Genomic DNA, 45,056 nt, shown 5'->3' with positions numbered 1-45,056 from the left:
TGGCGATAACGTGTCGATCACCGTGAAGCTGATCAACCCCATCGCCATGGAAGAAGGCCTGCGCTTCGCTATCCGCGAAGGCGGCCGCACCGTGGGCGCCGGCGTTGTTGCCAAGATCATTGAGTAAGTCAAGGATCGAAGGGGTATAGCTCAATTGGCAGAGCGTCGGTCTCCAAAACCGAAGGTTGTAGGTTCGATTCCTACTGCCCCTGCCACTTGCAGGTGGTAAAAGCAGGCCCGCCCACTCTGGCGGGCTTCAGTGTCTTGTATGGCGCTGATTAAACAGGTGAAATTAATCTATGGCGACTTCCCAGGTTGAGACGGTCACGAACGGCGTAGACAAGGCAAAGCTGTTTGCGGCGGTTGCGACTGTTCTTGCTTCAATCGCTGGTTTCTATGCGTTGGGCAAACAAGGGCCTCTTATTCAGTGGGGCGTCTTGCTGCTTGGTCTGGCGCTGGCTGTAGCGCTTTTTTTGGTGTCTGAGCACGGCCGGCAGTTCATAGGTTTTGCTCGCGATGCGTGGCGCGAAGTTAAGAAAGTTGTCTGGCCGACTCGCAAGGAAACGCTGCAGATGACGGGCTACGTGTTCGCATTTGTGGTGGTTATGGCGTTGTTTCTCTGGTTCACCGACAAAACCCTGGAATGGGTTTTGTACGACTTGATCCTGGGTTGGAGGAAGTGATGGTGGATACCGTGAATGCTGATGGTGTTCAGCCTCCTGCGGAAACTCCCGCAAATCCCGATCTGCGTTGGTACATTGTGCATGCCTATTCGGGCATGGAAAAAGCGGTAGAGCGCAATATCCAGGAGCGCATTGCCCGTGCGGGGATGCAAGACAAGTTTGGACGCATTCTTGTGCCCACCGAAGAGGTGGTTGAGATGAAGAACGGCCAGCGCAAAACTACCGAGCGCCGGTTGTTTCCTGGTTATGTGTTTGTTGAAATGATCATGGACGACGACACCTGGCACCTGGTCAAGCACACCAGTAAAGTGACAGGATTTGTTGGGGGTGTGAAGAACCGCCCTGCGCCTATCTCTGAGGATGAGGTTCAGAAGATCGTGAGCCAGATGCAGCAGGGCACTGAGAAGCCTCGTCACAAAATTGAGTTCATGGTTGGTGAATTGGTGCGGGTGAAGGAGGGGCCGTTCAACGACTTCAATGGTTCCGTGGAAGAAGTGAACTACGAAAAAAATCGTCTGCGCGTTTCCGTGATGATTTTTGGCCGCTCCACCCCCGTAGAGTTGGAGTTCAGTCAGGTCGAAAAGACCTGATTGACTTATTGAATCTGTCGCACTTTTTTCGGCTCGGTGCGATTGAAAGAAAAGAGTCGGTAACCAGGGGAGCCTGATAGACAAATTAGGCGTTATCACCCGCAAGGAGCAAATATGGCGAAGAAAATCGTCGGCTTCATCAAGCTGCAAGTGCCAGCTGGTAAGGCCAATCCCTCTCCCCCGATTGGTCCCGCACTGGGCCAGCGTGGTCTCAACATCATGGAATTCTGCAAGGCGTTCAACGCGCAGACCCAAGGTGTCGAGCCAGGTCTGCCGTTGCCCGTGGTGATCACGGCATTTGCAGACAAGAGCTTCACGTTCATCATCAAGACGCCCCCGGCTACCACTTTGATCAAGAAGGCGATCAAACTGGAGAAAGGCTCTTCTAACGCCCTGAGTGCCAAGGTTGGCAAGATCACCCGCGAACAGCTGGAAGAAATCGCCAAGACCAAGATGAAGGACATGAATGCTGCCAGTGTTGATGCTGCAGTGCGCACGCTGGCTGGTTCCGCTCGCTCCATGGGCGTGACGGTGGAGGGTCTGTAAATGGCAAAGCTGACAAAGAAGCAAAAAGCCCTGCAAGGCAAGGTGGACTCCACCAAGCTGTATCCCTTTGCCGAAGCACTGGCTCTGGTGAAGGAAGCGGCAACGGCCAAGTTTGACGAGTCCATCGATGTGGCGGTGCAACTCGGCGTCGATGCCAAGAAGTCCGACCAGGTGGTTCGTGGAGCCGTGGTGCTGCCGAATGGCACGGGCAAGACCAAGCGCGTGGCAGTTTTCGCTCAAGGCGCCAAGGCAGAAGAAGCCAAGGCCGCGGGTGCGGACATTGTCGGCATGGACGACCTGGCAGCTCAGGTCAAGGCCGGTGACATGCCTTTTGACGTGGTGATCGCTGCCCCTGATGCCATGCGCGTTGTGGGTACGCTGGGCCAGATCCTGGGCCCGCGCGGCCTGATGCCCAACCCCAAGGTGGGTACTGTGACTCCCGACGTCGCCACGGCTGTGAAGAACGCCAAGGCGGGTCAGGTGCAGTTCCGTGTGGACAAGGCAGGCATCGTGCACAGCACCATCGGTCGTCGTTCTTTCGACAACGACAAGCTGCAGGGCAACCTGGCTGCTCTGATCGAGGCGCTGAACAAGGCCAAGCCTGCGACCAGCAAGGGTGTTTATCTGCGCAAGGTGGCTGTGTCCTCTACCATGGGCGTAGGTGTCCGGGTGGATACGCAATCCATCTCGGCGTAATTGCGAAATCTTCAGATTCGCCAGAAACGGCGGATCTGATGTGGTGGGCTGCCGGTTCTCTTTCGGGCTGGCAGGTCATCCGAGACCGTTGGCGTGCAGCTTGCACTTAAACCTCTGGGGCCAACGCAGATGGCGATCCCGCTGCAGATGGAATAGTGGTTCCTAAACAGTTGGTCGCTGCAACAAGAGCGCGCACAAAGGCTTGCCCGATGTGCGCATATGAAGGAGTAGACCTTGAGTCTTAATCGCAGTGAGAAAGAAGCGGTCATCAACGAAGTGACCAGCCTCGCCGCAAAAGCTCAAACGCTCGTGATCGCGGAGTACCGTGGCATCACGGTGGCCGACATGACCAAACTGCGAGTCGAAGCGCGCAGCAAGGGTGTGAGCCTGAGTGTTCTGAAGAACACCCTGGCCCGCCGTGCTGTCGCTGGCAGCCAGTTTGACGTGGTGGCCGACCAGATGACCGGTCCCCTGATCTATGGCTTCTCCGAAGACGCCGTGGCCGCTGCCAAAGTGGTGGCCGATTTCGCGAAGACCAACGACAAGCTGGTGATTCGCGGTGGCGCTTTCGCGGGCAAAGCCCTGGACGTGAACGGCGTGAAGCAACTGGCCAACATCCCTTCCAAGGAAGTGTTGCTGGCTCAGTTGTGTGGCTTGCTGATGTCGCCTATCTCCCGCACCGCTGTGGTGCTGGGTGCCCTGGCGACCAAAAAAGGCGAAGGCGAGCCTGCAGCTGCCTGAGGCAGTGGCGCAGACGACCCCCCTGTAAACCAATTGTTAGGAAATCAAAATGGCATTCGATAAAGACGCATTTTTGACCGCGCTGGACAGCATGACGGTCATGGAACTCAATGACCTGGTGAAGGCCATTGAAGAGAAGTTTGGCGTGAGCGCTGCCGCTATGGCCGCGCCTGCTGCGGCCGGTGGCGGCGGTGCTGCCGCTGCTGCGGAAGAAAAGACCGAGTTCAACGTGGTTCTGTCTGAAGCCGGCGCCAACAAGGTTGCCGTCATCAAGGCCGTGCGCGAAATCACCGGTCTGGGCCTCAAGGAAGCCAAGGACCTGGTGGACGGCGCTCCCAAGAACGTCAAGGAAGGCATTGCCAAGGCCGACGCCGAAGCCGCAGTCAAGAAGCTGGTGGAAGCCGGCGCCAAGGCAGAACTCAAGTAATTGGTTCTGTCTCATGGGCTGGAGGTCTTGCAAAAAGGCCTCCAGCCTTTGGTGCTTATGGGCAGATGCTCGCAGAGCGCACCAGAAAACCGGCTCAGGGCTGGTTTCCCCGAGGTCAAGAGCCGAGGAAAAATACCTGAGCCGGGTTTCTAGTGTCTTCTGATCCAGCCGACAGCAGAAGACGCCTTGGTCCGGGCGATGTGCAACGCGTCGCCGTCCGCCATGGTTGGTAGTGGCCAACCGCCAAGCCTGCAGGGATGCGCCCTTGCGGGGCAGTAGTCGAAGACCTTATTTCATGTCTTTGCCCGGAGATCTCATGGCACAAACATCCACGTACAGCTACACCGAACGCAAGCGGATTCGCAAGAGTTTCGGTAGCCGCGACAGCGTGCTCACAGTCCCCTATCTGCTGCAGATGCAGCGGGATGCCTATACAGCCTTCCTGCAGGCAGATACGGCCCCTCAGAAACGCAACATCGAGGGTTTGCAGGCGGCCTTCAACTCGGCGTTTCCTATCGTCTCCCACAATGGTTTTGTGGAGATGAAGTTCGTTGAGTACAACCTTGCCAAGCCTGCATTCGACGTGCGCGAGTGCCAGACCCGTGGCCTGACGTTCGCCTCTGCCGTGCGCGCCAAGGTGCAGTTGATCATCTATGACCGCGAGTCTTCGACATCGCAGTCCAAGGTGGTCAAGGAAGTGAAGGAGCAAGAGGTCTACATGGGTGAAGTGCCCCTGATGACCGACAAGGGCTCGTTCATCATCAACGGCACGGAGCGCGTGATCGTCTCCCAGCTGCACCGCTCGCCCGGTGTGTTCTTCGAGCATGACAAGGGCAAGACCCATAGCTCGGGCAAGCTGCTGTTCTCGGCGCGCATCATCCCCTACCGCGGCTCGTGGCTGGATTTTGAGTTCGATCCGAAGGACATTCTGTACTTCCGCGTTGACCGCCGCCGCAAGATGCCGGTCACCATCCTGCTCAAGGCCATTGGCCTGAACCCCGAATCGATCCTGGCGAACTTCTTCGTCAACGACAACTTCCGCCTGATGGACAGTGGCGCGCAACTCGAGTTTGTGCCCGAGCGCCTGCGCGGCGAAGTGGCCCGCTTCGACATCACCGACAAGTCGGGCAAGGTGATCGTGGCCAAGGACAAGCGCGTCACGGCCCGCCACACGCGCGAGCTGGAGCAGTCCGGCACCACGCACATCAGCGTGCCCGAAGACTTCCTGATCGGCCGCGTGGTGGCCCGCAACATCGTCGATGGCGACACCGGTGAAATCCTGGCCAAGGCCAACGACGAGCTGACCGAGGCGCTGCTCAAGAAGCTGCGCTCGGCCGGTGTGCAGGATCTGCAGGTCATCTATACCAACGAACTCGACCAGGGCGCCTACATTTCGCAGACCCTGCGCATCGACGAAACGGTGGACGAGTTCGCCGCACGGGTGGCCATTTACCGCATGATGCGCCCCGGCGAGCCGCCGACCGAAGACGCCGTGCAGGCACTGTTCCAGCGCCTGTTCTACAACCCCGACACCTACGACCTGTCGCGCGTGGGCCGCATGAAGTTCAACGCCAAGATTGGCCGCGAAGAATCGACTGGCCCCATGGTGCTGTCCAACGAGGACATTCTGGCCGTCGTCAAGATTCTGGTGGATCTGCGCAACGGCAAGGGCGAGGTCGATGACATCGACCACCTGGGCAACCGCCGCGTGCGTTGCGTGGGCGAGCTGGCCGAGAACCAGTACCGCACCGGTCTGGCACGCATCGAGAAGGCCGTGAAGGAGCGTCTGGGCCAGGCCGAGCAAGAGCCGCTGATGCCGCACGACCTGATCAACTCCAAGCCTATTTCCGCGGCACTGAAGGAGTTCTTTGGCGCGTCCCAGCTGTCGCAGTTCATGGACCAGACCAACCCGCTGGCCGAGATCACCCACAAGCGCCGCGTGTCGGCCCTGGGCCCGGGCGGTCTGACCCGCGAGCGTGCCGGCTTCGAAGTGCGCGACGTGCACGTCACCCACTACGGCCGCGTCTGCCCGATCGAAACGCCGGAAGGCCCCAACATCGGCCTGATCAACTCCCTGGCGCTGTACGCCCGCCTGAACGAGTACGGCTTCATCGAGACGCCGTACCGCCGCGTGGTGGACGGCAAGGTGACCAACGAGATCGATTACCTGTCTGCTATCGAAGAAGGCAAGTACATCATCGCCCAGGCCAATGCGGCCCTGGACGCCGAAGGCCGCCTGACAGGTGACCTGGTGTCGGCGCGTGAAAAGGGCGAATCGACCCTGGTGTCCGCCGACCGCGTGCAATACATGGACGTGTCGCCTGCGCAGATCGTGTCGGTGGCCGCATCGCTGGTGCCCTTCCTGGAGCACGACGACGCGAACCGCGCGCTGATGGGCGCCAACATGTCGCGCCAGGCCGTGCCCGTGCTGCGCCCTGAAAAGCCCATGGTTGGCACCGGCATCGAGCGCGTGGCTGCCATTGACTCGGGCACCGTGGTTACGGCCACCCGCGGCGGTGTGGTGGACTATGTCGATGCCACCCGCATCGTGATCCGCGTCAACGACAACGAAGCCGTTGCTGGCGAAGTCGGCGTGGACATTTACAACCTGATCAAGTACCAGCGTTCCAACCAGAACACCAACATCCACCAGCGCCCCATCGTCAAGCGCGGTGACGTGCTGGCCAAGGGTGACGTGATCGCCGACGGCGCCTCGACCGATCTGGGCGAGATTGCCATCGGCCAGAACATGCTGATCGCCTTCATGCCCTGGAACGGCTACAACTTCGAGGACTCGATCCTGATCAGCGAGCGCGTGGTGGCCGAAGACCGCTACACCTCGATCCACATCGAAGAACTCGTGGTGATGGCGCGCGACACCAAGCTGGGCGCGGAAGAAATCACCCGCGACATCCCGAACCTGTCCGAGCAGCAGATCAACCGCCTGGACGAGTCCGGCATCATCTACGTGGGAGCCGAAGTGCAGCCCGGCGACACGCTGGTCGGCAAGGTCACGCCCAAGGGCGAGACAACACTGACGCCCGAAGAGAAGCTGCTGCGCGCCATCTTCGGCGAGAAGGCGTCCGACGTGAAGGACACCTCGCTGCGCGTGGACCAGGGTTCGTCGGGCACCGTGATCGACGTGCAGGTCTTCACCCGTGAAGGCATCCAGCGCGACAAGCGCGCCCAGCAGATCATCGACGACGAACTCAAGCGCTTCCGTCTGGACCTGAACGACCAGCTGCGCATCGTCGAGGCCGATGCCTTCGACCGTATCGAGAAGCTGCTGGTGGGCAAGAAAGCCAACGGCGGCCCGCAAAAGCTGGCCAAGGGTTCCACGATCGACAAGGAATACCTGGACAACGTGGAGAAGTTCCACTGGTTCGACATCCGTCCCGCCGACGAGGCCGTGGCCGCGCAGCTTGAATCCATGAAGAACGCCATGGAGCAGACGCGCCACAGCTTCGACCTGGCGTTTGAAGAAAAGCGCAAGAAGCTCACGCAAGGCGACGAGCTGCCCGCGGGCGTGCTCAAGATGGTCAAGGTCTATCTGGCCGTCAAGCGCCGCCTGCAGCCTGGCGACAAGATGGCCGGCCGCCACGGTAACAAGGGTGTGGTCTCCAAGATCGTGCCGGTCGAGGACATGCCATACATGGCCGACGGCACACCTGCCGACATCGTGTTGAACCCGTTGGGCGTGCCTTCGCGCATGAACATCGGGCAGGTGCTGGAAGTCCACCTGGGTTGGGCCGGCAAGGGCCTGGGCCAGCGCATCGGCAACATGCTGCAGCAACAGGCCAAGGTGGCAGAGCTGCGCAAGTTCATCGAAGAGGTTTACAACTCGCGCGGCCGCAAGGAAGACCTGGCGCAGCTCAGCGACGACGAGATCGTGTCCATGGCGCGCGAGCTCAGCAACGGCGTGCCGTTTGCTTCGCCCGTGTTTGATGGCGCGTCCGAAGCCGAGATCAAGGACATGCTCAAGCTGGCCTACCCGGACGATCTGGCCAAGGCCAAGGGCCTGACCGAAACGCGCACCCAGGCCTATCTGTACGACGGCCGCACGGGCGAGCGCTTCGAGCGCCCGACCACCATCGGCTACATGCACTACCTGAAGCTGCACCACCTGGTCGATGACAAGATGCACGCGCGCTCTACCGGCCCGTACTCGCTGGTCACGCAGCAGCCGCTGGGCGGCAAGGCCCAGTTTGGTGGTCAGCGCTTCGGTGAGATGGAAGTGTGGGCGCTGGAAGCCTACGGCGCCGCCTACGTGCTGCAGGAAATGCTGACGGTGAAGTCCGACGACGTGCAAGGCCGTACCAAGGTGTACGAGAGCATCGTCAAGGGCGAACATGCGATCGAGGCCGGCATGCCGGAATCGTTCAACGTGCTGGTCAAGGAAATCCGCTCCCTGGGCCTGGACATCGAACTCGAGCGCTCTTAATTTAAGAAGGATAGGTTCACATGAAATCGCTACTCGACCTGTTCAAGCAATTCACGCCGGATGAGCATTTCGATGCCATCAAGATCGGCATGGCTTCGCCCGAGAAGATCCGTTCGTGGTCTTTCGGTGAGGTGAAGAAGCCCGAGACCATCAACTACCGCACGTTCAAGCCCGAGCGCGACGGCCTGTTCTGCGCCAAGATTTTCGGCCCCATCAAGGACTACGAGTGCCTGTGCGGTAAGTACAAGCGCCTCAAGCACCGCGGCGTGATCTGCGAGAAGTGCGGCGTTGAAGTCACGCAGACCAAAGTGCGCCGCGAGCGCATGGGCCATATCGACCTGGCCGCGCCCTGCGCCCACATCTGGTTCCTCAAGTCCCTGCCGTCGCGCCTGGGCCTGGTGCTGGACATGACGCTGCGCGACATCGAGCGCGTGCTGTACTTTGAGGCCTATGTGGTCACTGATCCCGGCATGACCCCGCTGAAGAAGTTCAGCATCATGAGCGAGGACGACTACGACGCCAAGCGCAAGGAATATGGCGACGAGTTCGTCGCCAAGATGGGCGCCGAGGGCATCAAGGAGTTGCTGGAAGGCATCGACATCGAGATCGAGATCGAGAAGCTGCGTGGCGACCTTACCGGCTCTGAAGTCAAGGTCAAGAAGAACGCCAAGCGCCTGAAGGTGCTGGAGGCCTTCAAGAAGTCCGGCATCAAGCCCGAGTGGATGGTGCTGGACGTACTGCCCGTGCTGCCCCCGGACCTGCGTCCGCTGGTGCCGCTGGATGGCGGCCGCTTCGCCACGTCCGACCTGAACGACCTGTACCGCCGCGTCATCAACCGCAACAGCCGTCTGCGCCGCCTGCTTGAGCTGAAGGCGCCCGAGATCATCGCGCGCAACGAAAAGCGCATGCTGCAGGAAGCCGTGGACAGCCTGCTGGACAACGGCCGCCGCGGCAAGGCCATGACGGGCGCCAACAAGCGCGCCCTGAAGTCGCTGGCCGACATGATCAAGGGCAAGAGCGGCCGCTTCCGCCAGAACCTGCTGGGCAAGCGCGTGGACTACTCGGGCCGTTCGGTGATTACCGTGGGCCCCACGCTCAAGCTGCACCAGTGCGGTCTGCCCAAGCTGATGGCCCTGGAGCTGTTCAAGCCCTTCATCTTCTCGCGCCTCGAAGCCATGGGCATCGCCACCACTATCAAGGCGGCGAAGAAGGAAGTCGAATCCGGCACGCCGGTGGTGTGGGACATCCTGGAAGAGGTCATCAAAGAGCACCCGGTGATGCTCAACCGTGCGCCCACGCTGCACCGTCTGGGCATCCAGGCGTTCGAGCCCATCCTGATTGAAGGCAAGGCCATCCAGCTGCACCCGCTGGTCTGCGCCGCGTTCAACGCCGACTTTGACGGCGACCAGATGGCCGTGCACGTGCCGCTGTCCGTGGAGGCGCAGCTGGAAGCGCGCACGCTGATGCTGGCCTCCAACAACGTACTGTTCCCGGCTTCGGGCGAGCCCTCCATCGTGCCTTCGCAGGACGTGGTGCTGGGCCTGTACCACGCCACCCGCGACAAGATCAACGGCAAGGGCGAAGGCCTGGTGTTTGCCGACACCGGCGAAGTGCAGCGCGCGCTGGACGCTGGCGAGACCGAGCTGCACGCACGCATCACAGTGCGCCTGACCGAGTGGACGAAGAACAAGGCCACTGGCGAGTTCGAGCCCTCCACCGCGCTGGTTGAGACCACCGTGGGCCGTGCGCTGCTGTCGGAAATCCTGCCCAAGGGCCTGCCGTTTTCCAACATCAACAAGGCGCTGAAGAAGAAGGAAATCTCCAAGCTCATCAACGTCTCCTTCCGCAAGTGCGGCCTGAAGGAGACCGTGGTGTTTGCCGACAAGCTGCTGCAAAACGGCTTCCGTCTGGCCACCCGCGCGGGCTTTTCCGTGGCGATCGACGACATGCTGGTGCCGTCGCAGAAGGTGGAGATCCTGGCCCGCGCCGAAACCGAGGTCAAAGAGATCGAGCAGCAGTACGTCTCCGGTCTGGTGACTTCGGGCGAGCGCTACAACAAGGTGGTGGATATCTGGGGCAAGGCCGGCGACGACGTGTCCAAGGTGATGATGGATCAGCTCAAGGTGGAGAAAACCATCGACCGCCACGGCAAGGAAGTCAACCAGGAATCCTTCAACGCCATCTACATGATGGCCGACTCGGGCGCCCGCGGCTCTGCGGCGCAGATTCGCCAGCTGGCCGGCATGCGCGGCCTGATGGCCAAGCCTGACGGCTCCATCATCGAGACCCCCATCACGGCCAACTTCCGTGAAGGTCTGAACGTGCTGCAGTACTTCATCTCCACCCACGGTGCCCGCAAGGGCCTGGCGGATACGGCGCTGAAGACGGCCAACTCGGGTTACCTGACCCGTCGTCTGGTCGATGTGACGCAAGACCTGGTGGTGACCGAGGAAGACTGCGGCACTTCCAATGGTGCGCTGATGCGCGCCATCGTCGAGGGCGGTGAGGTGATCGAGTCGCTGCGCGACCGAATCCTGGGCCGTGTGGCGGCCGAAGACGTGCTGCACCCCGAAACCCGCGACGTGCTGGTGCCTGCCGGCCGCATGCTGGACGAGGACACGATCGAGGAGATCGAGGCCGTGGGCGTGGATGAGGTCAAGGTGCGCACCGCGCTGACCTGCGAGACCCGCTACGGCCTGTGCGCCAAGTGCTACGGCCGCGACCTGGGCCGCGGCGGTCTGATCAACTTTGGCGAAGCCGTGGGCGTGATTGCCGCGCAGTCGATCGGCGAGCCCGGCACGCAGCTGACCATGCGCACCTTCCACATCGGCGGTGCGGCGTCGCGCGCGGCGGTGGCGTCCAGCGTGGAGGCCAAGTCCAACGGCGTGATCGGCTTCAACGCAACGATGCGCTATGTGACCAATACCAAGGGAGAACTGGTGGTGATCGCGCGTTCGGGCGAGATCATCATCCAGGACGAACACGGCCGCGAGCGCGAGCGCCACAAGGTGCCGTACGGCGCGACGCTGACCGTCAAGGCCGACCAGCAGATCAAGGCCGGCACCATCCTGGCCAACTGGGACCCGCTGACGCGCCCGATCATCACCGAGTTTGCCGGTCAGGTGAAGTTCGAGAACGTCGAGGAAGGACTGACGGTGGCCAAGCAGGTGGACGAGGTCACCGGCCTGTCCACGCTGGTGGTGATCGACCCCAAGCGCCGCGGCTCTGCCAAGGTGGTGCGTCCGCAGGTCAAGCTGGTCGATGCCGAAGGCAAGGAAGTCAAGATCCCCGGCACCGACCATTCGGTGACCATCGGCTTCCAGGTGGGCGCGCTGATCCAGGTGCGCGACGGCCAGGACGTGGGCCCCGGCGAGGTGCTGGCGCGCATCCCGGTCGAAGGTCAGAAGACCCGCGACATTACCGGCGGTCTGCCGCGCGTGGCCGAGCTGTTCGAAGCCCGCAGCCCCAAGGACAAGGGCATGCTGGCCGAGATCACCGGCACCGTGTCCTTCGGCAAGGAAACCAAGGGCAAGGTGCGCCTGCAGATCACCGACCCGGACGGCAAGGTGTGGGACGAACTGGTGCCCAAGGAAAAGAACGTGCTGGTGCACGAAGGCCAGGTGGTCAACAAGGGCGAGCTGATCGTGGACGGCCCGGCCGACCCGCAGGACATCCTGCGTCTGCTGGGCATCGAAGAGCTGGCCCGCTACATCGTTGACGAAGTGCAGGACGTGTACCGACTGCAGGGCGTGAAGATCAACGACAAGCACATCGAGGTGATCGTGCGCCAGATGCTGCGCCGCGTCGTGGTCGAGAACCCGGGCGAGTCCACCTACATCGCTGGCGAGCAGGTCGAGCGCTCCGAGATCCTCAACACCAACGAGGCGCTGCAGGCCGAAGGCAAGATTCCTGCCACGTACTCCAACGTGCTGCTGGGCATCACCAAGGCGTCGCTGTCGACCGACTCGTTCATCTCCGCCGCGTCGTTCCAGGAAACCACGCGCGTGCTGACCGAGGCGGCGATCATGGGCAAGCGCGACGAGTTGCGCGGCCTGAAGGAAAACGTCATCGTGGGTCGCCTGATCCCGGCGGGCACGGGTCTGGCCTACCACCAGGCACGCAAGGTCAAGGACGCCATGGACGAGGCCGAGCGCCGCGCCATCGCCGAAGCCGAAGCGGCCGAGCTGGCCAGCGCTGACACCGCAGCCGCCGCCGAGATGGACGGCAGCTCCGACATGACGGACTGAAGCCGTCGCCAGATCCCGCTTGATCCATGCGGGTACTGAATGCTCCCGGCTTGCCAGTCTGGCAGGTCGGGAGTTTCTTTTTGTTGACTCCATCCGCCCAAGGCCAGGGCGGGCTGCGCAGCGCAGGCGCGCAGCATCGGCCGCACACATGTTGACCACCTGGATTCTTCTGGCGCTGCTGCTGTTTTGGGCGGTGGGCGCATACAACCGGCTCATCCGCCTGCGCTCTGCGGCGCTTCAGGCCTTTGGCGGTCTGGACACGCACATGGTGCGGTGGATTGCGCTGCTGGGCGAGTACGAGGCCGCGCGCGGCACGCCGCCGCCAGACGACTGTCACGCCGCGTTGCGCGCTGCCGCCACGCAGTTTGGCGCGTCGCTGGCCGTGGCGCGCGCGCGTCCGCTGGATGCCGGCACCGCCGACGCGCTGACGGCTGCTGCGCAGGTGCTGGAGACCGCGTGGCAGGCCGTAGTGCGACAGGCGACCCTGGCCGACGAGAACCCGGCCGCGCAGCGCGAGCCGACCGACACCACCGAGCCTCCCGCGCTGGCGCCCTGGGTGCAGCGGCGCGAGCAACTTGCGCAGCATGGCGCGCAGGCGCAGCAGGTGTTCAACGACGCGGTGGTGCAATACAACCAGGCGATTGCGCAGTTTCCGGCAAACCTGCTGGCCTGGCTGTTCGGCTTCAAGAAGGCGCAGACGCTATGAGTGCGCACCGACCTCCCTCTTCTGCAAACGTATCGCCAAAAACGCCCAGGCCGTCGTCGCCAGGGCGTGCATCGGCGGCGTTGTGCCGATTGCTGGACGCCACCGTCGCCGCCCTGCAGTCCATTCGCGCCGGACAATCGGGCACGGCAGCGCTGGATGCCGTGGAAGCCAGCCTGCGCCCCGGCGTGCAGGCGCTGTTGTTTCAGGCTCTGCGCAACCTGGGCCGCGCCCAGGCGCTGCGCCGCCAGCTGGCGCCGCGCAACCCGCCGCCGCGCGTGGATGCGCTGCTGTGCACCGCGCTGGCGCTGGCATGGGATCCGCAGACCGCGCCCTACGAGCCCTTCACCCTGGTCAACCAGGCGGTCGAGGCCGCCAAGCGCAACCCCGCGACGCGCGCCCAGGCATCGTTCATCAACGCCTGTTTGCGCCGCTTTCTGCGCGAGCGCCAGGCCCTGGTGGCGGCCACGGACAGTGACGACATGGCCGTCTGGAACCATCCCGCATGGTGGATCAGGCGCCTGCGCCAGGACCACCCGCAGCATTGGCAGCAGATTCTGCAGGCCAACAACGCGCACGCGCCCATGGTGCTGCGGGTTTCAAAGTCAAAAAGCACTCCAGCCCTTTATCAGCAAGCGCTAGACGCTATCAATATCGAATCAACCTTAGTGGGCGAGTGGGGCGTGGCGCTGCACCGCGCCGTGCCGGTGCAGCAGCTGCCGGGGTTTGCCGAGGGCGTCGTGTCGGTGCAGGACGCAGCCGCGCAGATGGCCGCACCGCTGCTGCTGCAGGGCCTGGATGCGCGCCAGCCGCTGCGCCTGCTGGATGCCTGTGCCGCGCCGGGCGGCAAGACGGCGCATCTGCTCGAATGGGCTGACGCGCTGCACGCGCCGTGGCAGGTCACCGCGCTGGAGGTGGACGCGGCCCGCGCCGCCCGCATCCACGACAACCTGCACCGGCTGGGCCTGAGCGCCCAGGTGCTGGTGGCCGATGCGGGCGCGCCCCAGGATTGGTGGCGCCAGCACTGCGGCGGCGAGCTGTTTGATGCCATCTTGCTGGACGCGCCCTGCACTGCGTCGGGCATCGTGCGCCGCCACCCTGACGTGCGCTGGCTGCGCCGGGAAACCGACGTGGCGCAGCTGGCCGCGCTGCAGGCGCGCCTGCTGGCCGCCCTGTGGCCGCTGCTGCGCCCGGGCGGCCGCCTGCTGTACTGCACCTGCTCGGTGTTTCGCGCAGAAGGCGATGCGCAGGTCCAGGCGTTTCTTGCGCACAACACCGATGCGCAATTGCTGGCGTCCCCCGGCCACTTAATTCCCGGCAAGCCGGACAAGTCTGGTGCACTCCGGGACAATGGCCCGGGTGAGCACGACGGTTTCTTTTACGCACTTTTGCACAAGTCCACGGCCTGAGCGCTGCGCGCCGCAGGCGTGGCCGCGTTGCTGGCGGATGCTGGTCTGCCTTGTTGCACTGTGGCTGGGGGCTGCGGCGGCCCGCGCCCAGGGCTCCGGCGAGGTCACCAGCCTGCAGCTGGATCACACGCCTCAGGGCCTGTACCTGTCGGCCACGCTGCAGCTGGAATTGCCCGACCTGGTCGAAAGCGCCCTGTACAAGGGCATCTCGGTGAGCTTCGTCACCGAGGCCGAAGTCGTGCGCCAGCGCTGGTACTGGTATGACAAGACGGTCGCCCGGGCCACGCGCTATTTACGTCTGAGCTACCAGCCGCTCACGCGCCGCTGGCGGCTGGCGCAGTCGCCCACGGCCTTCGGGGCATCGGGCCTGGGAGTGTCGCTGGGCCAGAATTTCGACGAGCTGTCCGATGCCCTTGCCTCCATGCAGCGCATCTCCCGCTGGAAGATTGCCGATGAAGGCGAGGTGGAAGAAAACGCGCCCTACCTGGTGCACTTCCAGCTGCGGCTGGACATGTCGCAACTTCCGCGGCCGCTGCAGATCGGCGCCGTGGGCCGATCGGGCTGGAACATGGTGCTGACGCGCAGCCTGCGCCTGCCGGTGGACGAGGCCGCGCGATGAACACACCGCAACGCCCGGCAGGCTCCGCGCGCAGCGCCGAAAGCCGCGCCCGCGCCGTGCGCTGGGCGCTGGGTCTGGGCACCGGAGTGATGTGCGCCATCGGCCTGGTGCTGCTGTTCCTGCTGACGCAAGCCACCAACAATCGCGAGCTGTACGAGCGCAACTTCGGCTGGCTGCTGACGGTCAACGTCCTGGTGGCGCTGGTGCTGCTGGCGGTTCTGGTCTGGGGGGCGGTGCGGCTGGTGGTGCGCCTGCGGCGCGGGCGATTCGGCAGCCGGCTGCTGCTCAAGCTGGCGGGCATCTTCGGACTGGTGGGGGTGATACCGGGGTTGCTGATTTATGTGGTGTCCTACCAGTTTGTCTCACGGTCGATTGAAAGCTGGTTCGACGTCAAGGTTGAAGGCGCGCTGTCTGCGGGCGTGAACCTGGCGCGTGTCACACTGGACACCATTGCCAGCGACCTGGCCAACAAGACGCGCACTGCCAGCACCCAGCTGGCACAGGTGCACGATGCGGCGGCAGGTGTCGCCCTGGAGCGCATGCGCGATCAGTTGGGCGCTACCGACATCGTGCTGTGGAACTCCGTAGGCCAGCCTGTGGCCAGCGCCGGGCAGTCGCGCTACATCCTCAACCCCGAGCGTCCCAGTGCGCAGCAGTTTCGCCTCGCGCGCCAGGAGCGCATCAGCTACCAGATCGAGGGACTGGATGACATCAGCCACAGCCAGGCCAGCGCGAACGCGCGCGTGCGCACGCTGGTGCTGGTGGCCAACCCCGGCGTGGGCCTGCTGGCCGAGCCGCGCTATGTGCAGGCCACGCTGCCTCTGCCCCAGGCGCTGGTTGCCAACGCCATCGCGGTGCAGGAGGCCAACCGCGAGTACCAGGAGCGCGCCCTGGCGCGCGAGGGCCTGCGGCGCATGTACATCGGCACCTTGACGCTCAGCCTGTTTCTGGCCGTGTTTGGCGCGGTGCTGCTGGCCGTCGTGCTGGGCAACCAGCTGGCGCGCCCGCTGCTGGTGCTGGCCGATGGCGTGCGCGAGGTGGCGGCCGGCAACCTGCGCCCCAAGGCCGCACTGCAAACCCAGGATGAGCTGGGAGGGTTGACGCGCTCGTTCGCCCTCATGACGCAACAGCTGGCCGATGCGCGGGGTGCCGTCGAGCAAACCCTGAGCGAGCTGGACGCAGCGCGCGGCAACCTGCAGACCATCCAGGACAACCTGACCTCGGGAGTCATCGTGCTCGATGGGCAGGGCGTCATCCTGTCTTCCAACCCTGGCGCCACCCGCATCCTGCGCGCGCCCATGGCTGCTTACGAGGGAAAACCGTTTGCAGATGTTCCGGGGCTGGCAGAGTTTGCTGCCACCGTGCAGCGGCACTTCGACACCTTCCTGCACGACGGTGACCACCACGGGCTGGACCATTGGCAGCATCCGTTCGAGCTGCATGCCCTGGGCGGCGGCGTATCCGGGCAGGGCACCAGCCTGGTCGCCCGTGGCGCCGAGCTGCCAGACAGCACGCGCTTGCTGGTGTTTGACGACATTTCGGAGATCGTTTCTGCCCAGCGCGCTCAGGCCTGGGGCGAAGTGGCTCGGCGCCTGGCGCACGAGATCAAAAATCCGCTCACGCCCATACAACTGTCGGCGGAGCGGCTGGAGATCAAACTCACCGGCAAGTTGCCGGAGGCCGAGCAGGCCGTACTGGTCAAATCGGTCAAGACCATCGTTGACCAGGTAGACGCCATGAAGCGCCTGGTCAACGAGTTTCGCGACTATGCGCGGCTGCCTGCAGCCATCCTGCACCCGCTGAACCTCAACGCACTTCTCGCCGATGTGCTGCAGCTATACGGTCCGGAAACCGCCAGGGTGCCCGTGCAGGCCGAATTCGACGAACGTTGCCCGCCCATCAGCGGCGATGCCCAACAACTGCGCCAGGTGGTGCACAACCTTTTGCAAAACGCGCAGGACGCCACGCAACAGGCCGCCGAAAGCGCGGGCGCAACGCCTGCACCGGTGCGCATCAGCACGCGCTGGAGCGAGTCAGCGCAACGCGTGCGGCTCACGGTCACCGACTGCGGGCCAGGCTTTCCGCCGCACATCCTGCAACGGGCCTTCGAGCCCTACGTCACCACCAAGCCGCGCGGTACCGGCCTGGGCCTGGCCGTAGTGAAGAAAATCGCCGACGAACACCGTGCCCGGATCGACCTGACCAACCGCGTGGAGGATGGCGTGACGGTGGGGGCGCAAGTATCGCTATCATTCCCCCCTGAACCGACTGCGGCGCTCTAGCAACACCGCAGTGCGTGCAGTAAGGGTGCATCTACACACATGGCAAATATATTGGTGGTCGACGACGAACTGGGAATCCGGGACCTGTTGTCAGAAATTCTGAACGACGAGGGGCACAGCGTGGATCTTGCCGAGAACGCCACGCAGGCGCGCACGGCGCGCTTGTCCAACACTTACGACCTGGTGCTGCTGGACATCTGGATGCCGGACACCGACGGCGTCTCGCTACTCAAGGAATGGGCCACGGCCGGCACGCTCACCATGCCGGTCATCATGATGAGCGGGCACGCCACCATCGACACGGCCGTGGAGGCCACGCGCATCGGGGCGTTTTCCTTTCTTGAAAAGCCCATCACCATGCAAAAGCTGCTCAAGGCAGTGGAGCAAGGTCTGGCGCGCAGCACCCCGGGCTTGCAGCCAAAGCCGGCACAGGCGCTGGTCGCCACTGCGGTTGCCGGGCCGCAGCCGGGCGCTGAACCCACGGTCACCGATGCACCGCTTGCTGTCGCCAGCATGCCTGATGTTGATGCAGGCCCGTTGTCGCACCAAGACTTCAATCTCGATCGCCCCCTGCGGGAGGCGCGCGACAGCTTCGAGAAAGCCTATTTTGAATTTCACCTGGCCCGCGAAGGCGGCTCCATGACCCGCGTAGCCGAAAAAACGGGGTTGGAGCGCACCCACCTGTACCGCAAGCTGCGTCAACTGGGCGTGGATCTGGGGCGCAGCAAGCGCAACGGGTGATGCAGATAAATTTTGACGGTTTCGGAAATCGCTCTTTTTTCTGCATATAATCTCAAGCTTCGGCCCGGTAGCTCAGTCGGTAGAGCAGAGGATTGAAAATCCTTGTGTCGGCGGTTCGATTCCGTCCCAGGCCACCAGTTAAAGCCTTACAGGCGTTGAAAACCCTGCTATCTAATCAGTAGCAGGGTTTTTTCTTTTCCGGCCTGTGTAGCCACTGTGTAGCCAGCGGTACAGGGTTTTGCACCGTGTAGCCACACAGCGCCAGCAAGAAAACCGCACCACCTGGCAGGCATCGGCTGTGTTGCGGGCGGTTGTTGGAGCTGCTTTCGGGCTGTGTATGCGGTCAGCACCTGGTGCGACACGTCGGCCAGTCGCTGATGCCACCATCCCCGCCAGTGGGCGTATGGGAATGCCCCGTATCAGCCCGGCACTGCCCCCGCTGCGATGGCGGGAAGTCTTTGCGGCAACAGAAAAGCCCCACGGCGGTGCTTCGGTTTTGGCTTGGCGCTCGCCAAGTTAGTGCGCGCCAACAAACAACAGGCTGGAGATTCAGGAGAGCGCAGGATTCAAGCGTCTGCGCACCGCATGGATTCCAACCCCACCGGGCGTGCCTTTTCGCCCCGGTACAAAGCAAAAACCCGGCGCGCTGGCCGGGTTGCAGGGTTGCCGTGGTCACTTACCAATCCATCGGGTCATCGCTGTCCAACTCGCTGCGCTCCTGCGGCGCCCGTGCCTGCCACGCCTCATCCTTGGAGTGCTGGCCTGGTGCTGGCGAGTCTTGGTGCATGGCCTTGCGTTTTCTGTTGACGTGGTAGGCGGTCAGCACCTGATGCGCCACCATGTCCAGGCTGGGGCGGGTGTTGCCTTCCTTGTCAGTCCACACCTTCGGCGTCAGGCTGCCCGCCAAGGCCACGCTATCACCGTCCCCCAGCCCCAGCAGCGCGGCCACGGGTTCGTCGTCAAAGGCGATGACGTTCACAAACAGGCTCTCGCCGTCGCCAGCAGCGGCGCGCACCTTGGCAATGGCAAATGGCTTGCCCGTCTTGCTGATGCGTTGTGTGGGCTGCCCGTACAGTTTGCCGCCTACCAAGCCGTCAATCATGTCGCTGTCCTTTGCCCGTCGGGGCTGTCAATGCTTGCCGGTTCACAACTTGCTTTTGATTCTGGGGTGACGGCACCGCAGCGCAACCGGCACCGCCCACACTGGGCAAGCGGCTTGGCTCCTGAAAAAACTTGAAATTCAGAACCCACTCCCGCTGGCAGGGCAACCGGCTGGCAGGGCGTGTGGGTGCTGAATTGCGCCCACGGTATCGGTCTGCCGGCGCGGCGCAGGTCAAATGTCCAGCTTGGGCAGTGCAGCCACAATCTTCTGCGTCTCCAGGCTCACGGTCACCACGCGCTGGAATAGCTCCAGCGGGTAGCGCGGGTTGCCCATGGTCTCGGTGGCCCAGCTATTAGCGTCATTGACGATGCCGCTGGCCTTGTCGGCTTTAACGCACTGGCGCTCCATTACCCAGTCCAGCGCGGCCTTGCCGTTCACCACGTAGTCCCAGGCAGCCTCGGGGATGTCGCGCAGGGTGATTTTGCCGTTGTAGATAACGGTGGTCTTGTCGCCCTTCTTGGCGAACTTCATCTTCTCTACGCGGTAGTCCGTATCGGTCAGTGGCCCCTTGGCCTCGATGGTCAGGGGATACGGCTGCACGGTTTCATAGTTCAGGTGCCAATGCGCCAAGTCGCGGCCCGCCTGGCTGAAGGCCCAGAAGTCGGCCGCCGTTTTGACGCGGGGGATGCGCGGCAGCTCTTTGCTCAGGTTGTCGGCGTAGCGCTCGCGGTAGTCGGGCGAATGCAGCAGGCCGTACACGTAATAGAACAGGTCTTCCTTGCTGATGGCTTCGCCCGGATACGCCTCTTGGAAATGGGCCAACCCTGCATCAGTAATGGCATCGCGGCGTGGGCGTTGGGCAGTCGTGGCAGCGGGGGCCGCAAACATATCGGGCGTGGCGCTGGCCTGCTCCTGGGCTTCCTCGTCGTAGAGGTAGAGGGGGAAACATTGACCATTGAAATGCAATTGCAGGTCTGGGAGAGTGTTCGTGATGACCGCAGAAAACTCTTTGCCGCCTATGCCGGAAACTGAAATCACCAAATTCTCCACCCCCGCCTCCGGGAAGATGCGCGGCATCTGCAGCACCCGCTCGTTGAAGGTGCGGTTGAAATACAGCCATTGCTTGGTAAAGGGGCGGTACAGAGACTTCACCATGGAAGATTCGTCGAACTCAAAACTACGCCCTCTGGCCAATTCTTGTTTGACGTTTACTGACCAACTGATGCGCTCCGGATTGGTGTCGATGAACCCATCTACCTGGGCTGCACGGGCTTTGGTGTCCAAGCCAGGGTGTGCGGCGTTAAAGCGTTGAACCTCGGCGTTGTAGAAGCCAACCATGCTGGTCATATTGGCCTGCACCTTGGCTTGGCTGGCGTTGTAGGCCCAGGCATCGCGGTTGGTTGCCACCCCAAGCGAGTAGTTGTCGAACAGCTTGGCGCCGTCAGTCTTTTTGTCACCCAACACCATGAACTCGCCAAAGCTGTCGTCGCGCTGCTTGAGCCAGTCGCCATGGTCGTCAGGAATGATGGTTTTCCAGCCATTTTGGTCTGTAACGCCCGCCACACTTGCGTAAGCTGCTATCTTTTCTAGCTTTTCTTCACAACTCAGGTAGTCACCAATGTCGTGAAAGTAGATGCGGCCATGCTCGGCAGCCTTCGGGTTTTTGACCAGCAGCGAAACGGCAATCGGGGCGCGGCTGCCACTGCCAAAAATCTTGCCGCCTTCCTTGCGTGAAGTTTCTCCACTGGTGCGCTGGTTGCCCCGCAGGTGAAAGACATAAATGTTCGAGAACTCATCGGCCAGGCATTTGCGTAGGCCATCGGCAGTGTTGGCCTCTACCCAGCCCGCATTGGTCACAAAGCCAATCACCCCGGCATTGCCAATGCGGTCAGAGGCCCAGCGAATAGCGCGGATATAGCTGTCGTAGAGTCCCTTGGATAGTGCTGCGCTTGAACGTGCTGCATAGGTGGTTTCGATGCGCTTGTCCAAGTGGGGGTAACCGACATTTGCGTTGTTGTCGTTGGCGTTACCTTGCCCAATCGAATACGGCGGATTGCCCACAATCACCCGAATATCCAGCTTCTTTTGCCGTTTGCGCCGTGCGCTGTTGTCCACCGTCAAGGCGCTGACCAAATCATCCTTCTCGTACATCTGAAAGGTGTCGGTCAGGCAGATGCCTTCAAACGGCACGTACTGGCCGCCCGCCAAGCTGTGGTAGCTGGCCTCGATGTTGATGGCGGCGATGTAGTAGGCCAGCAGCACGATTTCATTGGCGTGAATCTCGTGCTTGTATTTGTGCGGCAGTTTCTCAGGGCTGATAAGGCCCGATTGCAGCAGACGGGTGATAAAGGTGCCAGTGCCGGTGAAGGGGTCGATGATGTGCACACCCTTGCTGCCCAGGGTCTGGCCGAATTCCTGTTGCAGCAGGTCATTGACACTGTGCAGGATGAAGTCCACCACCTCCACAGGCGTATAGACGATGCCCAGCCGTTCCGTCATCTTGGGGAAGGCGTTGCGAAAGAATTTGTCGTACAGCTCTACGATGATTTTTTGCTTGCCCTGGGCGCTGTCGATGCCCTCGGCGCGCAGCTTCACGCTGTCGTAGAAGCGTTGCAGGGTGTCGGCTTCTTTGTCCAGCCGGTGCTCGTGCAGGGCATCCAGCACGCCCTGCATGGCCTTGCTCATGGGGTTGTGCTCGGCAAAGCTGTAGTCGGCAAACAGGGCATCAAACACCGGTTTGGTGATGAGGTGCTGGGCCAGCATTTCGACAATCTCGCCATCGCTGATGCTGCCGTTCAGGTCGTCGCGCAGCTCGGCCGCAAAGGCTTCAAAGGCCTGCTTTTCTTTGGCGTTGGCGGGGTTGTCCAGAATGCCCTGGATGCGGTCGATGTGGGTGCGGGCAATCTTGGCAATGTCGTTGGCCCAGTCTTCCCAGTGGTGGCGGTTGCCCACCTTTTGCACCAGCTTGGCGTAGATGGCTTTTTCTACCTCGCCCACCTCAAATTGCAGCGCGCCCTGCAGTTCATCCTGGCTGGGGCCGCCGGGTGCGTCGGGGTTGCCGATGCTGAAGCCACCGCGCCCGGCATCCTTGTTTTTCTTGCGGGTCTTGCCTGCGCTGTCGGTGCCGTCCTTGGCCTTGGCGGTTTGCTTTTTGTCCACCTTGTCGGTGATGGAGATGACTTCCATCTTGGCCGGGTCGCGGCCAATCAAGTCCAGTTTGTTGACCAGGGCATCAAACTTGTCGTCGTGGCTGCGCAAGGCCTGCAGCACCTGCCACACCACTTTGTAGGTCTGGTTGTCATTCAGGGCTTCGTGCGGCTCTACGCCTGCCGGGATGACCACGGGCAGCACCACATAGCCACGCTTTTTGCCGGGGGCGTTGCGCATGACGCGGCCCACGGACTGCACCACGTCCACCTGCGAATTGCGCGGGGTGAGGAACAGCACGGCATCCAGCGCGGGCACGTCCACGCCTTCGGAGAGGCAGCGCACGTTGCTCAACACGCGGCAGGTGTTTTCTGGCGGTTCTTCTTTGAGCCACGACAGCAGGGTTTCTTTCTCGCTGGCGTTCATGCTGCCGTCCACATGGTCGGCCTGGCATGCCAGGTTGAATGACGGGCTGTTGCGCGCCTCGTCGCTCAGGTCGGTTTCGCTGGCCTGGTAGGCCTCCACCACGGCCTGGAACATGCCCGCAATCTGCTTGGAGCTGACCTTGTGTGTCTTGCTGCCCTTCTTGTGCTCGATGACCTGGCAGAAGGCCACGGCACGCTTCATGGGCTCGCCATCGCCCACCAGGTCGTCGTGCAGCCCCTGCTTGGCCAGGGCTTTCCAGCAGCCGATGATTTTGGCGGCATCGTCCACGCGCAGCTCGTTGTTGTCGTTTTTGAGCAGCTCTTGAATGCGGCGGCTGACGTGGCTTTCTTCAATGGACAGCACCACCACCTTGTAGTCGCACAGCAGGCCCAGGCGCACGGCCTCGGAGAAGTTGATGACATACAGCTCTGGCCCGTACAGCAGCGGGTCGTCCATTGAGCACAGCGCCACATTGTCAGTCTCGGCCTTGGCCTTGGCGTTGTCGCCATAGATGCGCGGCGTGGCGGTCATGTACAGGCGCTTGGTGGCCTGGATGAAACCGGCGTCATGCACCTTGACGAAGTTGCTTTCGTCCTCGTCGCCAAAGGTGGCGCCCGTGGTGCGGTGGGCTTCGTCGCACACGATGAGGTCAAACGCGGGCAGGCCGTGCTCTTTCTGCGCCTGGCTGATGGTGTCGATGGAGTGGTAGGTGCTGAACACGACACTCATATGCGCGCCGTCATGGCGCTTGCCCATTTCCTGCGCCAGGCGTGCCGGGTCGGTGGTGGCGGGGTAGCGCAGCTCGTGGGTGAAGGTCTGCACCACGTCGTCATCCTTCTTGCGCTTTTTGCCCACATCGCTGTCGGAGCACACGGCAAAGCTGTGCAAGGGCGTAGCGCTTTCTTGCGTCCACTCGGTCAGGGTCTGCGACAGCAGCGACAGGCTGGGCACCAGGAACAGAACGCGCTTGCCCGCGCCCGCGTAGGCCTCGGCAATCTTGAGGCTGGTGAAGGTCTTGCCCGTGCCGCAGGCCATGATGAGCTTGCCACGGCTTTCGCGTGCAAAGCCCGCCAGGGTGGCATTCAGCGCGCTTTGCTGGTGCGGGCGCAGCGCCTTCTTGGGCTTGAGGGTGATGGCCTGCTGGGGCTGATACTGCGCCCAGTCGATTTGGCTGGCCTCCAGGTCGGTCAGGTCAATCTTGCTGACTGGTGGCTGCTGGTCGCGCAGGGCGTCTTCGGCGTGCTCGCTCCAGTGCAAGCAGGTGCTGACGATGATGCGGTGGACAAAAGGCTTCTTGCCCGATGCGGTGAAGAAGCTGTCAATGTCGGCCTTTTGCAGCCGGTAGTCGGGCGCGTACAGCTTGCACTGAATGGCATGGACTTCGCCCGTGTGCGTCTGCGCCACCAGGTCAATGCCCGCATCGCGCTTGTCCAGGCCTTGGCTCGCGGCCCAGTCTGCGTACGTCCAGACGTTGGCGTACAGGTCGCGGTAGCTGGCCTCGTTGCGCAGGTAGGCCAGCATCAGTTCTTCAAAGTAGGTGCCTTTTTCTCGCTCGGAAGCGGCGGCGTTGCGGTAGGTGTCAAGCAGGTGGCTGAGTGCGGTCACGGGTCTGTCGGGGCATGTTTCAGGATGGCGTGCTTGTACCAGAACAGGGCGGTGGTGATGAGACAGTCAGCCTTCCCCGGTAATGCGCATCGAGCCAAAAAAAGCCCCCTTCAAAAGGGGGCGGTGTATTTCGTTTGCCGGTTACGCCTGCCAGTGGACGTGGGCTACTGGGCTACCCACCCCAAGCGCGCCATGCAGCCCTTGTGAATGGCCTGTTGCTCACGCTGGACGCGCAGCATGGTGCCAACGGCGGCTCCCTGGGCAAAGCCGCCCGCAAAGGACTGTGCTGGGCTTGCGACGGGGGTCACTGTCGCGTCGTAGTCAGTCCTGGTGATACCTCGACTGCCATAGGTCGTGCCGCTGCCGCTCACGTTGTAGCCGCTGGGGGCCGTGGATGGAATGGCTACCTGCGGCATGGGGGCTGCGCCATGAGCGACTTGCTGGCAGTACCCCTTGTCGATGGCCAGCCGCTGCTCATGCAATGCAGGGGTGCTGCTGTAACTGGGGTGGCGCCATTGGGTGGCACACGCGCTCAACGCCAAGGCCAGCACCAGAGTGGCAGCGGTTTTTGTTCTAACCATGAAAACTCCCTCCAATTGAAAGTCAGTGGATAAAAAAGGGGCCTGCCCCGCCCGTAGCAGGTGGCAAAAGAGTCGAAGGGGCAGGAAACGAGCGTGGGGGCGGTGGAATGAGTCAGGCGGGCTATCCCAGGAAGTGCGCGGCCATCAGCACCACGCCCAGCACCGACAACCCCATCGCCCAGTGGTTGACCCAGAGGCTGCCCACCAGCTTGATGCGCATCACCACGACCAAGAAGCAGGTGAGGATGCAACCGCCCAGCCCTTGCCACCAAGGCAACTGCCACAGGCCGTAGATGCCCCATGCCCACATGCCAATGGCCGCAGGCAGCGTCAACGCCATGAACAGTCGCTGCACGGACAAGTCGTACTCCGCCCATTGGAAACTGCGCCCGATGTCCGCTGCGGTCATGAGGCAAACGAGGGTGGCAACAAAATACGCGAAGCTCATCGTCACTGTGTTTTCTAACTATAGTTGGAAGACGAGCGTAGCAGTTTCCTTTGAAATTTCCAACCATAGTTGGAGAATTCATTGGATATTGCAATTGCGTTCGGGAGCGTCCTGCGCCAGCTTCGGAAAGAGGCGGGCCTGACGCAAGAACAGCTTGGCTTTGAAGCCGAGTTGGAGCGCAACTACATCAGCATGTTGGAGTTGGGTCAGCGCCAACCCACTTTGACCACCCTGTTCAAGCTGGCAGCGCCTTTGAAGACCCCGCCGTCGAAAATTGTGATGCTGCTGGAAAAGTCGGTTGTGCCACCCCGAAGCGATGCCTAAAAAGTAGCTAATCGAGAAGCCACCTGCGTTTTCAGTGACCAACCCATGCTTTCGGTCGTCACGGATGCCCCCGGGGTACAAAGCCAAATTCCTTCAGTTATCTGATATGGCTTTTTTACACCTCAGCCTTTCAGCCAGTTGCAGACAGTCATGTGAGACACACCGACAGCTGCGGCCACTTCCCGCTGTGATTTGCCTTCGCCTATCAGGCGCAGTACCTCGGGCATCAAGGCATCCCGTTTTGCTGCTCCTTTGCGGGCGCCCCGTATGGATTGAATTTTGCGAAACGTAGCGGGGTCAAAATGCTTCCACACCCAGCAGGCGCAGGATGACGCGATGCCCCGCACCTCGGCCATGGGCAGCGGTACGGCAAAGTCGGCATTCAGGTCATCCGCGAGTGCGCGCAGGGCATCTTTGAAGTGCTCAAAGCCACCCGGCGACCAGAACTTGCGCACGAGGCTGTAGGCCATCGGGCGCAGGCGCTCGAACAGTTCGCAGTTGCGGCCCAGACCTGCGTAGTCGGGGTCACGAACACGCTTCTTCATGTCTGCGATGCGCGGCAGGTCAACCCAGTCCGCCAGCTCGGCGAGGGTGTAGGTCTGCGCCCATTGCTGCGTTTGCCACCTGGGGTGCAAGGGGTTCTTGCACAAGTGCCCGCTGTACCCTGGGTCAGCCTCCAGCTTGCGCCGGATGCCCTCTTGGGCGGCGGCAAGGTAAAGCAGAGGACGTGCCCTTGCGGCCTCTGTGCGGGGCACCGGCACCTGCAACGCGTAAAGCAGGTGCGCGTGACCGTTTCTGGGGTTTTCTACCGCCAGAGTGGGCGGTGGGGCACTTAGGCGATGCCATGCGGTGGCACCGTCTGTGTGGTCAACGTCGAACGCTAGCCAAACGACTTTGCCACTGGTGTTGGGCTGGATGTTGCAGAACTTCAGCGCTTCCGTGCGCCCGCGCACCGTCTGGCCCATATGCGGGTCATTGGTGCAGCAGGGGCGGTTCGGGAGGCTGTCAGCGAAGTATTGCAGCGCCGGCAGCATGGCTGTGCATGCCCTACAAGTTCAGGCTGCGGGTGGCGAGCCAGCGATGAACCTTGCGGCGGTCGCCTTCGGTCAGAAAATAGACGCCCGGGCGGCAAATGAAGCCGTCGCGGTCAACGCGATGGATGCGCTTGCACGGCAGTTCCAGACCACGGCGGCGAAGCTCTGCTACGAGTTCCGGCCCGTTGCTGCATCCGGCCTCCCTATCCAGACTCTCGCGGGGCATCGGGCGGCGCAGCAAGGCAGCAATGACACGCAAGTGACGCGGGTTGTCAGTGCCAGAAAATTTCGGCGTGTGAACTTTGGAAGGCCCCTTGTCCGCTGCAACGGTCTGGGGCTTTTTCTTTGGCAGCTTTTTCACTTGGCAGCCCTCCCACGTTGGAACCAGCGGGAAGGCGTGGCACACCAAAGCGCCAGCAGCAGGCGGTTGATGGCGGCGGTCATCTTTAAGCCACCCCCAACAAGGCGCGAATTTCGGCCACTTTCCAAAGAAGCCGGCCGTTCACGCGGACAGGGCGGAGTGGTCCGTTCTCAAGGCAAGCCCACGCTCTGAGTGTCTGCGGGCGGCGGGTGAGATAGAAAGCAGCGGCGGCAGTGCCCACTGCGGGGCGAGTCTCTTGCTCCAGCGGCGGGAATTGCGCAATGCGCATTGCAGCGCTGATGTCTTCTGCGCTGTACTCGGAAGGAATGCGTCCGGTGTCGGAATGCATGTAAGTGGCCTCTGTGACAACAGGGAGACCACCGCACCAAAAGCAAAGCGCGCAATAGAGCTCCCCTCGGTTGAGAGAAGCGCACTCCTGCGCGCTGGCTATGTCATTATTGATAAATGACGATTAAATAATATCAGATTGTTGAGTTCTGCGTAACGATGTCACGTAGGCGCGCGCAAAGGACACTACGGCTTGACTGCCGACAGCCTGGTAAAGCGCGAAGCGCTTCACACTGAGCCATCCGTGTGTGCATCACTTGATAGGTGTCTGCTTCGGCCCGAGAGAAGGATTGAGTTTCAGCATTTCTCAGTAGGCGTGGTGCCCTGCATAGCCGGGGTGCAACGGTTTAGGCGTGCTCCAAGTGCACCACGGCGCGGCAGCCCACGGCTTGGGCATAGCGTTGCAGGCTGCGCAGGGATGGCGCGGCTTTGCCACCCTCCAGGCGGGCAACGGTGCTTTGCGTGGTGCCCATGCGCTCAGCTACATCGGCTTGCGTCAGTCCGGCTTTGGTGCGTGCGGCAATCAGTTCGCGGGCCATTGCAAATTCTTCGGCCTGGGCATCGTAGGCAGCGCGGATGCTTGGGTCTGCCAGTAGTTCGGCCTTCAAGTTTTTGAGCGTTTTCATGGACTCAGGCGCGTGCACTGTCCTGTCGCGTCACAGCCAAATGCAGGCCAGCAGTCCCCAGCACGGCTAGTAGCGTTTTAACGGTGGGGTTGCCTTTTGGCCCCAGCGCACGGCAAAGGCTTTCACGCGGTATGCCCGCACGTTCTGCCACGGCGGCCATGCCTTGCGCTTCGGCCGCATGGCGCAGGGCTGCCACCAGTGCAGCTTGCCCACCGGGCTTGACGGCTTCTTCCACGGCAGCGGCCAAATACGCATCGGCGAAGTCTGGGTCTGCTTCCAGCAGTTCCACCACGGCGGCATCGTGTGGGCGGCTTGCGGATTGCTTCTTTGTGGTCATGTCGGTTTCCTTCACTGTTGCCAGTCGTGCCAGTTCGCAAAGGCTGCGGTAATGTCGGCTTGCTGGGGTGAAAACCGTCACGCGTGTTCCGGCGTCACACTCAGGCGCAGACCCACGGCATGCAATACCTTGTGCAGCGTGGCAATCGTCGGGTTGCCGTTCTCACTCAATGCGCGGAACAGGGACTTCTCCCCCACATCAGCACGGCGCGCAACCTCGGCCATGCCGTGCGCCTTGGCAACGTGGCGCAGCGCCACCAGCAGCGCGGCTGGGTCTTCCAGCTCGATAGCGGCCTCAATGTAGGCTGCGGCCTCGGCAGGGTCGGTTAGAGCCTGCTCTAGGACGGCTGCATAACTTGTGTCGCGTGGTGCATTCATGGCCTGCCTCTTTCCTTCCAGTCGTTCAGATAGCCAATGGCGCGGGTAATTTCGCGGTCTTGGTCGCGCTTGTCGCTGCCACACAGCAGCAGCACCAGCACAGCGCCCTGCCTGCTCAGATACACGCGATAACCTGGCCCGTGGTCTATGCGCAGCTCTTGCACGCCATCGCGCAGGGGCTTGCAATCGCCCATGTTCCCGGCCTCTACCCGAGCCAGGCGGGCGCGGATTTTGGCGCGGGCCATGCGGTCGGTCAGTGCATCAAGCCATTGCACAAACGGCGCTTGCCCGTCGCTGTCGGTGTAGATTCTGATTTCTGTCATGGTATCTTAAAGCGTACCGTTATGCGCTTACGGCGCGCAGTTTGCCCGGTTCGGCCTTGGGGTCAAACTGCACACCGGCCTGTTCCAATATCCACGCCTCAATCTTTTCGTGGTGCACGCGCAGCAGGTCAAGCGGGCGGCGGATGTAGTTCTGTTCGCGCACACCCTGGGGCGCATGGCCTTGAATCTGCGCGCTGATTCCACCGGGTATATCAAGCCACTCGCACAAACTGGCGAAGGAACGGCGCAGCCCGTGTAAGGTCAGTTCCAGCCCAGCGGCGGCGCAGGCTTGGCGATGTGCAATGCTGGGTTCTGTCAGCCTGCCGGACTTGCTGCCAGTGCTCGAAAAAACCCACTCATTGCGGCGCGGCAGGGCGGCCAGCAGGTGCGCAACGTAGGGCGTCAGGGGCACGGCGCGGCGGCCTTCTATCTTGTCTTTCAGTTCCATGCCACGCCACTGAAAATTGACATCCTCCCACTTCAATTCGGCCAGTTCTTCGCGGCGGGCACCAGTCAGCAGCAGGCATTGCAGGTAGGCGGCAATTACCGGGTTCTGTATCTGGCGAACATGGGTGAACCATGCGGGCAGTTGCTCGCGTTGCAGGTAATCGTTTTTGGGCTTGGCTTTGCCTGCCACCTCACGGGCTCTTTTGGCGCTTGCTGCGGTAGGGTCAGCATTCCCCTGCAAGTCGGGCTCAGTCGCTGCCCAGCGCAAGAACGCTTTCAGCAGTCGCAGCGCCAAACGTACGCGGGCGGGACGGGTCTTGGCCTCGCGTGCGGCCCAAGCTTCGATGACGGGCGCTGTCAGGTCTGCCAGTCGCAGCGGCATTAACTCGGCCAGCGGCCCCGGCATGGTCTTGATGCCGGGCAGGCGCTTTCGTTGCTCGCCACCGGCTTGTGTCATCTTCAAATGGTCGCGGTAGTTCAGTTCGCCCCAGAACGGGCGGCGCTGTTCAAGGTAGCGTTGCCATGCTTCGCCCACGGTCACAGCCAAGGCAGCAGCGGCGGCCTTGGCGGCTTCGCGTTCGGCCTGCTGCTGGCGCTCAATTTCCCGTGGGTCTTGTCCGTTATCCAGCACCACAGCAAGGCGGCGGGCTTCCGCGCGGGCCTGCTCGATAGTCCAGGCGCGCACGTCCCCGATAGTGCGGCGGAAAGTCTGCCGATTCAACTTGGCTTCAAACACAAACGACTTCGCACCCGTGTTGGTCACGCGCACGCGCAGGCCGGGTGCTTTGACGTCACGCAAGAAAGCCTGCGTCTTGATGTCGGTGCGGCAGGTCAGGCGCTCGATTGCCCCGGCTGTCAGTTCGATGGCCTGGGATGTGTCGGGCGCTTCGGATTTTTTCGGGCGTGCCATGTTGATGCTCCGGTCGGGGGTTGGCTACACAGCCAGTCCGTGTAGCCACGGTGTAGCCACGGTGTAGCCAAAAACCCCCTATTTTTGGGAATATCAATCAACGCTCGGGCTGTTAACTTGTCCAGTGCAACTGGCCTAACATGTTGATTTATATTGATTCTATCAGCGAAAATCAACACTGCCAAATATGATTATTCGGGGATTGAAAATCCTTGTGTCGGCGGTTCGATTCCGTCCCAGGCCACCAATCACATATCCACAGGCGTCCATAGACGTCTAAGCGGAAGCAAAAGCCCTAAGTAAATCAACTGCTTAGGGCTTTTTTGTTGTCTATGGGTGTCCATAGGCATCCATGCCAAGCCAGCCAATTTTGGGGGCAACTTTGGGGGCAACTGCTAGATTCGAGACACGTGCCCCCAAAAGTTGCCCCCAATGCCTCTGACAGACACCGCCATTCGCCGCGCTTTGCCTGGCCCCAAGACCCGTAGATTCACCGACGGGCTGGGCATGTACCTCGAAGTTGCCCCCAGCGGTGGCAAGTGGTGGCGGCTCAAATACCGGATCGCCGGCGTAGAAAAGCGCCTGTCGCTGGGAACCTACCCGGAGACCGGCTTGAAAGCCGCGCGGGAAAAGCGAGACGAGGCCCGAGCCCTGATAGCCCAGGGGATTGACCCCAGCGACTTGCGCAAGGCTGCGAAGGCGCAGGCCCAGGTAGACGATGCGCACGCAAAGCGCGCTGCCGCTGGCTTGCCGGCACAAGACAGCTTTGAACACATCGCGCGCGAGTGGTACCAGACCCGCAAGGGAGATTGGTCGCCTTCCTATGGCGAGAAGATCATGCGGCGGCTGGAGGTGGACGTATTCCCGTGGCTGGGGGACAAGGCCATCGACACCCTCACGCCGCCGATGGTGCTGGAGGTGCTGCGACGCATCGAGGGCAGGGGCGTGGTGGAGACGGCGCACCGGGCGCTGGAAAACTGCGGCCAGGTATTCCGGTTTGCCGTGGCCACTGGGCGCATCGAGAGTAATCCGGCGCGCGACCTGAAAGACGCACTGCGCCGGCCCATGGTCAAGCACTTCGCGGCCATCACGTCGCCTGAGCGGCTGGGCGAGTTGTTGCGCGCTATTTACTCCTACCGCGGCACGCCCGTGGTGCAAGCTGCCCTGCGGTTGTTACCCATGTTGCTGCTGCGCCCTGGCGAGCTGCGGCGGGGTGAGTGGTCAGAGCTGGATCTTGAGCAAGCCTTGTGGACGATCCCGGCCGCGCGCATGAAGCGGGAGAAAGTGGGCAAGCTGTATGGCAAGCCGCATCTTGTGCCGCTGTCACGTCAAGCCGTCGCCATCTTTCAGGAGTTGCACCCCATCACGGGGCGGGGTGCCATGGTGTTCCGTGGTGAGCGCGCCCATGAACGCCCCATGAGCGATGCCGCCATCAATGTCGCGCTGCGCTCGATGGGCTTCAGTGCCGAGGAGGTGACGGGCCACGGGTTCCGGGCCACGGCGCGCACCATGCTGGTGGAGCGGTTGGGCGTGGCAGAGTCGGTGGTGGAGGCGCAGCTCGCGCACGCCGTGAAGGACAGCCTGGGCCGCGCCTATAACCGGACGGAGTTCATCGCGGAGCGCGTGGACATGATGCAGCGCTGGGCCGACTACCTTGACGAACTGCGCGCAGGTGCCCAGGCTGTCGCGCCCACGCCAGGCCGACAAGGCGTCGCGCCCGCCGCTGCTTGAGCGCGCGGGGCCTCACCCCGACAGCCACCCATGCCCGCGCAGGCCCGGAGGGCAGCGGGGCGCGTCTGCGGCTGCAGCAGCCCGCAGGTGCAGCCGCCAGCATGACTACCCCGGCACACCGCCCACGCCCGCGCAGGCCAGCAGCGGCCTGCCTGGTGCACCCTGTCTACCCGGCTGAAGGCCATGTAACCCCACGGCGCGCGCGATCCCCCGGACCTGCCCTCTTCGCTTAATGAGATGTTTCTGTCGGCCCCCCTATGGAGCTGAAACAACAGCCTGGCGCGGCCTTGCGGGGCATCTTGCGGGCGGTTTCACTGTCGGGAAACGTCGGCATTTGTCGCGCTGTTGGGCACATGCCTCGAAAGCCCGTGACGTAACGGGAGGGACTGCCTTTTTTTAAATTTGAAATACTTGGAATGAAAACCCTACAAACCCTACAAAGATGTTCCGACATGGTTGGTTTGGTGGGTTTGTAGGGAGTGATTCGGAAGTATCTCTAGTTTGAATTCGTTTCCACGGTTGTTCAAAAGTGATAGCTGCTAGCGATTGCTCCATAAAGGGTTCTGCCGGTTTTGTTCGTGTTTTTCAGGGCGCGTCGCCTGCTGTTCACCGGCGCGCGCTTTGACCGGCCACAAACCCTCCAAAGCCACCAAACCCACCAACCGTGCCCAGACCGGGCGGTTGCGGCGGGCCGGCGCCGGCCATTTCACCGGCATGCGCTTTGACCCGTCACAAACCCTCCAAAGCCACCAAACCCACCAAAGTAGGGCGTCTACGGAATGCGCATAGCAGTTGTCACATGAATAAATTGACACGACAATTTATTCGGTGCGCGACACATATGACCCGGCCAAGCAAGCTGCCAACGTGGCAAAACATGGGGTGTTCTTCACAGCAGCCAATGATTTCGATCGGGAACGGCGCTTGTCGCAGTGGACAACCGGCACGCCTGCGGCGGAACCCGGTTCGCAGCGGTTGGCCTGATTGGCGATCTCGTGTATGTGATGGTCCTCAACCTGCGCGAGACCAGCGTATGCAGGGCTCATGCGCATGAAGGGAAGAGGTATGACCAAGCGAACTAAAAACCTGGGCCTGATCCTGCCCACGGCAGCCGAAGATGCGGCCATCAACGCCGGCATTGCCGCAGACCCCGACAACCCTGAGCTGACAGAGGAATTTTTCAAGAACGCCCGCCCAGCCTCAGAAGTGCTGCCCACAGAGGTATATAACCAGTTGATGACGCTGCGCGGCCGTGGCAGGCCGCGCGGTAGCGTTGCTGCGCAGACCAAAGACCAGGTAACGCTTCGGCTGGACCATGACGTTCTGGAAGCCCTCAAGGCCACGGGGCGCGGCTGGCAGACCCGCGTTAATGACCTGCTTCGCGCAGACATCGTGTCCGGCCGGTTGCAGCGCGCGGCGCGGTAACAGGCCACAAACTGCAAGCTCGGAATCTCCCGTTCAAAAATCAGGGCAGGCGCATGACAACCTTCATCATTCTTACTGTGGTGGCCGTGGCTTTCATCGTGATGTTGGGGGCGGTGCTCATGTGCATCTACTTTGGCGCCGCCCTTGGCGGCGCTATCGCCAGCTGGGTGTTCGGTGTGAAGGCTGAGCCGCAGGAAACCATTTCAGCGCAGGATCTTGAGGAAATAGATCGCCTAGTGCGCCGCACGCGCAAGGCCGTCTGCCTGCCGCCGTTGCCGCCGCACTGACAGGCAGCGCCCACCCGCCCCAGCACCGCCCGTCTCCGTTTGATCGCGGGCGCTTTCCCTGTGCGCGCAGTGTGTTCATGCCCATGGTGTGTGAGCCTTATGGGCCGTGCCCTTGGCGGCGTGCATTGTGGCTGGCGTAGCCACAACGAGGTTTTCTTGGCTTTCGGCAGTCCCCACAAGACCATAGGGACATGCCAAAAAACATTCCGCCACCTGCCATAAATGCCGCCGAACCCGCGCCCCCGCTGGAGCGGCGCTACCGTGAACGCCTCCTGCGCATTGACGATGTGTGCTACCTCACCGGGCTAGGCCGCAGCACGGTGTACGCCAAGGTGAAGGGCGACGCATTCCCCAACCCCGTGCAACTGCACGGCGCCTGCGTGGCCTGGCGCGAATCGGAGGTTGACGCCTGGATTGACGCGCGCCCGCTGGCCACGGCGCCCGTGCCCATCAAGCCACAGCGCCGGAACGCTGTGAAGGTGCAGCCATGAGGATCACTGGCCTGTACTTCCCCTGTCCCCACTGCAGGGCTGCGTCCTTCACGCGCTCAGTGCAACTCGTATCCAACCTGCAATGCGATGTGCGAATGCAGTGCTCAGACGTCGAATGTGGTCACACCTTCGAGGTGCAAACAGAGGTTCTACGCACCATCAAGCCATCAGGCATACCCGACCCTGATGTTCGCATTCCCTGCGCCGGCCCGGTGGAGCTGCTGCATGCGTAAGAAGCCGCTGCCCAGACACAACATGGCCTTGCACTGCCTCTGCCCACACTGCAAGACGCCTGCATCCATTCGGGGTAGCCGCGAAATAACGCCGCTGGTGCGCCGCGCAAGCTACGAATGCCGCAACCCGGCTTGTGGCCATAGTTTCGTCGTTCACGTGGCGGTCACGCGCACTTTGTCCCCGTCAGCCAAGCCGAACCCGGCTATCTATTTGCCCATCGCCGAGGTAACGCGCAGCGCCATCGCGCAGCACCCGTCTATGTCTGAGGACGAAAGCGGGCCTGCGGTGCGGTTGCTAGCTGCGTTGCAGACGCACGAGGAGGATCGCCATATGCGGGCGCGTTGAAGCCTGCCGTAACGCTGAGGCGTCAGGGCTTGGCCTACTCCGTTTTTTTCGACTCGACCTCAGAGGAGGCCAATATGCGCCGTATTTCGTCCGCAAGCGAAGGCAATTCTCTCGCCACGTGCTGAAGCGCATCCATTTGTTCCTTCATGGAGATCAGCGCATGCTCTACAGCCGCCGGCCCATCAAGCGCAATCAGCCGCGCATGCGTCTCCGCGGCAGGGTCACGCCAATCGAATCTGCTGCGGAAACTGGGCTCAAACGATTCCACGAGCCGCGCAACGATTTCTGCATTCAGCGTGCGTCTGTTCGTTGCAGCAGCAGCCTCAATGCACGCCTTCAATTCGGCGGGCAATCGTATCTTCATTTGGGGATCATCACGACTCATGCTGCAAGTGTAAACCACAGTGGTTCATATGGTTTATTGCGCGCAATGGATCACCGTGGTTTAATTCATTAAATGAACCACGGTGGTTTAACTTCTAAGGTGACTTGTGATGACTGCAATCCGTTCTCTACCTACTACACAGCTTCGACTGCCAAATGAGCTGAAGGTCTGGCTTCAACACCAGGCTATAGACAACCGGCGCAGCCTGAACGCCGAAATTGTCCTGCGACTCGAACTGAGCCTTGCGCAGCAAGCCAAGGCCCAACAAACCCAACAAGGGGAGTAACCCATGCAAACGATGACCAACAACGCTGCCCGTGTGGCAGCGCAGGCGAAGCCTTGCCTGAAGGGGCGCGATAACGTGCCGGCGCCCAAGGCCAATCCCACCTTCAGGCAGGTGGTAGTGAATGGGCAGGGCTTTTTGGTGCCCTTAGGTGCGGATCCTGCATTCCCGTCTACAGCCGAGGCCGAAGACGTCTTTGACCAGATTGCGCTGTATGGCCAGGATGGCTACTTGCTGCGCCGCAATACGGACACTGCATGCCCGGCCGCTGCCAAGGCGTCTCAACTGGCGCTGCAAGCCCAGGACGAAACGGAATCCCTGCGCACCGTACTGAGCGCCTGCCGGGCTGTTGCGGCGATGGCGGCAGTCCTGTCCGACCCCGGCGCCATGATCTCCATGGAGGCGCTGGGAGAACTGCTGCACCTGCACAACGATGCCATGGCCACACGCATTGACAGCCTTGAAGAAATGATCGAAGCCGCGTCCAAGGGTGTGGCTGATAGGCCGATGGGCGACACGGCCAGAAGCGTGGCGTTTGATGCCCGTGACTTTGTGTGCCACCTGCGGACTGCGCAACTCGCGTTTGGCGCCATTGCCTGCATGGTCCCCAGCTCCACCGATACGCTGTCGGGCGAAGACCTGAGCGCCGCCATCAGTCTGGTGATCGACGCCATGGCCGCGCGCACCGTGGCCATGGATGAGCAGCTAGATGCCCTCTATGCCGCGTTGGCACGCACCACGACCACAAGGGGGCAGCCATGAGCCGCAAGCCGCGCGCGCGCCCGCTGTTTGATGAGAACGGCCAATACCTGGCGCTGCATGACGTGGTGGAAACCATGGACACCGATGCAGGCATACGCCGGGCCCTGCTGTCGGTAGAGACAAGGGCGGACAGCATGCGTGAGTCGCCGGGCGCGTGCGATGTGGTGATTTACGCCCAGGCGCCTGGGATGCATGCCTCGTTTGTGCTGAACGCCGTCAAGGCCGAACGCATGGGCATGGCCCTGCTGTCGGCAGCTGCCCGCGCCCGGTATGTCACGGAATGTATGCAAGAGCAGGTCAATGCCGAGCAGGGCCAGGCCGGGGGCAAGCAATGACCACTGCCGCACGCACTGCCACTACCGACCCGCGCCACGCCTACGAGGTCAACCGCGCCCGCATCGCGGCCGTATGGGCGCAGGCGCGGCTGATTGTCGCAGGGGATGCTGCGGATATGTTCTTGCGGCGCAGCGGCGCATTACCGCCCGGCGGTAAGGGCGCTGCATGGCCCAATGCCCTGCGCATGCACCCGGCCCTCGATTACTGGCGCCCCCAACAGGGTGGCCCTGGCGAGTGCATCGGGCGCTTCCCTGCGCTGCTGGCAGCGCTTGAACTGGATACGCACCCCCACGGGCTAACCGCGCCGCCTGTGCCCCATACCGTGGCGCTGCAACGCATTTACCTGACGCCAGATGGTGCGCTGGCCCACGTGCCCGCGCCCATCAAGCTCACCGGCAAGGATGGCCCTTCACGCTGTGCAGCGCTGCGCCTGGTGCCAGTGGCTCAGCGTGGCGCAACGCTGGGCATTGCCGTGGGCGTGGTGCCCGCGCTGCGCATGGGGCATGCCTGCCGCATTCCTGTGTGGGCGGTGCCCGACGCCGCCGCCCTGGCGCATGTGCGCTGGCCCAGGCGCACAGCCTGCCTCTATGTTTTTGTGAACGCGGATGACCCCGCGCAGCACGCCCCGGCCGCGCAACTGGCGCGCAAGGCTACGGCCTGCGGCCTGGAGGTGTTCACGCTCATGACTTGTGCCGTCGAAGCGCCGGCCGAACCCTTACCGATGCCCCGCAGTTTGTAGAAAAAACGAGAACCCCACGATGACAACACACAAGGCCGTCGCCACAAACACGAGCGCGGCAAACACCCCCCCCGGAGCCCGGCGCACTGCACTTCACGGTGTTTACTTCCACTGTGCCCGACCGGCTGACAAAGGTGCTGTCACTCGCGGCCGATGGCTCCATGGCCAAGGAAAGCGCGGCCAACATGATGCGCGGCACGGCCCAGCGGGCGACTGTGCAGGGCTTGCAAGCGCTGGCCGATGTGTTGGAAAACCTGAGCCCTGCACAGGCCGTTAGCTGGGGGGTGTGTGACCGCGTGCAAGCCACCATCGTGCCGGAGCGCGACGCGCAGGGCCAGCCCGATGCCATATCCCGCACGCGGCGGCACTTTGCCTACCCCGCAGGCCCCGGCGTGCTGATGTTGGACCATGACGGCACGCCCGATGGTGAACTGAGCGCCGACGCATTTCGCCAGCGCCTGATCGACGCCTGCCCCGCGCTGGTCGGCGCGCCCATGCTGTGGCGCCCGAGCTGCTCGGCCGGTGTGCGCGCGCCTGGCGGGCGCGAGTTGTCGGCCCTCACGCGCCACCGGCTCTACATTCCGGTTCGCGATGCGTCCCGCATTCCCGAGGCCGGCCGTGCCCTGATGCAACTGCTGTGGGCTGCTGGGCTGGTTTGAGGTGGGCCGCGCTGGCCAGGCGTTGGAGCGCACCATCATCGACGGCAGTGTGTGGCAGCCTGAGCGCCTGGACTTTTGCGCGCCGCCCGTGCTGTTGCATGGCCTGCAACGCCCGCATGCCGCGCCGCGCATCTTTGGCGACCCCCTGGCACTGTTTGATCTGGCGCTGATTCCGCACGATGCCGACACGCACAAGCAGGCCCAGGCCCTCAAGAAAACCCAGCGCGCCAACCTGGCGGGGCAATGCGCCGCGCAGCGCGAGCGTTGGGCACAGCAGCAGGCGCCGGCACTGGCCAAGCGCCGGGGCATTCCGCTGGAAAAGGCCCGTGACGTACTGCAACGTGCCAGCGCGCAGCGCGTGTTGATGGGTGACTTTGTGCTGACGTCCGAGTTGGGCAAGACCGTGGCAGTGGGCGACATTCTGGATCGCCCCGACCGCTGGCATAACGCCCAGTTTGCCGACCCGTTAGATCCTGACAACGACACCCGCGTGGCGGTGGTCAACCTTAAAAGCGGCCAGCGCCCATATCTGTACACGCACCGCCACGGTGGCATGCGCTTTGAGCTGCTGCGCCAGAGTGCGCGCATTCAACTGGGACGCGGCATGCGCGTGGCCACCACCGATGCCGTGCTATCGGTGCTGCAAGAGCGCGGTGAACTGTTTGACTATGGCGAGGGCGCCGTTGCCTATGTGAGCGACGGCAAGGCCCGTGCCGTCACGCCCGACTGGTTGACCGACCACATGGGCCGCGTGTGCGAGTTCTATTCTGTGCGCAGCCGCCGCAAGGTGGACGGCGACGACACCACAGAGGAATGCCCCGAGGATGCACCGTTGAGCGTTGCGCGCGCCATCCTGGCCAAGCATGGCGAGCGTGGCTTCAAAAAGCTGGTGGCCGTGGTGACTGCGCCCACACTGCGCATGGATGGAACCATCTTGGACCGGCCGGGGCACGATGAACAATCGGGCCTGCTGTACTACTGCGAACACCCCAACCCGCCGCGTGTGCCGCAGTCGCCTGGCGTGCAAGACGCGTTGCAGGCGCTGCGCTTTCTGTGGGCGCCGTTGGCCCAGTTCCCGCTGGTGGATTCCGTTGCCAATGGCGTGGTGCTTCATGGCTTGCTGTCCGCTGCGCTGCGCGCCAGCCTGCCCACAGCGCCAGGTGTGGGCTTTGATGCGCCAGCAGCGGGCAGCGGAAAAACACTGCTGGCGCGCTGCATTGGCATCCTGGCCACGGGCGCCGAGCCTTCCATCCTGCCGCCCGCAGACACTGACGAAGAAACCCGCAAGCGGCTGTTTGCCGTGCTGCGTGAGGGCCAGCGCGTGGTGCTGTGGGACAACGTGCGCGAGCCGCTGGGATCCGCATCGCTCGATGCCTTTTTGACCGCTCCCACCTTTGCGGATCGCGTACTGGGCAGTAGCGAAACCGTGACGCTGCCCAACCGTGCGTTATTCATCGCTACGGGCAACAACCTGCGCATGACAAGCGACACTTGCCGCCGCGTGCTGACGGCCCGGATCGACGCGCAAAGCGAGACGCCCTACACGCGGGATTTCAGCTTTGACCCTGCCCAGATGGTGCAGACTGACCGGCTGGCCTATGTTGTGGCGGCGCTGACCATCGTGCGCGCCTACATCGCGGCAGGCCGGCCCAAGATGGCCAGTGGCCGCACGGCCAGCTTTGAACACTGGGATGACCTGGTGCGCCAGCCCATTTGCTGGCTGGCGCACCATGTGGATATGGCGCAGGACGCCATCCTTCCCGATCTGGCCGACCCCATGGAGGCCGCCAAGCGTGCATTTGAGCAAGACCCCGAAACCACCAAGCTGCGCGCAATGATGGAGGCGTGGTATGCGGCCTTCGGCAGCCATCAAACCACCGTGGGCGCCGCTATCCAGCGGTGCGGCACTGACGCGCTGCTATCCATGGCCCTGGATGACGTTGCTGGGCAGGCCGGCAAGATCAACTCGCGCATGCTTGGTCGGTGGATTGAGCGCATGCAAGGGCGCATCGTTGACGGAAAACGCTTTGTGCGTATCGGCCACCGCGCTGGCTTGCTGCATTGGGCGGTTTACGCCACGCGCGAGGAAAGCCCTGCGGTTGAAGCTGCCGCCGATGCAGCGGACATGGTTGAAGACGTCGCCACGTTTTGAGTGAATGCCATGCGTCACCTCTCTGCCACCGAACTGCTGGCCTACCTGCGGCGCTTGGCGCTGCACCTGGCCGTTGCGCCTGATGGTGCCTTGCATGTGCGGCCCGCATCGGCGCTGGATGCGGAGCTGCGTGCGGCCATTGCCCATCACAAGCACGAGCTGCTGGCCTTGCTGGCGCCAAACGGCGCCGATGTACTTGCCGACGATCGGCGCTGTTGCCGCGACTGCTACCACCTGCAAACCAAGGGCAATTGCGCCATGGCGGCGCAGGGCCGGTTGCCAGGCGTGCCGCGCTGGTACACGCCCGCGAAGGATCTGCCGGCGCGTTGCCATCTGTTTTGCGCACTGCCTTACTGAAAAAACGGGTGGGCACGCGTGTTGTTGTGGCTGAGGTTGCCACAACGCGCAGCGCTGGCGTGTGGGTTGTCCACTGCGCACCATAGGGACATGCAACGCGCAGCGCTATCGACACCGCAAAACGCGCCTCTCACGGGTGCGCAACGCCAGCGTCGCCACCGCGAGAAACGGCGGCAGGAAATGGCCGCGCTGCGCGCCTTGACGCCATCCACTCACAGCGAGAAGGACTTGCTGCAACAGGTGCAGCACCTGAAGGTGCTGCTTGAAAAGGCCACGCATGACGCGGTTGCACTGCGCGCCCGCGTTCAGGTGCTGGAGGCCGAGCAGGGCACAGCCCAGGCGCTGCGCGATGCGCTGCCCGCCATGCTGGACAAGCTCACCCCGGCCGCGCGCCAGGTGGCGCGCAAACACTTAGAAAGCGCCGGTCTGGCGCCAAAGCCCGCGCCGCCAGCGGCCACGCCTGTGCAGCACATGCCCCGCAGCGCCTATCTGATTTTTTAACCACCGTCCCGAGGATCAAACCATGACCGAAGCACAAGCCCAACAGGCATTCAACGCGGCACGCACCCAACTGGACGCGGCGATGTTGCAATACGACCGCGCACGCCAGGAGCTGTACCGCATCACGGGTGCCTTCCACGGCGCCGACACGGCGGCCATGCGCCGGCAGTTCACCCAGGCCGGCACGGCACAAGGGCAGGTCGGCGATGCTGCCACCGTGAAGGCTGATTGCTGAAAGAGAGGCCACCATGCATAGCCACATCACAAAACAACTGGGCGAGGCCCAAGACGAACTGCACGAGGCCCTTGCCGCGTTGGCCAATGCGCGCGAGGCGTATCAACAGGGCGCGGGCGCGCAATACGCCAAGACGAAAGCCCGGCAAACCGAACTGACGGGCAAGCTCCAGGCCGCCGAGAACGCGCAAGCGTAGGCCAATGTAGATTTTCAGCGTGAGTTTGAGGCCGCAGGCTATGAGCGCAATGAAGCGGTACGTGCTGCGCTGTCGGTTAAGAACGCTGCACAGGACATTGCCGACGCCACGCGCGCCGCGCTGGCACGATGTGCCCAGGAACTGACCGACCACCTTGTCAACGCCAGCGGCGAATACCGTAGCTACGTCAACACCCACAGGCGTGCTTATGCTGCACACACGCGGGTAAAAGCCTACGAAGCTTTACAGGAGGCAGGCGCCACCATCGCGCGTGCAATGGCCTTGGTCGCCCACGTGCCGATGTATGGCAGCAGGGCAGAGGACTCGTTGGGCCGTCCGGCGTTCAGCCCGCAAGCTGCTGCTGAGCTGGTCAGGGAGCGCATGGCCTTCATCTGGGAGGAGTTGGTGACCATGGCCACTCAGCAGCCGGAATGGAGCGCGCCGCCACAGGTGGAGGCATTGGGCGAGCTGGATCTGGGCGTGCTGGGGGCAGGTGATCTGATGACGCCGGGGCAGATTCACAAGCTGCGGCACACAGCACGGTGTTGAGTAAATTTTCATGCGGGGCATGCCGCAGCGCGCCGCGTACTAGCCACGGTGGAGGTGTCGGCCGAGGTGATGATGGACAACACAGCCTTGGCCATGCGGGCGATGCCCGGCGCGCGCGCCCTGGCCGATGACATCACGGCCGGACGCATCCGGCCTGATGCCATTGCGCCGCTGCAGTGGCCGCAGCATTTGCAGGCGGCGTGAGGGGGAACTGCTCATGGAAAAGCTGATTTTCACCAAGGCCCAGCTGCTGGAGGAGCTGGACGTGGCAGAGAACACCCTGCGCGCACTGATCGAGCAGCGCGGCTTTCCGCACCCGCGCAAGATGGGGGCGAAGCTGTTTTGGCTGGTGGCCGAGGTAGCGCAGTGGCTGCAGGGGTGCCCTAAGGCGTGGGGCGGTGGCGCAGGTGGAGATGCCGGCGCGCAGTGATGCGATCAGCCGTGCGCGGCGGGTTGCACGCTGAGTTTCAGGCCAAAGGAGTTGATCACCTTCATGATGGTGTCAAAGCGCGGATGCGAGGTAGGGCGCAGCGCTTTGTACAGCGCCTCGCGGGTCACGCCGCTGGCGCGGGCCACTTCGGTCATGCCGCGGGAGCGGGCTACCGTTTTCAAGGCGTGCACCAGTTCTGCCGGGTCGTTTTCTTCCAGCACCAGCGTGAGGTAGATGGCAATGTCCTCTTCGGTTTTCAGCTCTTCTGCCATGTCGAAGTCTGGCAGGTCGGCAACGTTGATTTTCTTGCTCATGGTCAATCACCCCTTTAAAGTTTCGGCCAGCGCAATGGCCGCTGCAATATCGGCTTGCTGGGTCGATTTGTCACCACCGCCCAGCATCACGATCAATACATCGCCCTGCTGCACGTAGTACATGCGCCAGCCGGGGCCGAAGAATTCGCGCATCTCAAACACGCCTTCGCCCACCGGGGCTACGTCGCCAAGCAAGCCACGTTGCACCTTGTCAAGCCGCTTGTTCAGGCGGATACGAGTGACGGCATCCTTCATGGAGCCGATCCATTGCGTGAACTCTGGCAAACGCTTGACGGTGTACATGCGGAAAAGTGTAGTCACTTGTTCACAGGTGCGCAACACCGCGTTATGCGGGCCAGGTGGTTGCTGGCAATGTCTATGCGTCAGGGGCCGCGCGCGGAGCCGCATAGTCGGCCCATTCCTGCATGATGGCCGCGCGCTTTTCCAGCATGTCGGCGCGCCGGTAGGCTGCCTCGGTCTTCGTGTCGATCGTATGAGCCAGGCACAGCTCTACCGCGTCGCGCGGGTGGTGCGTCATCTCGCCGGCCCAGTCGCGGAAGGTGGAGCGGAACCCGTGAGGTACGGCGCCCAGGTCGTGCCTGCGCATCAAGGCAGTAAACGCCATGTCGGACAGCGGCCCCTTGCGGTTGGACGGAAAAACATATTCCACCAAGTCTTCGCGCGGCTGAGCGTGCAGCAGAACCAGCGCCTGGCGGGGCAGGGGCACGCGGTGCTCTTTCTTGGACTTCATCCGCTCCTTGGGAATGACCCACAGGCCAGCGTCTTGGTCAACCTCGTCCCACACCATGCCGCGCACTTCACCAGAACGAGCGGCCGTCAGAATCAGGAAACACAGCGCGCGCGCGGTTTGCCCGTGCACGGCGGCGATCTGTTGGTACACATCAGGCAGCCGGGCGAAAGGAACGGCCGGATGGTGCTTTACCGGGGCCACCTTGTCCGGGTCTGCAAGGATGTGCTCCAGCTGGCCGCGCCAGCGGGCAGGGTTGGGGCCGCTGCGGTGGCCGTGGGCAGTGGCCCAGTCCAATATCTGCTCGATGCGCCCGCGCAGGCGCGAGGCGGTTTCGGTCTTTGTCTTCCAGATAGGCGACAGCGCGCGCAGAACCATGGCCTGGTCGATGTCGGACACGGGCACAGTGCCAAAGTGGGGTGATGCGTAGGTGGCCAGCGTGTTGCGCCACTGCTGGACGTGCTTCAAGTTGCGCCAGGTGCTTTCGTGCTCACGGATGAAGGCCTCGGCCGCCTTGTCGAACTCCAGCCGCTGGGCATGCGCGCGCCTGGCGGCCTCGCGTGCCGCCTGACGGGCGATGAGGGGGTCTTTGCCGGCGTTGCGCACTTTGAGGGCGTCCCGCGCGGCCTCGCGTGCTTCAGCCAGGCTTACCAGCGGATAGCTGCCCAGGCCCATGCGTCGCCGGTGGCCAAGGTGGACATACCGGAACACCCAGGAACGAGAGCCGCCCTCGATGCGCAGGTACAAGCCGCTGACACCGCCAACGGCGTACGAGCCTTCGGCCTTGAGCCGTGAGACTTCCAGCGCGGTTTTTTCAAGGATGCGTTTGGGCATTTGGTGGCCTATAAGAGGCGGTGGGCTTTAATCTGCGCGGGATTATGGCGGAATACTGTGCAAAATCACAGTATTCCATAGGGTTGCTGGAGTGTGCCTGTCATGCCCTGGTTGGTGGCTTTGGAGGGTTTGTGGCCGGTCAAAGCGCGTGCTGGTGAAGTGGCTGGCGACTGCCTACCGTAGCCGCTCGGCCTTGGCACGGCAGGTAGTTTTGGTGGGTTTGGTGGCTTTGGAGTGTTTATGGCCGGTCAAAGCACGTGCCGGTGAAATGGCTGGTGCGAGCAATCTTGCGTCTTGAAAAGGCAAGTCTGGGGGCAACTATGGGGGCAACTCTAGATTCTTAAAAAGAAAAAATCTATATTTCATGAGGGTTTCAAGAGATCTTCTCGGAGAGTCCCAGCCACCAAAATTCAGCGCCCAACTGTTCTCAGTTGGGCGTTTTTTTGGTGCTTTTTGCAGAGCACACCGTCAAACAGCACGAAGCGGTCGTGGCTATGGGTTGCAGTTGGCATGCGGGGACGCTGTTGCGTCGCAGGCTGCCG

The 45,056-nt window shown here is 62.6% G+C and carries 48 protein-coding genes, 2 tRNA genes and 1 pseudogene; 36 read left to right on the top strand and 15 right to left on the bottom strand.

The genetic code is table 11. The features are described from left to right. The 16 genes and pseudogenes from tuf to AB7E35_RS02870 all read left to right on the top strand — a co-directional run. Positions 1 to 127, top strand: a pseudogene (gene tuf, locus AB7E35_RS02945) (elongation factor Tu); the annotation flags it as partial. Between the two features lie 12 nt (positions 128 to 139). After that, positions 140 to 215: transfer RNA gene (locus AB7E35_RS02940), tRNA-Trp, on the top strand. A gap of 84 nt (positions 216 to 299) precedes the next feature. After that, positions 300 to 683, top strand: coding sequence for a preprotein translocase subunit SecE (gene secE / locus AB7E35_RS02935; protein ID WP_428163102.1), 384 nt, complete (start codon positions 300 to 302; stop codon positions 681 to 683). Continuing rightward, positions 683 to 1,273 carry a transcription termination/antitermination protein NusG gene (gene nusG, locus AB7E35_RS02930; RefSeq protein WP_428163101.1) on the top strand — a complete coding sequence of 197 codons (591 nt, stop codon included), beginning with the start codon at positions 683 to 685 and terminating at the stop codon, positions 1,271 to 1,273. The genes secE and nusG overlap by 1 nt, the downstream gene beginning before the upstream one ends. A gap of 114 nt (positions 1,274 to 1,387) precedes the next feature. Beyond that, entirely contained in the window at positions 1,388 to 1,819 is a 432-nt protein-coding gene (gene rplK / locus AB7E35_RS02925; RefSeq protein ID WP_428163100.1) for a 50S ribosomal protein L11, read from the top strand. Beyond that, the gene (gene rplA, locus AB7E35_RS02920) at positions 1,820 to 2,515 is read left to right on the top strand and encodes a 50S ribosomal protein L1 (protein WP_428163099.1); all 696 of its coding nucleotides are present in this window, start codon (positions 1,820 to 1,822) and stop codon (positions 2,513 to 2,515) included. A gap of 234 nt (positions 2,516 to 2,749) precedes the next feature. Next, on the top strand, positions 2,750 to 3,256 hold the full coding sequence (gene rplJ, locus AB7E35_RS02915; RefSeq protein ID WP_428163098.1) for a 50S ribosomal protein L10: 507 nt from the start codon (positions 2,750 to 2,752) through the stop codon (positions 3,254 to 3,256). Between the two features lie 49 nt (positions 3,257 to 3,305). Continuing rightward, complete coding sequence (gene rplL / locus AB7E35_RS02910; protein ID WP_428163097.1) at positions 3,306 to 3,683, top strand: 50S ribosomal protein L7/L12; 378 nt, start codon at positions 3,306 to 3,308, stop codon at positions 3,681 to 3,683. A 316-nt stretch (positions 3,684 to 3,999) separates the two neighbouring features. Beyond that, entirely contained in the window at positions 4,000 to 8,124 is a 4,125-nt protein-coding gene (gene rpoB, locus AB7E35_RS02905; RefSeq protein WP_428163096.1) for a DNA-directed RNA polymerase subunit beta, read from the top strand. A 20-nt stretch (positions 8,125 to 8,144) separates the two neighbouring features. Beyond that, positions 8,145 to 12,371 (top strand): DNA-directed RNA polymerase subunit beta', encoded by a 4,227-nt coding sequence (rpoC, locus tag AB7E35_RS02900; RefSeq protein ID WP_428163095.1) that lies wholly within the window; start codon positions 8,145 to 8,147, stop codon positions 12,369 to 12,371. Positions 12,372 to 12,519: 148 nt separating this feature from the next. Continuing rightward, entirely contained in the window at positions 12,520 to 13,077 is a 558-nt protein-coding gene (locus AB7E35_RS02895; protein WP_428163094.1) for a LemA family protein, read from the top strand. Continuing rightward, on the top strand, positions 13,074 to 14,483 hold the full coding sequence (gene rsmB, locus AB7E35_RS02890) for a 16S rRNA (cytosine(967)-C(5))-methyltransferase RsmB (protein WP_428163093.1): 1,410 nt from the start codon (positions 13,074 to 13,076) through the stop codon (positions 14,481 to 14,483). Before AB7E35_RS02895 ends, rsmB begins: the two co-directional genes overlap by 4 nt. Positions 14,484 to 14,520: 37 nt before the next feature. Next, positions 14,521 to 15,102 (top strand): DUF4390 domain-containing protein, encoded by a 582-nt coding sequence (locus AB7E35_RS02885; protein ID WP_428163092.1) that lies wholly within the window; start codon positions 14,521 to 14,523, stop codon positions 15,100 to 15,102. Further along, entirely contained in the window at positions 15,099 to 17,384 is a 2,286-nt protein-coding gene (locus AB7E35_RS02880) for an ATP-binding protein (RefSeq protein ID WP_428163091.1), read from the top strand. Before AB7E35_RS02885 ends, AB7E35_RS02880 begins: the two co-directional genes overlap by 4 nt. 39 nt (positions 17,385 to 17,423) lie before the next feature. Beyond that, entirely contained in the window at positions 17,424 to 18,125 is a 702-nt protein-coding gene (locus AB7E35_RS02875) for a response regulator (RefSeq protein ID WP_428167041.1), read from the top strand. Positions 18,126 to 18,186: 61 nt separating this feature from the next. Beyond that, positions 18,187 to 18,262, top strand: a tRNA-Phe gene (locus AB7E35_RS02870). A gap of 539 nt (positions 18,263 to 18,801) precedes the next feature. On the opposite strand, the gene AB7E35_RS02865 is transcribed toward AB7E35_RS02870, so the two are convergent. The 4 genes from AB7E35_RS02865 to AB7E35_RS02850 form a co-directional block, all read right to left on the bottom strand. Next, entirely contained in the window at positions 18,802 to 19,227 is a 426-nt protein-coding gene (locus AB7E35_RS02865) for a single-stranded DNA-binding protein (protein ID WP_428163089.1), read from the bottom strand. 231 nt (positions 19,228 to 19,458) lie between these two features. Continuing rightward, a complete protein-coding gene (locus AB7E35_RS02860; protein ID WP_428163088.1) occupies positions 19,459 to 24,405 on the bottom strand; it encodes a DEAD/DEAH box helicase in 4,947 nt (1,648 codons plus the stop codon). A gap of 164 nt (positions 24,406 to 24,569) precedes the next feature. After that, complete coding sequence (locus AB7E35_RS02855) at positions 24,570 to 24,986, bottom strand: hypothetical protein (protein ID WP_428163087.1); 417 nt, start codon at positions 24,984 to 24,986, stop codon at positions 24,570 to 24,572. 121 nt (positions 24,987 to 25,107) lie between these two features. Beyond that, a complete protein-coding gene (locus AB7E35_RS02850) occupies positions 25,108 to 25,395 on the bottom strand; it encodes a hypothetical protein (RefSeq protein WP_428163086.1) in 288 nt (95 codons plus the stop codon). Positions 25,396 to 25,515: 120 nt separating this feature from the next. On the opposite strand from AB7E35_RS02850, the gene AB7E35_RS02845 reads away from it, so the two are divergent. Further along, positions 25,516 to 25,758 (top strand): helix-turn-helix domain-containing protein, encoded by a 243-nt coding sequence (locus AB7E35_RS02845; protein WP_428163085.1) that lies wholly within the window; start codon positions 25,516 to 25,518, stop codon positions 25,756 to 25,758. Between the two features lie 122 nt (positions 25,759 to 25,880). Here AB7E35_RS02845 and AB7E35_RS02840 read toward each other — a convergent pair whose 3' ends face one another. The 7 genes from AB7E35_RS02840 to AB7E35_RS02810 all read right to left on the bottom strand — a co-directional run bounded on the left by AB7E35_RS02840 (position 25,881) and on the right by AB7E35_RS02810 (position 30,521). Then, positions 25,881 to 26,792, bottom strand: coding sequence for a replication initiation protein (locus AB7E35_RS02840; RefSeq protein WP_428163084.1), 912 nt, complete (start codon positions 26,790 to 26,792; stop codon positions 25,881 to 25,883). A gap of 13 nt (positions 26,793 to 26,805) precedes the next feature. After that, positions 26,806 to 27,153 (bottom strand): hypothetical protein, encoded by a 348-nt coding sequence (locus AB7E35_RS02835; RefSeq protein ID WP_428163083.1) that lies wholly within the window; start codon positions 27,151 to 27,153, stop codon positions 26,806 to 26,808. Between the two features lie 695 nt (positions 27,154 to 27,848). Then, on the bottom strand, positions 27,849 to 28,127 hold the full coding sequence (locus AB7E35_RS02830) for a helix-turn-helix transcriptional regulator (RefSeq protein WP_428163082.1): 279 nt from the start codon (positions 28,125 to 28,127) through the stop codon (positions 27,849 to 27,851). Positions 28,128 to 28,131: 4 nt separating this feature from the next. Next, positions 28,132 to 28,464 carry an addiction module antidote protein gene (locus AB7E35_RS02825; RefSeq protein WP_428167040.1) on the bottom strand — a complete coding sequence of 111 codons (333 nt, stop codon included), beginning with the start codon at positions 28,462 to 28,464 and terminating at the stop codon, positions 28,132 to 28,134. Between the two features lie 77 nt (positions 28,465 to 28,541). After that, positions 28,542 to 28,841, bottom strand: coding sequence for an addiction module antidote protein (locus tag AB7E35_RS02820; RefSeq protein WP_428163080.1), 300 nt, complete (start codon positions 28,839 to 28,841; stop codon positions 28,542 to 28,544). After that, complete coding sequence (locus AB7E35_RS02815; protein WP_428163079.1) at positions 28,838 to 29,164, bottom strand: type II toxin-antitoxin system RelE/ParE family toxin; 327 nt, start codon at positions 29,162 to 29,164, stop codon at positions 28,838 to 28,840. Before AB7E35_RS02815 ends, AB7E35_RS02820 begins: the two co-directional genes overlap by 4 nt. A 19-nt stretch (positions 29,165 to 29,183) precedes the next feature. Beyond that, on the bottom strand, positions 29,184 to 30,521 hold the full coding sequence (locus AB7E35_RS02810; RefSeq protein ID WP_428163078.1) for a tyrosine-type recombinase/integrase: 1,338 nt from the start codon (positions 30,519 to 30,521) through the stop codon (positions 29,184 to 29,186). Between the two features lie 432 nt (positions 30,522 to 30,953). Here AB7E35_RS02810 and AB7E35_RS02805 point away from each other — a divergent pair, with 432 nt between their 5' ends. From AB7E35_RS02805 to AB7E35_RS02780, 6 genes are all read left to right on the top strand, one after another. Continuing rightward, positions 30,954 to 32,252 carry a tyrosine-type recombinase/integrase gene (locus AB7E35_RS02805; RefSeq protein ID WP_428163077.1) on the top strand — a complete coding sequence of 433 codons (1,299 nt, stop codon included), beginning with the start codon at positions 30,954 to 30,956 and terminating at the stop codon, positions 32,250 to 32,252. A 1,065-nt stretch (positions 32,253 to 33,317) separates the two neighbouring features. After that, on the top strand, positions 33,318 to 33,677 hold the full coding sequence (locus AB7E35_RS02800; RefSeq protein WP_428163076.1) for a BrnA antitoxin family protein: 360 nt from the start codon (positions 33,318 to 33,320) through the stop codon (positions 33,675 to 33,677). A gap of 53 nt (positions 33,678 to 33,730) precedes the next feature. Next, positions 33,731 to 33,964: a hypothetical protein gene (locus AB7E35_RS02795; protein WP_428163075.1), complete on the top strand. Its 234-nt coding sequence runs from the start codon at positions 33,731 to 33,733 to the stop codon at positions 33,962 to 33,964. Between the two features lie 191 nt (positions 33,965 to 34,155). Continuing rightward, positions 34,156 to 34,455 (top strand): helix-turn-helix transcriptional regulator, encoded by a 300-nt coding sequence (locus AB7E35_RS02790; RefSeq protein WP_428163074.1) that lies wholly within the window; start codon positions 34,156 to 34,158, stop codon positions 34,453 to 34,455. Then, positions 34,452 to 34,688, top strand: a complete 237-nt coding sequence (locus tag AB7E35_RS02785; protein WP_428163073.1) for an ogr/Delta-like zinc finger family protein — start codon at positions 34,452 to 34,454, stop codon at positions 34,686 to 34,688. The genes AB7E35_RS02790 and AB7E35_RS02785 overlap by 4 nt, the downstream gene beginning before the upstream one ends. Beyond that, positions 34,642 to 35,034: an ogr/Delta-like zinc finger family protein gene (locus tag AB7E35_RS02780; RefSeq protein ID WP_428163072.1), complete on the top strand. Its 393-nt coding sequence runs from the start codon at positions 34,642 to 34,644 to the stop codon at positions 35,032 to 35,034. The genes AB7E35_RS02785 and AB7E35_RS02780 overlap by 47 nt, the downstream gene beginning before the upstream one ends. Before the next feature lie 34 nt (positions 35,035 to 35,068). On the opposite strand, the gene AB7E35_RS02775 is transcribed toward AB7E35_RS02780, so the two are convergent. Continuing rightward, positions 35,069 to 35,419, bottom strand: coding sequence for an Arc family DNA-binding protein (locus AB7E35_RS02775; RefSeq protein WP_428163071.1), 351 nt, complete (start codon positions 35,417 to 35,419; stop codon positions 35,069 to 35,071). Between the two features lie 109 nt (positions 35,420 to 35,528). On the opposite strand from AB7E35_RS02775, the gene AB7E35_RS02770 reads away from it, so the two are divergent. The 13 genes from AB7E35_RS02770 (at position 35,529) to AB7E35_RS02710 (ending at position 42,618) form a co-directional block, all read left to right on the top strand. Further along, positions 35,529 to 35,705: an Arc family DNA-binding protein gene (locus AB7E35_RS02770; protein WP_428163070.1), complete on the top strand. Its 177-nt coding sequence runs from the start codon at positions 35,529 to 35,531 to the stop codon at positions 35,703 to 35,705. 3 nt (positions 35,706 to 35,708) lie between these two features. Further along, the gene (locus AB7E35_RS02765; RefSeq protein WP_428163069.1) at positions 35,709 to 36,464 is read left to right on the top strand and encodes a hypothetical protein; all 756 of its coding nucleotides are present in this window, start codon (positions 35,709 to 35,711) and stop codon (positions 36,462 to 36,464) included. After that, positions 36,461 to 36,799: a hypothetical protein gene (locus tag AB7E35_RS02760; protein WP_428163068.1), complete on the top strand. Its 339-nt coding sequence runs from the start codon at positions 36,461 to 36,463 to the stop codon at positions 36,797 to 36,799. The genes AB7E35_RS02765 and AB7E35_RS02760 overlap by 4 nt, the downstream gene beginning before the upstream one ends. Further along, positions 36,796 to 37,539, top strand: a complete 744-nt coding sequence (locus tag AB7E35_RS02755) for a DUF7146 domain-containing protein (protein ID WP_428163067.1) — start codon at positions 36,796 to 36,798, stop codon at positions 37,537 to 37,539. Before AB7E35_RS02760 ends, AB7E35_RS02755 begins: the two co-directional genes overlap by 4 nt. Positions 37,540 to 37,637: 98 nt before the next feature. Beyond that, a complete protein-coding gene (locus AB7E35_RS02750; protein WP_428163066.1) occupies positions 37,638 to 38,198 on the top strand; it encodes a hypothetical protein in 561 nt (186 codons plus the stop codon). A 1-nt stretch (position 38,199) separates the two neighbouring features. Beyond that, positions 38,200 to 40,350 carry a hypothetical protein gene (locus AB7E35_RS02745; RefSeq protein ID WP_428163065.1) on the top strand — a complete coding sequence of 717 codons (2,151 nt, stop codon included), beginning with the start codon at positions 38,200 to 38,202 and terminating at the stop codon, positions 40,348 to 40,350. 9 nt (positions 40,351 to 40,359) lie between these two features. Continuing rightward, positions 40,360 to 40,707 (top strand): hypothetical protein, encoded by a 348-nt coding sequence (locus AB7E35_RS02740; protein ID WP_428163064.1) that lies wholly within the window; start codon positions 40,360 to 40,362, stop codon positions 40,705 to 40,707. Between the two features lie 90 nt (positions 40,708 to 40,797). After that, positions 40,798 to 41,208, top strand: a complete 411-nt coding sequence (locus tag AB7E35_RS02735; protein ID WP_428163063.1) for a hypothetical protein — start codon at positions 40,798 to 40,800, stop codon at positions 41,206 to 41,208. A 22-nt stretch (positions 41,209 to 41,230) separates the two neighbouring features. Then, on the top strand, positions 41,231 to 41,443 hold the full coding sequence (locus AB7E35_RS02730) for a hypothetical protein (RefSeq protein ID WP_428163062.1): 213 nt from the start codon (positions 41,231 to 41,233) through the stop codon (positions 41,441 to 41,443). A 13-nt stretch (positions 41,444 to 41,456) separates the two neighbouring features. Then, positions 41,457 to 41,639: a hypothetical protein gene (locus tag AB7E35_RS02725; protein WP_428163061.1), complete on the top strand. Its 183-nt coding sequence runs from the start codon at positions 41,457 to 41,459 to the stop codon at positions 41,637 to 41,639. 276 nt (positions 41,640 to 41,915) lie between these two features. Then, the gene (locus AB7E35_RS02720; RefSeq protein WP_428163060.1) at positions 41,916 to 42,188 is read left to right on the top strand and encodes a hypothetical protein; all 273 of its coding nucleotides are present in this window, start codon (positions 41,916 to 41,918) and stop codon (positions 42,186 to 42,188) included. Positions 42,189 to 42,257: 69 nt separating this feature from the next. Then, positions 42,258 to 42,392: a hypothetical protein gene (locus AB7E35_RS02715; RefSeq protein ID WP_428163059.1), complete on the top strand. Its 135-nt coding sequence runs from the start codon at positions 42,258 to 42,260 to the stop codon at positions 42,390 to 42,392. 13 nt (positions 42,393 to 42,405) lie between these two features. Then, positions 42,406 to 42,618, top strand: coding sequence for a helix-turn-helix transcriptional regulator (locus AB7E35_RS02710; RefSeq protein ID WP_428163058.1), 213 nt, complete (start codon positions 42,406 to 42,408; stop codon positions 42,616 to 42,618). A 5-nt stretch (positions 42,619 to 42,623) separates the two neighbouring features. Here AB7E35_RS02710 and AB7E35_RS02705 read toward each other — a convergent pair whose 3' ends face one another. From AB7E35_RS02705 to AB7E35_RS02695, 3 genes are all read right to left on the bottom strand, one after another. Then, a complete protein-coding gene (locus tag AB7E35_RS02705; protein ID WP_428163057.1) occupies positions 42,624 to 42,932 on the bottom strand; it encodes an addiction module antidote protein in 309 nt (102 codons plus the stop codon). 6 nt (positions 42,933 to 42,938) lie between these two features. Further along, positions 42,939 to 43,235, bottom strand: coding sequence for a type II toxin-antitoxin system RelE/ParE family toxin (locus tag AB7E35_RS02700; protein ID WP_428163056.1), 297 nt, complete (start codon positions 43,233 to 43,235; stop codon positions 42,939 to 42,941). A 73-nt stretch (positions 43,236 to 43,308) separates the two neighbouring features. Then, a complete protein-coding gene (locus AB7E35_RS02695; protein WP_428163055.1) occupies positions 43,309 to 44,514 on the bottom strand; it encodes a tyrosine-type recombinase/integrase in 1,206 nt (401 codons plus the stop codon). Positions 44,515 to 45,056: the final 542 nt, after the last annotated feature.

It is taken from the genome of Diaphorobacter sp. (genome assembly GCF_050251835.1).
Lineage (GTDB): Bacteria > Pseudomonadota > Gammaproteobacteria > Burkholderiales > Burkholderiaceae_C > JBFXIE01.
This window is presented reverse-complemented; position numbering and strand designations above follow the sequence as displayed.

What these genes read in the sequence shown, in the direction of transcription:
- secE (WP_428163102.1), top strand. Translation starts at nt 300, where the DNA reads ATGGCGACTTCCCAGGTTGAGACGGTCACGAACGGCGTAGACAAGGCA.
- nusG (WP_428163101.1), top strand. Translation starts at nt 683, where the DNA reads ATGGTGGATACCGTGAATGCTGATGGTGTTCAGCCTCCTGCGGAAACT.
- rplK (WP_428163100.1), top strand. Translation starts at nt 1,388, where the DNA reads ATGGCGAAGAAAATCGTCGGCTTCATCAAGCTGCAAGTGCCAGCTGGT.
- rplA (WP_428163099.1), top strand. Translation starts at nt 1,820, where the DNA reads ATGGCAAAGCTGACAAAGAAGCAAAAAGCCCTGCAAGGCAAGGTGGAC.
- rplL (WP_428163097.1), top strand. Translation starts at nt 3,306, where the DNA reads ATGGCATTCGATAAAGACGCATTTTTGACCGCGCTGGACAGCATGACG.
- rpoB (WP_428163096.1), top strand. Translation starts at nt 4,000, where the DNA reads ATGGCACAAACATCCACGTACAGCTACACCGAACGCAAGCGGATTCGC.
- rpoC (WP_428163095.1), top strand. Translation starts at nt 8,145, where the DNA reads ATGAAATCGCTACTCGACCTGTTCAAGCAATTCACGCCGGATGAGCAT.
- AB7E35_RS02895 (WP_428163094.1), top strand. Translation starts at nt 12,520, where the DNA reads ATGTTGACCACCTGGATTCTTCTGGCGCTGCTGCTGTTTTGGGCGGTG.
- rsmB (WP_428163093.1), top strand. Translation starts at nt 13,074, where the DNA reads ATGAGTGCGCACCGACCTCCCTCTTCTGCAAACGTATCGCCAAAAACG.
- AB7E35_RS02885 (WP_428163092.1), top strand. Translation starts at nt 14,521, where the DNA reads ATGCTGGTCTGCCTTGTTGCACTGTGGCTGGGGGCTGCGGCGGCCCGC.
- AB7E35_RS02880 (WP_428163091.1), top strand. Translation starts at nt 15,099, where the DNA reads ATGAACACACCGCAACGCCCGGCAGGCTCCGCGCGCAGCGCCGAAAGC.
- AB7E35_RS02875 (WP_428167041.1), top strand. Translation starts at nt 17,424, where the DNA reads ATGGCAAATATATTGGTGGTCGACGACGAACTGGGAATCCGGGACCTG.
- AB7E35_RS02865 (WP_428163089.1), bottom strand. Translation starts at nt 19,227, where the DNA reads ATGATTGACGGCTTGGTAGGCGGCAAACTGTACGGGCAGCCCACACAA.
- AB7E35_RS02855 (WP_428163087.1), bottom strand. Translation starts at nt 24,986, where the DNA reads ATGGTTAGAACAAAAACCGCTGCCACTCTGGTGCTGGCCTTGGCGTTG.
- AB7E35_RS02850 (WP_428163086.1), bottom strand. Translation starts at nt 25,395, where the DNA reads ATGACCGCAGCGGACATCGGGCGCAGTTTCCAATGGGCGGAGTACGAC.
- AB7E35_RS02840 (WP_428163084.1), bottom strand. Translation starts at nt 26,792, where the DNA reads ATGCTGCCGGCGCTGCAATACTTCGCTGACAGCCTCCCGAACCGCCCC.
- AB7E35_RS02830 (WP_428163082.1), bottom strand. Translation starts at nt 28,127, where the DNA reads ATGAAAACGCTCAAAAACTTGAAGGCCGAACTACTGGCAGACCCAAGC.
- AB7E35_RS02825 (WP_428167040.1), bottom strand. Translation starts at nt 28,464, where the DNA reads ATGACCACAAAGAAGCAATCCGCAAGCCGCCCACACGATGCCGCCGTG.
- AB7E35_RS02820 (WP_428163080.1), bottom strand. Translation starts at nt 28,841, where the DNA reads ATGAATGCACCACGCGACACAAGTTATGCAGCCGTCCTAGAGCAGGCT.
- AB7E35_RS02815 (WP_428163079.1), bottom strand. Translation starts at nt 29,164, where the DNA reads ATGACAGAAATCAGAATCTACACCGACAGCGACGGGCAAGCGCCGTTT.
- AB7E35_RS02810 (WP_428163078.1), bottom strand. Translation starts at nt 30,521, where the DNA reads ATGGCACGCCCGAAAAAATCCGAAGCGCCCGACACATCCCAGGCCATC.
- AB7E35_RS02805 (WP_428163077.1), top strand. Translation starts at nt 30,954, where the DNA reads ATGCCTCTGACAGACACCGCCATTCGCCGCGCTTTGCCTGGCCCCAAG.
- AB7E35_RS02800 (WP_428163076.1), top strand. Translation starts at nt 33,318, where the DNA reads ATGACCAAGCGAACTAAAAACCTGGGCCTGATCCTGCCCACGGCAGCC.
- AB7E35_RS02795 (WP_428163075.1), top strand. Translation starts at nt 33,731, where the DNA reads ATGACAACCTTCATCATTCTTACTGTGGTGGCCGTGGCTTTCATCGTG.
- AB7E35_RS02790 (WP_428163074.1), top strand. Translation starts at nt 34,156, where the DNA reads ATGCCAAAAAACATTCCGCCACCTGCCATAAATGCCGCCGAACCCGCG.
- AB7E35_RS02785 (WP_428163073.1), top strand. Translation starts at nt 34,452, where the DNA reads ATGAGGATCACTGGCCTGTACTTCCCCTGTCCCCACTGCAGGGCTGCG.
- AB7E35_RS02780 (WP_428163072.1), top strand. Translation starts at nt 34,642, where the DNA reads ATGTTCGCATTCCCTGCGCCGGCCCGGTGGAGCTGCTGCATGCGTAAG.
- AB7E35_RS02775 (WP_428163071.1), bottom strand. Translation starts at nt 35,419, where the DNA reads ATGAGTCGTGATGATCCCCAAATGAAGATACGATTGCCCGCCGAATTG.
- AB7E35_RS02770 (WP_428163070.1), top strand. Translation starts at nt 35,529, where the DNA reads ATGACTGCAATCCGTTCTCTACCTACTACACAGCTTCGACTGCCAAAT.
- AB7E35_RS02765 (WP_428163069.1), top strand. Translation starts at nt 35,709, where the DNA reads ATGCAAACGATGACCAACAACGCTGCCCGTGTGGCAGCGCAGGCGAAG.
- AB7E35_RS02760 (WP_428163068.1), top strand. Translation starts at nt 36,461, where the DNA reads ATGAGCCGCAAGCCGCGCGCGCGCCCGCTGTTTGATGAGAACGGCCAA.
- AB7E35_RS02755 (WP_428163067.1), top strand. Translation starts at nt 36,796, where the DNA reads ATGACCACTGCCGCACGCACTGCCACTACCGACCCGCGCCACGCCTAC.
- AB7E35_RS02740 (WP_428163064.1), top strand. Translation starts at nt 40,360, where the DNA reads ATGCGTCACCTCTCTGCCACCGAACTGCTGGCCTACCTGCGGCGCTTG.
- AB7E35_RS02735 (WP_428163063.1), top strand. Translation starts at nt 40,798, where the DNA reads ATGCAACGCGCAGCGCTATCGACACCGCAAAACGCGCCTCTCACGGGT.
- AB7E35_RS02730 (WP_428163062.1), top strand. Translation starts at nt 41,231, where the DNA reads ATGACCGAAGCACAAGCCCAACAGGCATTCAACGCGGCACGCACCCAA.
- AB7E35_RS02725 (WP_428163061.1), top strand. Translation starts at nt 41,457, where the DNA reads ATGCATAGCCACATCACAAAACAACTGGGCGAGGCCCAAGACGAACTG.
- AB7E35_RS02720 (WP_428163060.1), top strand. Translation starts at nt 41,916, where the DNA reads ATGGCCTTGGTCGCCCACGTGCCGATGTATGGCAGCAGGGCAGAGGAC.
- AB7E35_RS02715 (WP_428163059.1), top strand. Translation starts at nt 42,258, where the DNA reads ATGATGGACAACACAGCCTTGGCCATGCGGGCGATGCCCGGCGCGCGC.
- AB7E35_RS02710 (WP_428163058.1), top strand. Translation starts at nt 42,406, where the DNA reads ATGGAAAAGCTGATTTTCACCAAGGCCCAGCTGCTGGAGGAGCTGGAC.
- AB7E35_RS02705 (WP_428163057.1), bottom strand. Translation starts at nt 42,932, where the DNA reads ATGAGCAAGAAAATCAACGTTGCCGACCTGCCAGACTTCGACATGGCA.
- AB7E35_RS02700 (WP_428163056.1), bottom strand. Translation starts at nt 43,235, where the DNA reads ATGTACACCGTCAAGCGTTTGCCAGAGTTCACGCAATGGATCGGCTCC.
- AB7E35_RS02695 (WP_428163055.1), bottom strand. Translation starts at nt 44,514, where the DNA reads ATGCCCAAACGCATCCTTGAAAAAACCGCGCTGGAAGTCTCACGGCTC.